The sequence below is a fragment of the Acinetobacter sp. GG23 genome (assembly GCF_057766365.1).
Map to the genome: position 1 here is coordinate 1 of NZ_JBYMDJ010000011.1, position 57,671 is coordinate 57,671.

The window sequence follows — 57,671 nt, forward strand, 5'->3', positions numbered from 1 at the left end:
GACAGATAATTTACGTAAGTTAAATAACTTATGATTATTGTGTAATTCGGATGCTAGGTAATCACTTCTGGAGGATAAGCCGCTGAATACAGCTGTTTAATTTTATGTAACCCAACCCATAACTATCAAATCAGATAAAGCTGTTTACTGAATGATTTATCTATATTCTCAGTTATTATAATGTCGTATTTTTGCTAGTTTAAGGGTTTCTGAAAGCTAATGTATAAGGTAGATGCGATGACAATTAAAGCGAAAAAGCAAATGAGTGCAAATTATTGGATAAGTCTGCCACGCATTCTAATTCGTGGTCTACCAGTCATTCCTGTAATAAGCCACTATGTAGGATTAGCTTTAATATGGGCTTCCAAGCGTTTTTTGTAATTTTGAATAAAATTACTCAACTCTATAACATCAGTGTTACTTAACTTACCAATATGTTTTCCGCTTCTTAATATTTCACGAAAATCAAAGCTCATTGTGCTACGAATATCAATGTAAGATGACTTTTTTAAATTCGCTTGTCTCCAATCTCGAATCGGATAATATTGCAACTTAATATAATCTGATTTGTCCTTGTACTGGCTTGTAATCGAATCTAAAAGCACAACAGTTAAATTAGTTTTACCAATTTCAACTGTATAACGTTCTTTACCTTCAAGTGTATCAGAACCAAATCTTACGAAAATTCTATAAATATCACCAACAGCCATGTTTATTGCCCTTCTGCTTCTTCAAACACCCCTTTTGGGTTCAAAAGCATATGTTTGATCGGTTGACCAGTTAACTGAGCAATATCCAAAAGATCACAAACCATTTGTTGTCCTAGCTGTTCACTTCGAGCAGCTTCAACGATTTCCTGCATGTTTTGAAATTCTTCAAAGCTCAGAACAACAGCTTCGGGCGTATTGTTCGTGCAAACAAAAACAGGTTTATGGCTATCTTTGACACCTTGAACAATTTTGCTCCAAGATTTGCGAACATCAGTCGCAGAAACAGTCGCACCGTTAATAAAAGTTAAGCCATTCATATCTAAGACCTCATACTATATGGTAAATATTGTATCATATTTGCCATATAGTATAACCTTGTTTCAAGCATATAATATCAGCACTAGCTATGTAATTTATTCTTGATGGTCTACTTGGAATAGGAATGACTGGTAGGGTGTGAATAAGAATGGGTGGCAGATTTACACATGAATATGCAAATGAGCATCAAACGCTCAAAATATTATATTTTTATGCGAGATGGTTTTAATGACATTGCGAATTATGACCAAATTGGAAGGGTTCCGAGAAAATTAGTTTAAGAAGATGAGCTAATTAAAGTGGGTTATGGCTTTTATACCAAAGCAATAAAAAAATCAAATTACCGGCAAAGTAATACTAACCTGTCCAGAAGCCAGGGATGAAGTGATCTTATAAACATTAAAAAGATGAGAGGTGCAGGTTACGTTGGGGGAGGCTACGGAAAAATACTTATCTGGCCCATCTATCGAGATTTTAGCCTTTACTCAAATTAAAACCCTAGGTCATTTTACATCCCAATTGTCTGTAATTCATAGTTAATTAATGCATGATTTAAAAAATCTGTTAATAAATGTCGCTGAGCTACTGGGTATTGGCGTAATTTCTGTTGTTGAAAAATGTTACTTTATTACCGAATTTTTAAATTTATTTTGAATTATCTTACAAAATAGCCTAAGAATTATACTTAGGCTATATTTTTAAGAACCAAGTTCATAATCATAACTCTTATCTACCGTGGATTCGTTACGCTTGCTAATTACTGTCGCGAATTGATTTTTATAAAAATTATCAGCTCTTTCCTTCTTATTTAAAATATCAGGATTTCTAGATTCCAAGCTTAATTCTTTCCTTGGAGATTTTGATCCAGACCTGGCAGTTTTAGCTGGCCAATCACCAACTGGACTACTCTTAATTAAAGCATTCACTTTTTGTTGAGGGAGGCAAATTCAATATTGATATTTTCTGAATCACTTCCTCTAGACTTTTTTATCTTGATTTGTGAGTTTTTTACTGAGCATTTAAATAATGGAGTTTTACTAATTTTCATTAGACTATCCAAATTTATAAGGTGTAGTTATACTTAATTTTACTTGTGCCATGCCGAGTAAAATTTCGGTTATCTCTTCATAAGTTAAGTCAGGGTTATCTTGTGCAATTTTTCCAATTCTTGCCCAATATTCAACTTGTTTTGTTACGCTTCGACTATCTGCTTTTCCATAGATTTTAGCTTGATCGATAATATCCTTATCAATTTTAATAGGCTTTGAAGTCATGTTTTGTCCTCATATAATGATATATAAATAATAGATCTCTTGCGAAAGTCATTATTGCAAGTTTATCCGGTTTACGAGTGCAGTAATTAAGTTAATGCGTAAGCCGAATCTTTTCCGTCTATTTCGATAGCGTTCACTTAATATTCTAAATGTTTTCAATTGACTATTAATGTGTTCGATCACAACTCGTATTTTTCCAATCATTTTATTGTACTTTTTCTCAACATCAAATAAGGGTAAATTCTTCTTTTTCTTTATTGGCATCAATAATTTAAAGCCATCTTGCTCTAATCCGTAGTACCCTAGATCAGTCATAACATATTCACAATGTTTGAATTTCTTAACCGTTTTTCTTGCCAATTTAATGTCATGCTGACTGCCATTCGATATATCTAGCCCTATGATTTGTTTGCTGTTCGGATGATAGATCACTTGTACTTTTAGCGTATATTTCTTCTTTTTACCACTGTAGAATTTACTCTGATTTTTTTTTCGGACGTTCTATTGAACATTCTGTCGCATCAATAATTACCCAGTTAAAGTGTTCGTCTGCCGTGGTAATGCTTCGTTTTGGCAGAGTAAAACGTCTTGATTTCATCAATGCATCTTCAACCTTTTTAATGGTTCGATTCACATTACTTTCAGCGATATGGTAATTTGCCGCTAATTCCAGTTGAGTGCTGTAGTTCCGTAAGTAATTGAGAGTTAATAACAACTGATCCTCTATATCTAAAGTATGAGGACGACCTGATTTCTTTTTGAGTGATTCTGCTTTTTCTAAAACCTCTACCATTTCAGTAAAAACATGTCGAGGTACGCCAACCAAGCGTTTGAATTCAGAATCTGAAAAACGATTTAATTTCTGATATCTCATGAAATTTATATTGAGGTGGTTTTTACTTTCGCAAGAGGTCTATTATTAATGTCTCAGTTTATTTCATTGTAAAATTATTTATTTAAGATCATCCAATATTTACAACCTAGCGCATTAAATAAATACTAAGTGTTTGAATTATAATTAGTCTATAGATTGAAAATAACTATCTTCGTTTAAATTTAAATATAATTTTTAGTAAAGAAATAAATATTTATTGTTAATTTTGTTAATAAATAAATATGTAATACTTATATAATTCAATAGCTTATTAAAAATAATTTGTTATAAATATCACATTAGTTAATATATATATTAATAATTCACCATTAATTCATTATTTATAACTTATGCATTTTATCTTACATAATAATGATAGGACGGTATAAATATGACTACTCGAAATAATGAAAATGATACAGATACTTCTAAGCGTGGATTTGCAAGTATGGATCCAGAAAGGCAACGCGAAATAGCAAGTCAAGGTGGGAAAGCAGCGCACGAAAGCGGAAATGCTCACGAATTTACTTCAGAAGAGGCGCGTGAAGCGGGAAGAGCTGCTCACAGGAGTGGAAATGCTCATGAATTTACTTCAGAAGAAGCACGAGAAGCGGGCTCACGTAGCCATATAAACGATAAAAATTCTAATAATCGCGGCAGCAGCCGTGATGACGACGATAATGATCGTGGTGGCCGATCAGGTGGACGTAGTCGCAGCAGCAGCCGTGATGATGACGATGATGATCGTGGTGGCCGCTCAGGTGGTCGAGGTTCAGGTAGCACCCCATCGCGTGATGAACAAGGTCGATTTACTTCCAGATAGTTGTTTTATAGTGATATAGGTTAAGTAAATTTCATTCAAGTCAGTATGTTACTGGCTTGAATGAAGTTATAAGGTTATATTTTTAATTGATAGCCAGATGTATGATTAAAGTTTTTGAAACAGTTGAAAAGGGGGAGTCTATGTCTAATAATGAAAATGATATTATTAGAAGATTAATTAGAATTATTGATGCCCAGGGTGAATCCAATCCAAACAAAAGAGTGGCGGCTATTTTAGCACTTAGTTACAGAAGTTTAGCTCCTAGAGAGAGCGCAAAAATTTTTATAAGAATTATAAATACAAAAATTGGACGAAGTGATGAAGAGAAAATTGCTTCAATTATTGCTCTTGGTAAACTTGGACAAGTATTTGCTGAGGATACTCTTAGAGAAGTGATTGGGGGATTGACGGAGTATAGTGAACAGGTAAAGAATGTCGCTATTGATACTTTAGATTTTTTAAAAATAACCGAATTTGAAGAAATCAAATCTTAGCTTTGGACTATTGGACTTAACCCTTTTAAGTTGAGAGTTTTTATAAGAAAATCTTTAGCTTTTTAATAAATAACTCTTCTAGAATCAATGCAATAAATGTTAAATGAAGGACGATAAAGATAAATCCTGTTCGGATTGATCGGGGGAAAGATGCAAATTTTGGAATATCGCTATTCCTCGATAGATCCTAAAATATTCGCCCCTTTTTGCTCATCAGTGATTTCTGTCTAAGAGTATTAATCTAAATTTTATGAATTGAAGAAGGTAATAAAAAGCCTTATAGTCTCTCCCAAAACTATAAGGCTTAATGTTACAACTTTCCTTGGAAGGCTTACTTGTAAGTAAGTTCTTATTTATATTGTTATTATTATTTGATTTTTAATTATATTCATCAAATTGACTTAAATGATAATTACAAAAATTAACAGTATTAGATAGCGGCAATTTCCTATTTTCATGTAAGCCTTATCTTACTAAAATAAAATTATTTATTTATTTAAATCCTTAAATAAGGATTAAAAATTCAGTTTAATTAAAAAATTAATTAAACTATAAGTTATTAATTAATATCAAATTAATCTACCTACTAAGTTAAAGTGCAATTAAGATAAAAATATTTAGGGTCTATAAAAGCATGAAATTACATATAGGATGAAATCTGAAAAATGCTACTTTAATTTCTACTTTATTTTTGGAAATTTTTTCTAGTTTCTCCAGCCACTTGAAAGTGTAGCTTTTTTCATCTCATATCTTTATGAAGTGAGTGCCTAAACATCATTTATTAGTCTCTACAGTTAAATTTAGAAATGAAGGTAGAATCCCCTCTAAAATGAGAAGGATTTCTAATTTTTTCTGACTTAAATGAAGGAAATCAAAAAAATCTAAATTGCATAACTCCATGAATTGTTCTATATTAAATACTAAGATAAAAGCTAACTATAAGATTTTAATAACTTTAGTTTAAAATTATAGATGAGAAATACTAATGGAATATTGGAATATTATTTTATTAATATCGACTATTACAATAGTAGGATTAGCTGTTATCACTCTATTCATAGGGCGTAAAATTTGGAAAAATCTTGTAGCAACCTTAATAATATCAATACTAAGTAGCTTTCTTATCTTGTGTGCTTTAAATTTTTTATCAGGATATGGGGTTCATATACCATGGAATAACCATAATCGTTGGCATGAGATTCTAAATCTAGAAATAAGTCTAATGAGTTTGGTTATAGGAGGCGTACTTACCTTTATCATTATGTTAGGTACGCTTATTGCTAAAAATAGTAAGTAATCTAATTCTGTTTAAACCGATAGCTCTCTGAGCTGAATTTTTAGTTTATTTAAACGCTCTAATTGCTATGCACATGAAAGTTAGTGATGCCAAAAACTTTATTGACACCATTGCAAATTATGATTTGAGTCGATGATATTACCCTTAAGAAATGCTTAGAGACCGAAAACTCTTTTCACTCGATATCATTTCACCCTGAGGCTGATCATAATCACATGATGAAGCTCATCTTTACCTAATACATGCATGACTTCGATACACTCAATCGTGATCTAAGTCATCTCTATAAATTAAATGCAATATAGATATATGGACCTCGTATTAGGAAAAGAGCGTATTTCAGCTATAGTGACCGAGGTTTTAGTAATTCAGTAAAGATTTTGTAAATAAGCTCATCGAAAGATGGAATTTTTTTATGACGGGACTATAAATTTTTATAATATTATAGGTTTACATAAAAGATAAGAAAATGTAAGAAATTTTTTCCTAATTAATTCAAAATAGGTAGTCGTTACAAAATGTATAACTGGGAGAAAATAAAATGCCTATAAACAATTATTTACCGGCACTAGAACAAGTTTATGAGTTTTTAAAAGAAAGACCCGGGTTTATAGGACAAAGCAAATTTAACAATACAATAGAGTATTTTAGAACTTTGCATGAAGGCAGTCCTGAGGAATTTAGATTCGAAGCACCGCATAGGGTTTATGGAAAATTTGGTTCTAGCCCGATGATTAACTTAAAACTTGTTCCTGATTTTAATGATAAAAGTAACTTTATTGAGTGGGTATACTCACAACTAAATCATTAGATTCTTAGAGTAAGAAGACTTACCAAATAGTAAATTTTTTCATTTAACTTTCACATCATACTCAAATAATTGATTTAAATTTAGTACAATAAGTAATCAAAACAGGGTTGGAAGGCTACAAATCCTAATGATAATCTTATTCTAAAATCATTAAGCATTTGAGTGAGGTAAGCAATGAAATTATTGAATTTGCTTGGGGTGAGCCTAGTAACAAGTTATTGTATAAAAGTGATAAAAAACGGAAATATACATACCGAATCTGACTTTGATAAAGTGGTTAGAAAAGCGTTATTAAAAGATTTTGTAAACTAAAAAATTTGATAAATATCTATTGATATTTATCAAATAAAAAGCTCACTATTGGTAGGTTTTTTAAGGTCTCATTCAACAAATAGGCGTCATACTGAAGCTCATATTTAAATCATGATTAGTCCTAAGCGAAATGCAAAAGGATCATGATTCTAAGTGTAGTACTATCAGGGCTTATATTCTTTATCCGTTTCTCGGGTTATAAATTTTCTAAACAAAAAGTTAGATAGTGTACAGATACTATTTGTGGAGTCTGAAACCTGTTCTTAGCCTTCTCTTAAGATAATTAATCTAAAGATCTCATCAAAAATTAGACTTTTCCGAATGAGAATTTATTTCACGAAAACAAAACAACCTAAACTTAACAGGATTAAACATTTTATCTATATTTTATATATTGTTAGGTTAAGTATTAAGTGCTACTTTAAATCTGCGAATACAAGAAACGTATGTAAGACGAAGAAAATGACTGCAACATTAGCCCACTTAATTTCTTGATTAAGTGGGCTTTTAATTATTAAGAAAAAAACAATACTTTGTTTTTTGAGGGAGCTATTCTAATGTCCAGAATTAATTTATTCTTTAGAAAAGAATGGATCAATATCATGAATGTTTTTTCTATGGAAGAGTTGAGGTCACTACTCGTGGCTACTACACAAGAGAATGAGAAGTTAAGGGAAGACAATCAAAGGCTATTACTAATTGTCACTGATGCTACTAAGCAAATAAAAGAGGCGAGCAATATGGCGGAAAAATATCAACGAATGTTTAATAATTTATCTGAATCTGTTAAAGCTAAATATGACAATGAATTCAGCATTGATAACATTCCAGGACACTAAAATGTATATTTGATTAATTTCCAATCAAGTCTTTAATAAATAATAACTTAAGACAAACATCTCCATACACATTACTTATACTTATTATACTTTTCATTTGAATTTTTAATGATATATTTTAGTCATTCCAAGAACTTAACAATTAAAACAATGTAATGTGAATTGAAAAGCCTCCTTGATTAGCAGCAATTAAGTAGGCTTTTTATTTTCATCAACAGTAAGTAAATCCACATACTAAAAAGGGGAAATTTATGCTCCGATTTATCTTATGTTTCGTTGGATGCCATGGTGTTTCTGAGTTTGATCATACCGAAGATAATAAAGATATTAAGGTATGTCGTGACTGCCTGAAAAAGGTTAAGTAATTCTTAGCCCAGCCACTTAAATTATTATTGGAGAAGGTGGAAATAAATTAAAGTTCATCAATGGGGGTAGCTTTCGATATATCTTATAAGTACCTATTTAATGAGCTATTTTATTTGATTAAAAATTGTCCAAGATCTTAGTGTGTATCCCAACTTCATTCACCTGTCTTAATTTTTATTTAACCAATTTAGAGGAAAATTAACTAAAATATTCATTAGATAAGTGTTCTTACATAAATCTTCTGTATTTCACTTATAAATATTAATCGTTTTACATACCCAGACATTGCTAATACTTTACCAGGTAGTTTTATCCTCTACACTAAGTTTACGTTTTAGAACATGTAGAGGAATTCAAATGAATAAGTATACAAAAATTCTATTACTTACTTTCACTAGCTTCATTGTGACCACAACAGCTATAGCCGATGAAGCTATTGCTCCGGAAGCTACTGCAGCTGCAGAAACTCAACAGGCTGCCTTAGAATACCAACATGAATTAGAGCAAGAATCTCACTCCTCTAAGGATTAAACTTAAGCCCTCACCAGAGGGCTTTTTAGTAATAGATAAACTGACTCAATCTATGTTTAAAGGTATTGTTTTATGCAAGCTGGAAGTTTTCTTGATCTGTAAAACCCTCTATAGCAACGATATCTGGATCAATAAAAATAAAATGCTTAAGACCCGTATAAGTATTACCTTTTTTATATAATTAACTTCGCCACAAGCCTCCCTTTGATTCTGAAATATAATAACATCAGGGTCAGATAATGATTTTATGAGAAATTTTATTAGATTAGTATATTGATTTTCTTATGTTATCTTAAAATTAGAATCATTATTACTCGCTCATAAGTATTACAACCAACCAAGCCTAACTTAAAAATAATAGAGCTGCCTTTCTCATAACCTTTATACTTTTTCTTAACCACTCAGAATAGCTTTACTTATCAAATAAAAAACCATTCCAAGGAATGGTTTTTTAGAGTATCCGTATTAGTTAAACATTTGCCCGAATTGGTGAATAACTAGCATAAGAGCAAGGGCTGAAGATGATGTCGCAAGCATTTCTACTTTATTCATTATATTTCCCTCCTACTTTTATTATTCTATTTTTATACCTTACTATAAGAACCATTCGCAACATTAGATAAGTAAAAATTTATAACAAAATTCAAGTATTAAACTCCATTTTTACGATGGTTTATTTTTTGGGTTTGATCGTTAAAAATTTACTATCATTAAAACTAAAATAATTTACTTGATCAGTTCGCTAATCATCTCCTAAATCTGTGGATTTGACTTTAAAGTAATGCTTACCTTTTTCAAGATTTATCAGCGATTCTAATTCTTCTATTTCCCTCAATACTCTTTATCTTGAATATTATCAATAAAAAATGACTTTAGGATTAGTTTTTCAATAAAAGATATTTTCTATGGAAATAACTTGTATGTTTAGTCTTTTCATAAATAGCAAATTTTTCTGTATCTATAGAGTACACCCCAAAGTAACGTCATGGCAGCTAAAATCCTGAACCTAAAATCAATGGTTTAGAAGCTGTGAAACATCATCTTAGCAACGATTAAAACAAGTCTTAGATTTATACGTGACACTAAACAGCCAGTTGTATTGCACTGGCTTTTTCAATTTATATAACGTGTATTATGTTAATTTTAGAAAATATTAAAAATCACCATTAAATTGGATAGCATCATCCATGATTTCATACGTATACAGCTATGTAACTCGAGATCCCTTTCATAGTGAAACTAGAGTTGATATAAAGACGATAAGTTGGAAAGATTTAGCAACACTAATTAATAAAGTGTTTTTTCAGGGTGGAGAGATCAATATTATTAAGGCTGATACACAATATAATGAAGAGTTTTCTGCACTTGTATATCATGATTTAGATAGTTACAGCTTTGTTTGTGATAAAAGATATGGTTATTTATTAGGCTGTAGTATCTATGAAAATCAGGAATACCCAGAAGGGGGTTACCTTCGTTTAATTAATAAAAATGAAATACAACCTGAGAAAATATATACCTTTGCACCTTACGATGATGAGTGGAGTGCGCGATATGTTAATCAAGACATAGAAACTGCTTTAAAAATATTTAAAGAAATTTACAACAATGGATATCTTTCAACTGACTCTAAAAAGCTGTTTAAAGATAATTTTAGTATCTGATTTTATTCTGTTTAACATAATGGCGCTTATACGAAACGCAAAATAAATAGTGTTAAATTTCAAAAAGTTATGTTATAAAAAATCGGGGACGCAAACCCGAAAAGCCGACTTGGAAACAAGTCGGCTTTTTTATGAGCAGTTTTGATATATTCCGCCAATAAAATTGATCAAAATTTAATCAAAATGAAACTTTTCTCAATGTTCCCGGACTTGCCAGGGCAAAAAATATCCCCAATTTCTGCGGATAAAACTGGGATATTTTTTAGGCAATGTTGTACGCATTTGCTTACGTCAATTCCGGCCCTTTGCGGCTATACGGAATACTGGAATTTTTCTATGATTGAGTCATATAGGAACAGGATGTTCCGGAACAAAAAATAATAATAATAAGTTCAAGCACCAGGAACGTGAGGTAGAACAGCAGCTACCAGAGATCGCACAATAAAAAACCCTGACAGGATGTCGGGGTTTTTTATTATTAAAATTGCTTCAAGAGTGTCTAGAATCTGCTGAGTCATAAACAGCATTATTTTCACGTCTACCCACTGCAATGACTAATACAACAATCTCATTATCTATAACTTCATATACTAGGCGATAGCCAATACTACGAAGTTTAATTTTATAGCGATTAGGATGGCCTGATAACTTATTCTTAGGAATTCGTGGATTCTCTAAAACTTTAATAAGTTTCTTTTTTAATGGCTGCTTAATACTTGGGTTAAGCTTATCCCATTCTTGTAATGCTTCTTCTAAAAAATCTAATTTATAACTCATTTATATTTACTCGGATGCGCTTTTGATTCGCACGAGCATCTGCAATTTTATTAAGTTCTAAGTCTTCCAACGTCTCCATCATAGTTTCATAGAGTTCAGCGGGAATACAATAAAAAGCAGGAGTGTTACGGTTAAGAATGGCAACAGCTTCTCCTTTACCTGCTAGTACAGTATCCATAGGACTTTTCTTGAGTTCTGTAATACTTGCAGTCATTCGTGCATGGATTAGTTGAGTCATGATTAAGCCTCTATATAGTTCATGGTTTGCAGTATTGGAAATATTGATACGAGATGATTTGAATATTTAATTAGCTGGAATACTGTGGCTTCTCTTCTGAGCCTATTACTGATCTGCTTAGTTCGTTCTATTTCATCTAATTTTTTAGGATTAATTAACTGCGATATTAATTGAAATTGGGCTTTAACATCTTTTCTTTTAGCAATAGCCAAAGTGATCCTTGTTATACAATGCATAACACGAGTCACGCTATTTGCAAGCTCTTCAATGCTGCTTAGAACATTAAGACCTGTTCTTAAATTTTGATGTATATTTTCTTCAGTATCATCCTCCATTAAAGAAAAAAGATAACGTAGCTCTTCTATTCGAGCCATGTCTTCTTTTTCTTCATTACTAATTTTACTTAATTCTGTACTCATATAATCCTCTGCTTCCTAGAGGACTATATCACACAAAATAGCATCTTTAAAAGCACCTTTAAAGATACTCATAAAGATATCTGTTAAGTATGAGTTTTTTATATAAATCGAAAAATAGATATCAAGTAAAACTGTAGAAAATAGATGGTTATTTTATTGTATTTATTGGAGTTTTATGGTTTAAAAGTATTTAATAAAACTACTAAGCGAAAGAATATTTAAATATGTCTAAATGTACAGCTCCAGTTAGAGGTCATAATTCAGCAAGTGCTAGAGCAAACTGCCCTGCATGTCGTAATGGCTATAGCAGCAGAGGTTACAATTCGTATTCCTCTCACAATTCATACTCGTCTTACAGTTCATCCTCAAACAGTTCTAGAACTGTTACTGGTAGTAGAGGAGGACAATCATCGGGGAAAATAAAAGCTCGATGGTCTCCATCAAGTTCAACGGTCTTATATACAACTGAAGAAATTAGAACTCTTTCTCCAGTACGTGAAAATGTAGAAAAACGTATAGACACACCAGACTTGAGAGATGTTTTTCTTTGTCATGCTTGGGATGATAGAAAAGGAGCTGCTCAAGAATTACATGATTTACTCGAATCAAAAGGGGTCTCTGTTTGGTTTAGTGAAAAAGACGTTTTACTTGGTTCATCATTACTTCGCGAAATTGATAAAGGTTTAGCAAAATCAAGAGTTGGTATTGTATTAGTTACACCATCTTTTCTTAAACGCGTTAAAGGAGAAGGGGTGGCAGATAAAGAACTATCAGCCCTTTTAGCTCGTGATTTACTTGTTCCAATTGTTCACGATACTACTTTTGAAGAATTACGTGATGTTAGCCCCTTACTTGGATCACGAAGTGGTCTAAGTACTATAGAAGAACCTATAGCCAATATTGCGACTAAACTAGCGGAGCTAGTAACACCATAAATTGTAAGATATATATGCATCACAAATCTCTTATGCGAAGCGTGGATCAAGTATCCATGCTTCGCATAATCCGTATTATTTTAATTTTAGTAATTGTGGTCGACTCTATTTAAGTCATGTACTAATATAACTACTAATAAATTTAAATACTTACATGATTACTTTATGGCTAACTTTATCTTTCGTAATTCTGAAATCGGTGGGTTAGATGCAGAGTTTGATACCTTTTTAGATGAATGCTTCATTGAAACTCCAATTTACTCAAGTTTAGTGTCTTTTGATTCATCTGATTTAGACTTCAACAAAAGAATCATCATTGGTCGTACTGGATCTGGTAAAACTGCTTTATTAAAACAATTATCTAGAGATGATAGGATAAAAAAACATTCAAAAATTGAAGCAGAATCAATGATTTTTGAACATATAAAAAATAACACTTTTATCAATAGCTTAATTCAATCTAATATTGATTTAAGAATTTTTTATAAGTCACTATGGTTACATTCATTATTAATAGAAACGGTGAAAATTCTTTATCCTAAAGAACATACATTTATCGATTCTGTTAAAGCAATTCTAGGAACTAAATCAGCTAGTACTGCTAAGTTAGCTAACGAATATATTGAAAAATATGCTGATAGTTTTTTTAACGACAAAATTATTTCTGAAATAACAGAGAGAATGCAGTCTGATTTAAAAGGAACTATCGGAAATCAATTAGCATCCTTATCTGGCGGTGCTGCTACAGAGATCACCTCTAAAATTCAGACAGAAACTGCAAAATACGTTAATACTGAGTTACTAAAAAAACAAAAAGAGTTGATATCAATTTTAGCGAAAGAACACCATAAAGAATCTCAACATCGACTACTGATTAGTATTGATGATTTAGATAAATCATGGCTTAGTTCCAGCAATATTCGATATGATTTTATTAATGCTTTACTAGATGCATTCAAAGAATTATTAAATATCAAAACCGTCAAAATATTGATTTCTATCCGCACAGATATATTTAAAGGTGTCTATTCTCAAAATCTTAGACAAGGAGAAAAGGATAAATCTCTTATGTTTTCCGTAACATGGAATGAAAAAGATATTAAAGAAATGCTAGATAAGCGAATTCACTATTTAATCAAAGATCAGTATCAAGGAAGGAAAGTAGCTACATTCAAAGATATCTTTAATTTTAAAATTGAGAATGAAGATGCTGATCAGTATGTAATAAAAAGAACGATGCTTAGACCTAGAGATGCTATTGATTTCGTTAATATATGTTTTAAAGAAGCGGATGGTTCACCAGTTTTAGAAGAAGACCATGTTTTAACGGCTGAAGAAAAATTCTATAAATCTAGAAAAGATGCCTTAATTAAAGAGTGGGTTAGTATTTATCCTAATATTGAAATATATATAGACATATTATTGAATATAATAGAGAAAAAATTCTGTTTAAGTGATCTAAATATATATACAAATGAAATTTTGGAAATAGGTAGTAAATCTTCTGAAAGTGATTCTATTGTAGATAACTGTATATCTGATGATTTTAGAGCAATTGTCGATGTTTGGTTTACTGTTGGTTTAGTCGGAATATTTAAAAAGGAATCTTTAATAATATACAGTAGCTTCGAAATGCAAAATTTAGACTTAACAGACTATAAGAAGACGTTTTCGATCCATCCACTCTTTTATCGTTACTAAATCTATTTAACATAAAATCTCTTATACGAAATCAAATTGTAAGCCCAAAATAGAAATGTCCGGTTTCTCCAAAGTAAAAATGTCCGCTTTTAGAATATGCACTTTTGCGATTATCGAAGCGGACGGTTTGATATGTTGGTATCTATGTCGGATAAAGAACTTAAGCCATTGTTAAATATTTGAATCTAAAGAAGCTTAAAAATATTTTGTAGGGTTTGGATAAACCAAGTTCGGGCCTCTAAATCATCTCGGTGGTTATACCAATTAACACTGACGTTAAAGGGTTTTACGGCAAAGGGTAATTCAAAAACATTTACCTCACTGTTGCGTTCATACACTTTCGCTGCACGTGAAGGTAAAGTAACCAACAACTCAGAACTGCTCACCACATCCTGTAAGACACTAAAATGTGGCAGCTCAAGCATAATATTTCTTTTTAAACCTAGTTCTTTTAGCTTTTGATCAATTTCAATGTGTCCGGTAGAGGATTTAATGGCGGCATGCTTTTCATTTAAGTATTGCTCTAAACTGAGCTGCTGCTGTACGCGCGGATGCTGTTTATGCACAATACACATATAACGCTCTTCAAATACGTTACGCGATTCTATTTTTGGCATAACAGTATAGCTGCTATTAAATACCGCAACATCTAAAAAACCGTCAACAAGCCATTCTTCCACTTTATTTGATTTTATTTCTTCGATTTCAATCTTGATGAAGGGTGCTTCTTTGGAAAGGTACTGAACCAGTGAAGGCAGTAAGCATATTTCACCTAAATCCGATAAACCTAACCGAAATATTCGGGTGGAGATTTTGGGATTAAAGTTTTGTGAGGCAGTAATTGCCCTTTCAATTTCATCTATTGATTGGCTAAAGCTAGGATATAAGCTTTGCGCCAGCTTAGTCGGCTTAACCCCAAACTTATCTCGTTCAAACAGAGGATCATTTAAAAATTTACGTAAACGATTAAGATTATAAGTAACAGAGGGTTGACTTAAATTCAATTTTAAAGCCGCATGACTAATGTTTTTAGTTTCATAAATAATAATAAAAACTTTAATAAGACTAAGATCAATCAATGTTTAATCGTCCAAAATCAAACAGGGAGGTTCCCCTCCCACAGTGAATTATTAAGCTTGTACAATTTCAGCTTTTATACTTTTCTTCTTTAAACGGTAGTAAATCATGGAAACACTCAGCACTGCTATTATACAAGGGATCGAAAGCGCTATAAAATTATAATTGATTGGTAAACTTAAGCTCAGTAACCATCCACATAAAATTGGGCCCAAAATCGCGCCTAAACGTCCAACGCCTAAAGCCATACCTAAACCCGTTGCACGAATATTGGATGAATAAAATTGTGACATATAAGCCAATAATAAGATTTGACCACCAATTGAAGCAGCACCCGCAATCGCAATACAAATATACAGGACAAAAGTAGGCAGGCTGTAACTCAGTAAAAATAATGCAATCGCACCACTGAAAAATAATGTGCATAATACTTTGGCTAAATTAAAACGGTCAGCCAAATAGCCACCACCAATGGCACCTAACATCCCTCCAATATTTAAAGCAAGCAGAAAAACTAAACTGGTTGATAAATCATAGCCAGCCTCAACCATTAATTTAGGTAACCAATTTCCTAAGGCATACACCAGAACCAGTGCCATGAACACACTGCCCCAGAATAAAAGTGTGATTGGTCCACGACCCTCTGAAAATAAATCTTTCACAGGCGTTTTTGAAGTGGTTTGATTTTCATGGTGCAAACTAATTTGAGTCTGGGCGTTATAAGTAAGACTACTATCAATTTGTTTAAGAACTTGGAATGCCTTTTCATTTTTCTTTCTACGCACTAAATAGTCAATTGATTCAGGTAATAACAACCAAATCATAGGTATTAACAAAAGTGGTACACCTCCTAGAAGAAACATGATTTTCCAGCCAAACTGTGGTACTAACCACATACCTAGCAAGGCTGAACACATTCCTCCGACGGCATAACCACTGAACATTAACGAAACTAAGGTAGCACGTAATTTTTTAGGTGCATATTCAGTCATCAGGGCAATCACATTCGGCATTACTCCGCCTAAGCCCAGACCTGCTAGAAAACGAAAAATACCAAAACTTTGTGGATTAGAGGCATACCCACATAAAAAGGTAAAACTACTGAACAAACATATGCATAAAATAATTAATTTTTTTCGGCTAAATCCATAAGTTTCTAATTTATCACTGAGACTACCAAATATAATGGCACCAAACATCATGCCAAACAAAGCAATACTGCCGAGGAATCCAGCAGTAATGGTATCAATTTGCCATTCCACCATGAGTTTTGGCAGCGCCACACCATAAATAACCAAATCATACCCATCAAAGATAATGATGAGTGCACTCAGTAAAATTACACGCCAATGAATGGCTTTTAACTGAGCATGATCAATGACTTCATTTGCATTAATATTTTGCATTACAGACCTCCCTGGTCATATATATTGCAATCATTTATTTTAAGAATCTAAGCTAGATTACCCGCTGTAATTGTAATATTTCGCTTTGGCATCAAGCTGAAGCTTGATGTAAGTCTCATGGATATTGATCTATATCCATGAGGATAGGCTTACTTTTATGCGGTAATCAGCAAAGTAAGGATTTCATCCCTATCTTTAAACTTAAAGAAACATGTTGCTAAAGATAATGTATGAAGGATGGCTTAGATCAACCTATCCTTTTTAGAAAAAAATTATGCAGCTACGCGACGACGTTCAACTTCAGAGCTAGGTGCAGCATCCACATCTTTGTTCAGTTCAACATTGAACTGAATATGTTTGAATGGTTTGTCTAAACCACGACGTGCGATCTCAGCTTCATCCGTGATATCTTCAGCTGTAGCCACTAAACCATCACGTGTTGCAAATGCAAAGTCATCCCAAAGGTACTGGTCGCCTTCAATATTGAATTGCGTGGTTAACTTGCGATAGCCCGGTGCAGACACAAAGTAATGCACATGAGAAGGACGTTGGCCATGACGACCTAATTTGTCTAACACAAACTGAGTTGTTCCTTGTGGAGGACAACCATAACCGACAGGCATCGTCGTTTGAGCAATATATTGACCTGCAGTATCTGTTAATACTGTACGACGTAAGTTGAAGTCAGATTGTGACTTATCAAAGAATGAATAGTTACCTAAACTGTTGGCATGCCAGATTTCAACTTTAGCACCTTCAATGATATTACCTTGGGTATCCTTCACAATTCCTTCGATGAACAAGGTCGGGGTTTTATCTGTTTCAGAACCATCATCCATACGGGTAAAACCGACTGATTCAGGTGCACCTGCCACATAAAGTGGACCTTCGATCGTACGTGGCGTACCACCGGTAATACCTGCTTTAGCATCAGCTTCGTCTGCACGAAGATCAAGATAATGTTCAAGACCTAGACCAGCCGCCAAAAGACCAAGTTCGTTGGCTTGACCGGCGTCAGTAAAATACTCAAGACCTTTCCACAATTCTGATTGTGAAATATCAAGATCTTCAATCGCTTGGAAAAAGTCACCCAGTAAACGCACGATAATTTGTTGTACACGCGCATCGACAGGGCCAGTCGCTGTATCGACATTCATTTCTTTCACGAGAGCATCAATTTGTTGACGGTTCATACTGTGACTCCTTAAGTATGCTTATTTATTGGTGGCTCGTTTTTCTCTCATCATCATTGAAAGTAAGCCACTCTCCCTTTTTAATTTGGCTTCTAACTTTAACCTGCCAGTTTTAAATGCTGCTGAATGTCCAGCTGTAATGCTGTGGCAGCATTTTCAATATCTTGTTCAAGTGAGTGTTGCCATAACCAGTCAAAACGATGTGCTAAATGGGCACCGATTTCTTCAAAACTTGGATAATGGGGTGAATAAAACTCATAAATTTCACCTGACTCATGTGAAGTATGCTGAACTTTAACTGCACGCTCTAAACGAATTTCCTCGTAAATTTTTGATACCAATTTAATATTTTCTGCTGTGAGCTGTGGATTAGCCAATAAGTTGGCCAAGATCAGTGCGTCTTCCAAGCCCTGCCCTGCGCCTGCACCCTGATGCGGTAACATGGCATGTGCTGCATCACCAATCACAATGACATTTTGGGTTTTATTTTTATAGGTGGTTAAAGGCGGTGTTTCATGTAATGCCCAAATCGTCGGTTGTTCAATCAAATTCAATAAGGCCTGACAGCTGTCACTCCAATCTGCGAAGTCATCTAACATTTCTTGTTTAGAAACGGGTTTAGTCCAAGGCGTATTTTCTGGCAATGTCGTTTGGGTACGGTCTGATTTAAAGGCAACAATATTAATTTCTTCACCCTGACGAATTGGGAAAGTTAAAATATGTTTGTCTTTACCTAATAGCATTTGAGGCACTTCAGCCAATTCTAAATCATTATCAAGATCTTGAACGGCTTGTTTAAAGTCTTCAAATTTAATGATTCCACGATATGCCCAAGTGCCAGAGAATTCGGGACTCACACGTGCGAGTTGGTGAGAATCAAGCACATGGTTACGTACTACAGAATGGATACCATCACACCCGATCAGATAATCGCATTCAACCAGTTGTCCATCCATAAATTGAATTGAAACCTGATTTTCTGTAGCATTAATTTCTTGAACACGTTTGTTAAAATGCACATTTTTCTGCGGAACCAATGGAATTAAACTATCTAAAAAATCTGCACGATGGACAGAAGATTGTCCTACATTGGGTGCTACAGAGGCAGATAAATATTCATCGGTATAACCATTGCGCCATTGGAACCAGATATCTGTATAAGGTGCTTTTACCTTATCTGCAATCCCTTCATATTCTTGGCTTAAACCTAACAATTGGATCGCTTTTACTGCATTGGCGCCGAAAGAAATTCCTGCACCAATTTCAGAAAATTGCGGGGCAGCTTCATAAAGATGCACATCTAAATTTTGATTTTTCACCAATTGTGTAGTAAGTGCTAATCCTGCAATCCCACCACCAATCACCGCAACTTTAATCTTTTTGTCCATTTTTAGCATTCCTTACTAAATTGCTTAGATTTCCATCATTAGCCATTTTTCAGAATTTATCCAATTTATATTTTTTACCTTGAACTATCTATTTTTTTGATACTTATTATTTAAAAAGACATGATCTAATTAAAAGATATTAAATATCCGATTCATAAGGATTGTGATTTAAGTGGATCAAAATTTTGGATCAATCAATTTCACAAAGCATTATTTGTTAATATCCCAAATTTATTTTTAATAAAATCAATAAAATATTTGTATTTTGGTTGCGTGGAATTATTTTCTAGATAGACCATATATAAATTTTTATGCAGTGGATTAAAATCTACCAAGCATTCAACTATTTTTCCTGATGATAAATCAGCCTGAATATCCCAATTCAATTTATAAGCAATGCCCTTGCCTGCTAATACCCATTGATGAACTATTTCACTACTACTACTAGCCAATTGAGGTGAGACTTTTACTACCCTGTTTTTACCATTCTCCATAAACGGCCACTCACTAAATGTATGCCGATTTCTGATCAAACAGAGACAGTGATGATCCGCCAAACTATACGGACTATCTGGTATTCCAAACTTTTTAAAATATTCAGGAGAAGCGCAATAAATTTTTTTACCTTGTATAAGCGGGACAGAACAGTAATCAATCTCTAAAGGAACTTCAATCTGAAAGGAAAAATCGAGTTCCTGCTCCATTAAATCGACTTTAGAATCAGACAACAGTAATTCAATATTTAAATGAGGATATTGTTCTGCAAACTCTGCAATCCAACCAGCTAAATGCTGTTTCCCGAATTGATTGAGTGAACCAATTCTTAATCGCCCAGTCAAAAAATCCTGTTCACCTTGTAAGTTATTTTCCATTTTTTCAAGGAGGGACAAAATATGCTGGGTATTTTCTAAAAAATATTCCCCTTTTTCAGTTAACTTGAAACGACGGGAATTTCGATCAATTAACTTAACGCCGAATCTCTGTTCGATTTGAGATAGGCGACGGCTCATTGATGGCAATGAGCTTTCCAAAAGAATTGCCGCACGTGTTAGAGAGCCTGCTTCTACAATTTTTAAAAAAAACTCTAGGTCATTTACTTTGTCTCTAATTTTCATACTTTCATTTTTTGAAACTTAAACTCTCATTTTAGCCTATTTTTTCTTCTTAAATATAGTTCATATTATCTAAATTCAAAATAAAGGATGCATTATTTTGAATTTTCAAATACTGAGATTCTGTTCTTACACAGAATGAATCAAGGTGCTTTCAAGGAGAAATACATGTCACTCGTTCATATTTCAGGATTTATTAATGGCGATTTTTTGCCTACTTCTGCCCAGGTCCAGCCTGTATATGATCCAGGCAATTTTACTCATCAAATTGGTTCTATTAGTAATACCAGTTTGGATGATGTTGAAAAAGCCATCAATACTGCACATCAAGCCTTTTTAAATTGGAAAGACAGTAGTATTGCTGAACGTCAAAACTGTTTAAAACAGGCTGCCGATCTCATTTTCCAACAAAAAGATGAACTAAAAGAACTCCTTATTTCCGAACATGGTGGCATGCTTTGGGAAGCAGAAACTGATTTTTACTTGGGTTCAGGCGTAATGAGTATGTATGCTCAGGCTCCAGATGATCTTTTGATACCTAAAGAGATTTCAGAAGAAACAGGCTGGATACGAATTCATAAAAAACCTAAAGGTGTCATCTCTGCAATTGTGCCTTGGAATATGCCTATTGTATTAACAATGATGAAGTTAGGTCCTTTATTACTTGCAGGTAATACTGTGGTGTTGAAGCCTTCTCCATTCTCAGCATTGGCTTTAACTCAATTGCTTGCCAAAATAGCAGCCGTATTTCCAAAGGGCGTGATTAATGTCGTACATGGCGATGCTGATGTAGGAAATATTTTAACGAGTCATCCTCTAGTTCGTAAAGTTGCATTTACCGGTGGAACAGCTACAGGTACAGCCGTAATGGCAAGTGCAGCCCAAACGATAAAAGACGTCACTTTAGAACTAGGTGGAAATGATGCAGCAGTTATTCTAGAAGATATCAATTTTCAATCTATCTTACCCAAATTATTAAAGGGTGTTTTCACACGAAGTGGGCAGATTTGTTTTGCAGTTAAGCGCATATATGTGCCGAAAGATAAGCTCGATCTTTATTTTGATCTTTTGTGTGAAGAGGTTGATAAATATAAAGTTGGACATGGCCTAAATTCAGAAGCAAATTTCGGCCCACTCAACAATAAAAAGCAGTGGTCGATCGTACAGAAATTTATTGAAAATGCAAAAGCATCGGATCAATGTGAAGTACGTGAGTTAGGTCAAAAGTTAAATCCAGAACAGTGGGATAATGGATATTACGTCTTACCTCATGTAGTTAAAACTTTAGATAATTCATTAGAGATTGTTCAGCAAGAACAATTCGGACCGGTCATTCCACTGATTGGGTATGAAACTGTCGAACAAGCCATTGAATACGCAAATGATAATGAGCAAGGTCTATGTTCATCTGTTTGGTCTGAAAATATTGAGCTTGCCTATGAAGTTGCACAAAAGATAGAGGCTGGCAGTACATTTATTAATAGCCATAGTTTTGACTCGTTACAACTCGGTATGCCATTCGGTGGAATCAAGCAAAGTGGTATTGGTCGTGAATTAGACATCAATGAGACATTGAAATCATATCTAGAACCCCACTCTATTCGACTTATTAAATGAAGATCTAGGCCATATTAATTCATATGTTATCTAGCTTTTAGCTAGATAACACTTACATTTAAGGAAAAATGTATGAAAATCAACGCCGCACTTGCGAAAGAAAAAAATTGTCCATTAGTTATTGAAGAAATTGAAATTGATGAACCTAAAGACGATGAAGTTCTTATAAGAATAGTTGCATCTGGTATTTGTCATACTGATGCAGAATCAATCAAAGGAAATGGAACTCCTTTCCCAGCAGTATTAGGACACGAAGGTTCAGGAATTATTGAAAGAGTTGGTTCAAATGTTACTCATTTAACAGTGGGTGATCATGTCGTACTGTCCTATTCATACTGTAACTCTTGCTCCCAGTGTCTTACAGGGCACCACAATTTATGTATGCGTACCATTGAACTCAATTTTGGTGGAAAACTACAAGATCAAACCTATCGACTGCATAAGGATGGTCAAAATTACTCTACCTTTTTTGGACAGTCTTCTTTTGCTACCTATGCTGTAGCGAATAAACATAATGTAGTCAAAGTGGATCATGATGTGGACTTGAGATTATTAGGTCCTTTGGGATGTGGTATTCAAACTGGTAGTGGTACGGTGATGAACAGTTTGAAACCTGAACCTGGAAGCTCTATTGCCATTTATGGAGCGGGTGCAGTTGGATTAAGTGCCGTTATGGCTGCTAACATTTTAGGTCTTAAAAACATTATCGTTGTTGATATACATGAAAATCGTCTTGAGTTAGCGAAAGAACTTGGAGCTACGCATACTCTAAACAGTCAAAATTTAAATGTAGTAGAAGAAGTCAAAAAAATTACAGATGGCGGTGTTCATTATGCAATTGAAACTACCGGTGTTCCTGTTGTCATTAAAAATGGAATAGATTCATTGAGAGTAGCAGGAAAAATCTCGATTGTCGGTATGGGAGGAGATGTAACCTTAAATTTTACAAATGATATTTTGATGGAAGGTAAAACGATTGTAGGCACAATACAAGGAGACTCTACTCCTCAACTACACATCCCTAAAATCATTCAATATTATAAAGAAGGGAAATTCCCCTTTGATAAACTTATAAAGTTTTACGATTTTAACGATATTAATCAAGCATTTGAAGACTCAAAAACTGGCTTAACCATTAAGCCAGTAGTTATAATCGGCTCATAGCTTACTTATAGTTATAATTAAGCTAAAAAAATTATAACTCATTGTTAGTACAGTACTTCATTTAGAAATACTGTACTAATCAAAATGATTATTCGTAATGAATTACAGTACGAATTGATTTACCTTCGTGCATCAGGTCAAAAGCTTCGTTAATGTTGTCCAAGCCCATGGTATGGGTCACGAAAGGTTCGAGTTGAATCTCCCCCTTCATTGCATCTTCAACCATGCCCGGAAGTTGTGAACGACCTTTCACTCCACCAAATGCGCTACCTTTCCAAGTGCGTCCTGTTACCAGCTGGAATGGACGGGTTGAAATTTCCTGACCTGCACCTGCTACTCCAATAATCACGGATTGGCCCCAACCACGGTGAGCGCACTCCAGTGCTGAACGCATAACATTAACGTTACCAATACATTCAAAGGAATGATCTACCCCCCACTCGGTCATTTCAACAATGACTTGCTGAATAGGCTTGTCATAATCTTTTGGATTTAAGAAATCTGTGGCACCGAACTCTTCAGCTAGTTTGAATTTTTCCGGATTCATATCAACCACAATAATACGGCCTGCTTTAGCTTGACGAGCGCCTTGCACCACTGCAAGACCAATTCCACCCAAACCAAATACTGCAACGGTATCACCTTCTTGTACTTTTGCTGTGTTATGCACCGCACCAATACCTGTCGTTACACCACATCCGAGTAAACATACATGTTCCGGATTTGCATCAGGATTAATCTTCGCCAAAGAGACTTCTGCAACAACTGTATACTCACTAAAAGTTGAACATCCCATGTAATGGTAAATAGGTTGACCCTGATAAGAAAAACGCGTCGTCCCATCTGGCATTAAACCTTTGCCTTGAGTAGCACGAACAGCCACACACAGGTTAGTTTTTCCGGATTTACAGAATAAACACTCGCCACATTCTGCTGTATAAAGTGGAATAACATGATCACCAGGTTTTACACTGGTCACGCCTTCACCAACTTCAATTACAATACCCGCACCTTCATGACCTAGCACGGCAGGGAAAACACCTTCAGGATCATCACCCGATAAAGTAAATGCATCGGTATGGCAAACACCGGTATGAGTAATCTTCACCAAAACTTCACCTGCTTTAGGCGGAGCGACATCAAGTTCTACAATTTGTAGGGGTTGACCCGGACCAAATGCTACAGCTGCACGTGATTTCATAAATATTACCTTTATATCTATTTTAAATATGATTTAAGAATTCTACTAACTTCAATTAGCTCTTCATTCCGTTCACTTTCAGTAGACTCACCGGATACCAACGTATCTTTCAAATGTACCTCCAGAAGCTCTGTCATTAATCCATTCATTGCACCTCTAATTGCACAGATTTGTTGCAAAATTGCTGCACAAGGCATCTCACCTTCAAGAGCCTGTTCAATTGCTTGCATTTGCCCTTTCATTTTCTTGACACGCAATAAAATTCTTTTCTTATCTTCGACCTGCTTCGGCATTCAATAAAACCCTTTAAAATAACTATACTGGGGTATAGTATTAAAATTATAAATACAAAGTAAATCAAATACTTTTTCAATTAAAAATCTTAACTATCTAAAAAATATACTTTTTGTAAATTTTTTAAAAATCAACAATATTTCATATACTTGAAATAAATTTTTCTTAGCTAAACTTTTGTTGATCTGATAAAAATATTAATTGATCTATTACATAACGTAGTCCGGGTAATAATATAGGCGTACGTGGCCAAATAAGACTTAATTTAGTTGGGTCAGGATTTAGCCCAAGAAGAATTAATTGTAATTTCTTATTAGTGACATGCTCTTTTATTAAAGAGAAGGGAAATTGCATAATACCGCCTCCAAGGAGACACGCATCTATCATCGCATCACCATCACTGATTTGGTGGAAGGGTTTTGGATAAAACCTAAAATCTTGTGAATTTTCATTTTTTAGTAGCCATCCTAAGGGTGTAGCACCCCGCCATGCGACTAGACATTGATGATTATTCAAATCTTCAAGTGTTTGAGGAATTCCTTTTTTTTCTAAATATTCTGAAGAAGCACATAATACAAGCTGTTGATCATTCAAGTCTTTTGCAACAATATCTAAACTATCCTTTACTTCACCAAATCTGATAGCCAGATCAAAACCTAAATCTTGAGGGTCAATGACTTTATCATTGAAGGTAATAATAAAACTTAAACTTGGATATTGAGTAGACATTTCCATAAGTATTGGAACCATTACCTTTCGCCCAAAGGCTGAGGGCATATCGATTCGTACCACCCCATTAGGGTCTTTTTGATTCGCGCGTAAAATATTTTGCGCAGACTCCAAAGTTTGTAAAGCCTCTAGACAACTTTTTAAATACCCCTCACCTTCTGTGGTCAACGATATTTTCCGAGTACTACGATGAAATAACGTAACCCCTAGATTCTCCTCCAAACGACTTATACTTTTCCCTACAGTAGATTTTGAAACACCTAACTCTTCTGCTGCATTTGTAAAGCTTTTAGTCTGTGCAGCAGTGATAAAATAAATAAGACTTTTAAATGAATCTAATGAAATAGTCGAAAGAGTCATACTGAGTCTTATCCTATAGAAATATCTTATATGGGAACTACATAGCACATAAAAAACAATGTTTACTTAGCTGGAGCCTCAATAAAATTGCTTAAATCTTTTGAAAATTTTATCGGGTTTTTAAATGCCAGAAAATGATCCCCCTCATCACCTTTATAAATAAAGAGTTGAGACTTCTTAATAACGGAATTCATCCATTTCTGACTTTGTAAGTTATTACTATACTCACCTGTAAAAATAGCTGTAGGAAGATTTATTTTGTATTGAATTACATCTTCCCAATTATTAGTGGCATGATCAAAAAGAACAGGAGCCATACTTTCTGGTGACTTCTGAATTACAGCCTGTGCAAAGCTTTCCGAATTTTTAAAATACTCCGAATCTTGCATTTGGTAACGTGAAAATACATTCATGTCTACAACCAGCTGATTTGTAGGTTCATTTCTGGTAAATGCAGCAATCATTCGTTCTGGTGAGGTTGTCATTGCACCTAAATTTGAACGTTTTTCTTCGGTCCAGTCTGTGTGAGCGTAAATAGATACTGGCTCATCTATGAAGGCTAATTTTTTCAACTTATTGTCACCAAAAAGATCAATATAACTCCAGATCACGGATGCTCCCATTGACCACCCAATCAGGTTTACTTGTTTATTTTGAGTATGATCAATAAATTCTTTTAAATCGATACCATAGCGTGAGATTCGATTACCATAAGGAACAGTATCCGATAGGCCCTGATTTCTTGGATCTAGTACATAAACATGATAATTTTTACTGAGTAAATATATAACATTTATAAATTCAGCACCGTTTGCAGACCATCCGGGTATAAATATTAAAGGCTCACCATTTCCAGCTTCCCAATAGGCTAAATTCACGTTATCACTGGTTTTGAATTTATTAATTTTCAACCCTTTAAAATCTGATAACTTTTCAGGAAAACCTTTGATCTTATGGGGGAAATTGTAGTCTTGTGCCAAAGCTTTGATAGCATCCGCAGCAAAAACATTGGGGCTTAAGCTTGTTAGAATTATACTGAGAAAGATAGTAAAAAACTTATTCATAATTCAACCTCTATCAAACAAATTAAAGAGCAATATCACTGTGCAAAGATATTCCGCACTGTTCAGACATTTTTCCCATCCAATATAGAATGTTCTCTGGCCATACAATACCCTTCACAATTGATAAAGAGCGTAAGATTGGGAAAAGAAAAATATCGGTATAAGACCAAGATTGATAAGATTTTTTTAGTAAATTAATATCAACTAATTTGTTAAGAATATTCAGTTCTCTATTGATGAAATCAATTTTCTCAGCACTTAAATTTATTAGATTTGAAAAATTGCCTAATGCAGCTTGTTTTCTGTTAATAAAATACATTCTGGCAGAAATTTTATTAAACTCTTTAAAATTAGAAAATGCCCAACGAGGAATAGCTAATTCATAAATTGATAACTCTATATTCTTAACCCAATTTTCAATGTCAATATTTCTAGATAGAGTTAAGGACTTATTTTCATCAATTGAGTCTATATAACTAACAATATCCAAGCTCTCACCTAAATATTGATTTTCTTTAAACTTTAAAATAGGTAAACTTTTTTTTCCAATCATACTTATAGGAGTTTTTTCATTATCATTATCCAATACAATTTCACTATAACTGATTTTTTTCAAGCCGAGGATCATTCGTGCTCTAGTACAGTATGGACAATGATCATAAATATATAATTCCAATATAGTTCTCCTTAAGTATTATTTGGAAAATCCGTTAAATGGAGTTAAATATTGCGCACCGAACTGATCTAATCTACTTTTTTCTTCATTACTGGGATTACCGTAAACAGTTAATTCCGTTATTTTAACAAGAGAAAGAAACTCATCTGCAAAAGGCGAAAAAGTAGTGTCGATATGAGATAAAAGTGAATTTTCTTTATAGCGTTCAATAATATGAATAATATTTTTTTCATCATTGACACTATATTGATAGGTTAAAGTACCTGGTTCTTTTTGTGTAGCATTGACAATATTAGCTACTAGTTTTTCAAAATTTTGGTAAAGGTTACTATTCAAACTCAATTTAAATACGCAAATAATTTCATTATTCATTAGAATTCCCAACTTTATATAAAAAAGTAAGTGAATAAATTCCACTTACTTTATGAGAGATTGTTAATCTTGTTTTTTCAATGTATCTGAAAATAGTTCTCCAGATATCGCCCAGTTTTCTACTGAAACGTCATTAAAAATCACATAGATATATTTGGGATCAATATTGGCATGTTTAGAAATCGATTCAGTAACTTCCTTTGCTATAGCAGCTTTCGCTTCGTTACGGCCTTCAAATAGCTGGATATTTACAACTGGCATTTCATACACCTGTTTAAAAGAATAGGTTTTCTAATTTAATGGATCATGAATATTTGATAAACAGGCAAAAATTCTCAATATTGTAGAATAAAATTCTACTATTCTTATTTTTTATTAGATCTATAAGACCTTTTATATTATTTCCTATCAACATCAAAAATGTCGTTAATCGATATCCATACCCTTATCAATTAAAGATAGGATATCTTTAGTTAAAAAATTTACTAGAAAACCTTTAGTATAATTTCCTCTGACTACCGTATTTTTACATATGTAATTAAATTTTTTATGTCCCCCAGTTTAGACTTTATTTCTTTGCATAAGTCAGATTAAAAATCGTGATAAAAGAATTACACTTTTTCAATCTAAAATACTTTTAGTAAGGAATTGAACTCAGTATATCCATCAGAATCTAAAAAATGCCCCGCATTCTGCTCTGTAATTAATTCTGCACCGAGTTGATGAGCAAGTTTTTCAGTCAGTATCGGTTCTACTACCACATCATTACTTGAAACAAATACAATAATCTTTTCAAACTTCTCCTTAATTTTATTTAAATCTATTTCGCATTGATTAATAAAATTATCCAAACCAGAAAATGCTTTTAATTGATCAATAAAACCCGCTACAAGTACCAACTTATCTAGCTTAGGACCTTCATAATCTTTTAGAACATCTAATGTAGAAATACATCCTAAGCTATGACAGATTACAGAATCTCCAATTTTCAAATCCTTAAGGATTTGAGCTATATCCTGTTTCCAAACTGGATACTCTGGATTATCAGAATTAGTTAACGGTTTAATAATTAGATTTTTATTTTTGTTCTGTAACTCTGTTTTTAGCCACGGGAACCAATGTGATTCAGTATTTGCCAAGTATCCATGAATTAAAAAAATTGAATTACTCATTTGAATTTCCTGTAATGTAAAAATGTTAATCAATTTGAATTTGAGTGATTTTCTGTGCCTGTTCTTGGCGGATTTCTGCTGGAGTTTTTCTAAAAAATTTATGAAAGACCCGATTCATATGGCTTTGATCAAAGAAACCAGCTTCACCTGCTATAACTTTTATAGGTATATCTTTTTTACTTATTAAAAGTTTTTTAGCTAATTGGATTCTTAATGCCATGATATAAGCAGCAGGAGAAGTACCAAAATCCACTTTAAACTTTCTCATTAGATGCGGCACGCTTAACCCGATTAATAATGCTAAATCTTCTAAATTTATTTTTTCGCTAATATGTTCACGAATATAATCTACTAATAATTTATGTTGTATTTGATTAAATCCTGTCTTACAAAGACCTTCCTTAAATTCTAATTTGGCATAGCGTCTTAATAGATGGAGTGCAATTTGGTTTTTAATACTTTCAACGAATACATTGCCCCCTACTCCGCCACTTCTTAACTCTTGTTCTAGTAAGGAGGATAAAACGGGCAAGATCTCATCTTTTATTCCTACTTCATCAGGTATCCGAATATTCGCAATGTCGTAATCAAAAACTTGATTAGCCATATTGGAAACTGTTTCGTGATCTATATAGACATGTACAACTTCAAGATCATCATTCCATGCCCATCGAGTATCTTCTCCACAAGTCAGTAAGGATACTGTTCCAGAATTAACATGTTTACTCATCCATGAATTAGATCCGCGACGCTTCATTTCTAAATTGTCAGTCTTATAATTGACAATCATATAATCTCGCATGGCAGGAATATTTACATCTAAATAATTATAGGTATAACCACGCATCGCTATGTTTTCCCAACCTGAGCCTATACTGTCTATCGTCAGATCACCAGGCACCCATAAGATTACTTCTTCGGGTTTAACTAACTCTTTTTCGAAACTATTATTGCTCATTTTAACTTCCATCCTTAAAGTCAAAAGAGGTTTGGTACACTGATTTCAGTGCACCAAATTCACTTAAACCATTTTGGTAATAAATTTGGTCGTCAAATAACCATTGAAAGATTCAATCCCTCCTTCACTACCAAAACCACTATCTTTAATCCCGCCAAATGGGGTTTCCGCAAGGGCTAATCCAATATGGTTAATTGATACCATGCCTGCTTCTAATCCTCTCGAAATTTTATGAGAATTTTCTAAAGATTGTGTAAATGCATATGACGCTAATCCAAAAGGTAAACGATTTGCTTCTATCAATACATTATCTACTGTACTAAAAGGGACTAAGCCAATAACAGGGCCAAAAGGCTCATCATTCATAAAATCCATATCATTTGTTAAATCACTTATGACCGTTGGCATGAAATAGTTACCCTTACCATCGATTGCATACCCACCTGTTTGGATTGTTGCACCCTTCTTCTGAGCATCTTCAACTATTTTTAGCATCGCTCCAACACGTCTGGTTTGTGCTAATGGCCCCATTTGACTTTGGCTATCTAAACCATTTCCCACTTTGATCTGTTGAGTACGCTGAGTTATTTTCTTTACAACTTCTTGGTAAACATTCTCTTGTACATAAAAACGAGTAGGGGAAATACAAACTTGTCCTGCATTTCTAAATTTGTAGTTAACTAATGTTTCAACCGCATTATCGATATGAGCATCATCACAAATAATCACTGGTGCATGTCCACCAAGCTCCATCGTGCATTGTTTCATATGCAGACTGGCTAAGGCAGCAAGTTTTTTCCCAATCGGAGTCGACCCAGTAAAAGATACTTTTTTAATGATGGGTGATTTAATTAGATATTCAGAAATGAAATCTGAATCACCCCAGACTATATTTAAGACACCTTTTGGTAATCCGACCTCATGGAACATCTGTGCAATCGCAACTACAGCACTAGGAGTATCGCTCGATCCTTTTACAATGATAGTACAACCAGCTGCTATCGCGGCTGCAATTTTTCTTATTGCCTGATTAAACGGAAAATTCCAAGGTGAAAAAGCTAAACAAACACCAATAGGTTCACGGATAACAATTTGTTCGACATCTGAACGCCTTGAAGGAATGACACGACCATATATACGTCTACATTCTTCAGCATGCCATTCTGCATGTTCTGCACAAACTTTAACTTCGCCAATTGCTTCTTGAAGAGGTTTACCTTGATCTAAGGTAATCCATCGCCCAATTTCTTCAGAACGTTCACGTGCCAGTTGAGCGAATTTTCTTAAAATATCACTTCGGAATAAGGGAGAGGTATCTTTCCAAGACTCAAATGCAGTTTGTGCGCCCTCTAATGCTAAATCTAAATCATTTTGAGTGGCACAAGGCATTACTCCAATGCTCTCATTGTCTGCGGGGTTAAGAATTTCTCTCCCATTTCGGCTTTCTAGCTGAATAAATTCGCCATTAATATACATCGGTATTTGTGTATAGTTCATTTGATTACACTCTCAATAATTAATATGTTAGGAAGCTACAGCTGTATTTTTTAAATCTGACTCAGCCGTGAGCTTAAAATTAGAAAAATTATTTTGACGTGTTTCAGCCAGAACACTTCGATACTCTTTTAGTCCGCCCATATAGAAATAAACGGTATTCTTTTTCCCTGGAATATTAGCGCCAAATATCCAAGAGTCCGCTTTAGGGAATAAAGTCTGTTCAGCAATTTCAGCGCATGTTTTAGTCCAGTTTTCTTCTTCAGCTTGAGGTGCTTCTATAGCAATAATTTTTTGCTCTTGTGCATACTGGATAATGTCACTAATCCACTCTACTTGAGTTTCAATAGATGGAGGTAAATTGGTAAATGGTCCATTAGGCCCAAGTACCATAAACATGTTTGGATAATTCGCAACAGTCACACCCAGATAACTTGAAGGACCCTCTTTCCAATAGTCTTTCATTTCAAGTCCATTTTTACCGCGTATATCCATACGGATATAATTACCATCTACCGCATCGAATCCTGTGGCACAGATCAGCATATCTAATTCAATGAATTTACCATCAGCTAACAATACTCCATTTTCAGTAATCTCCTGAATTGGATTTGTCTTAACATCTTCAAGTGACACATTGTCTCGGTTAAACACAGAATAATAGCCACTATCACATAAAGGACGCTTAGCATATAAATCTTTTGGCATCAGTTTTTGTGCAGTTTCAGGATCTTTTACGATTTCAGCAATTTTATTTTTAATGAAATTTTGAGCTTCAATGTTTGCATCCATATTGGTTGCAATATCCCCAAAAGTTTCAAACATAAATCTGAAACCACCACCTTTTTGCCAAGCTTCTTCAAAGATTGCTTTACGCTCTTCAGGAGTCACACTAAATGTGGGACGGGCTGTTTCATTTAATCCGAAGCCAAGAGCAGAATTCCATACTTGATCCCAAATTTGATCATAGTTGCTACGGATAAACAATTTTTCTTTTTCTGCCAAAGGGCTATTACCAATAGGTACGCTGTACTGAGCAGAACGTTGCAATACTGTTAGATGTTTTACCTTTGGAGCTAATGCAGTAATGACTTGCACACCTGTAGAACCTGTGCCAATTACGGCTACGCGCTTACCACTGACATCAACATTTTCAGGCCAACGGCTTGTATGATGAAGTTCGCCTTTAAAGTCTTTAATTCCTTTGATTTTAGGTAAATTAGGTGCCGATAATAGACCTAAAGCGGTAATTAAATAACGTGCAGTATGGGTTTGCCCCTTGTCTGTGGTTACTTTCCAGAGATTATTCTTTTCATCAAAATGTGCTGAATCGATGCCTGTGTTGAAATCAATATTTTTTCTAAGGTCATGTTTATCTGCTACAGCTTTTAAATAATTTAAAACATCTGGACCATTTATATATTTATTCTTAATATCAAAAGATTTTAATAAATCTTTTTCCCAACAATAGCGATATAAGTGGGTTTCAGAATCAGACAATGCACCTGGATATGTATTCCAGAACCATGTTCCGCCAACTTCACTAGCTTTATCAAACGCACGTACTTTTAAATTTAATTCATCGCGTAATTTTTTAATTGCATACAAACCACCAAAACCCGTACCAATTACTATTGCATCAAAATCCATATTGTTCATTGACATTGCCGTCTCCATGAGCTTTTTTGAATAAAAACCAATAACTAAAAATTAAATTAAAGATTCTCTATAGCCTCTAGAATCGCAAACTCATGTATGAAAAGATTGGATAAAATTTAGTAAAAATTGGATAAATTGATCATTATAGTTATTTTTAAATAGTTACTACTAATCAATTACTTAACACACATATTCAAGAAAAAAATATTTTTCATTCAAAAAAAATATACAAAAGGTGAATTAGTCTCTCCTTTTGTATATTTCATCTTATGACATTTCAAATTTCAAAATGCATATACTAGTCTAGTCTGTATACCAGAAATTTCACTGCCATCTTTAACATCAAAATCTTGGCGCCATTGTAGTAAGAACTGAGTATTCTGGGCAATATTAGTCGTTCCAGTTAAAAGTAGAATGTTTTTCTGTTCACTTTCTAAGGCCGTTTGATGATTTAAGAATTCTTTTCCTCCATCAGTCCTTCTCCATGTTATTGCAAAACTGGTTTCTTTATTAAAGTTATAAATTGCTGATAAATCTGTTTGATAGAAAGTTTCTTTTTCCATCCCGTTTTTATCTTTATCGCTATAAAATTCAACTTGAGCAATTCCTTCAAATGAAATATTTGAATTCAGTGCATGTTGATATCCAGTCTGTAAGTTATATTGAAATCGATCGCTACTGATTGCAAAATTATCTCCTTCATGAGATCCGGTGGGAAAGGAAACAAAACCACCTAAAGCGAAATATCGACCTAATTGATCATCATGATATGGCCAAGCCACACCACCCACTAATATGTCACCAATTCCACTGTTTTCAGAACCTTCTAATGAGTTTCGTTGTTTTGCCAAAGGTAAAACAACTTGGGGATTCATGAGTAACCCGCCAAGTTCGATAAACTTTACGTATCTGAGCATCCCGATATCTAAAGTTAATCCTAAATCATTAACCACTTTTTTGTCATTGGCATACACATTATCTGCTTTTAGGTGCTGGTAATAGGCAACTGCTAAATTAGTTCCTGCTGGCAGTGCCTTATAATCTCCAGGATCCGAATTTACGCCTGCAGCAAATAAAGATGAATGCATACATAGTAGAACTGGCGCCAAAACAACTGTTTTTAGTTTCATTAAATTGTGAAAGATCATCTTAAAATCCATTTTCAGTAACTTTCAATGCAGTATTTTTAAGGCTTTTTTATTCATTCAATAGAAAGGCCTTGCTCTATTTTTAAGCAATGTTATGTGTTTTTTTATAATCATTGAGGAGTGCATTAGTCGCTATAATTGCGCTATAAACCATCTGTGGAGTCACAGTAAACGGCATATTATGCATAGTGTCATTAGGATCACATGCAACCTCAGCGACCTTACGCCATTCACTTTCGTTAAACTCTTTTAATCCCAAATCTTCTAGAGTTAATGGTAAACCTACAGCTACCGCAATATTGATGACTTCCTCCAATTCATGCTTAGGTACTGCTTCCATCACTAATTGGGTTAGTAATCCAAAGATAACTTTTTCACCATGTTGTGCGCCATGTAAGTCATCCACAACTGTCATTCCATTATGGATTGCATGCGCAGCTGCACATCCCCCCGATTCAGCACCTACTGCTGACATATAAATTGTGGCTTCAATGGTATGTTCTAAAGCAAGCGTTACTACTTTATTCTTGACGGCATATACTGCTTGTGCAGCATGCATTTTGATCGTTTCATAACATGTTTTGGCAATGGTATAACCAATAAGTGAAGGTTTAAGCATTGAGCCATGTTGACCTAAAATCAGATTGTCCTTTTGAGCTTGATAACAGGCTCTTGCTTCAAAATATGTTGCTAGTCCATCACCTACCCCGGCAGCAAAAAAACGTACAGGTTCTTCAGCCAAAATCTGCGTATCCGCTAAAACTACATCTGGATTCTTCGATAAAAATAAATATCGGTTAAAAGTGTCATCATCATTATAAATAACTGATATTGCCGTACATGGAGCATCGGTAGAAGCCAATGTGGGAACAATTAAAACAGGCTTACCTAAATAATGCGCAGTCGCTTTGGCCGTATCTAAGGTCTTACCCCCCCCTATACCCACGATATAGTCAAAATCTACAGCAATTGCTTTATGCTTTTCGATCTCAGTATCAGAACACTGGCCACCAAAGATCCCAATTTTAGCGTTAGCTTTCTCAATAAAACTCGGTAAAGCTTTTTGTTTCACTTGTTCTACAATAAACGAGTCACAAATTAAATAAGCTTTATGACCAAAAGCTTTACCATGTATGCCGAGTTCTTTTAATAAATCTGTTTGAACCAAAAATTTAGATGGTGATGCAATTGCTTTAGTAATGTTCATGAATATCCCTTTTCATTTAAAAATCAGCTTATTAATTAAAAACCATACCGCCATCAACAATAATGGCTTGACCAGTAATATAGTCAGAATCAGGTCCTGATAAAAAGGACACACATGCAGCTACATCTTCTGGTTTTGAAATGCGTTTTAGCGTGATGTTTTGAGCAAATTGTTGCATGCCCCACTCAAAACTTTCCCCTGATAAATCAGCTAAATCCTGAGCGACCTTTCTCATCATTGGCGTGTCTACAATCCCGGGGCAATATGCATTCACAGTAATTCCTAATGGAGCGAGTTCTTTTGCTGCTGTTTGGGTAATACCTCGAACAGCAAATTTAGTAGCCCCATAAACAGATAACTCAGGATTACCCACTTGACCTGCTTGGGAGGAAGCACTAATAATTTTTCCGCCATGCCCTAATTTTTTGAATGTTTCGACGGCCGCTTGAATGCCCCAAAGAACTCCACCTACATTAATATCCATAGTCTTTTGATAGATTTCAGGTGTTACTGCTTCAATTGGCATAATAGGTGCAATTCCAGCATTATTTATGACCACATTTAAATCACCACAGAGATCTAGTGTTTTCTGTATAGCTTGGAATACATCCTCTCGCTTAGCCACATCTACTTGAATAGCAAAAGCATTTCCACCTTGATTAATAATTTTTTCTTTAACTAATTGTGCTGTTTCAATATTTAAATCAGCACAAGCAACAATAAAACCGTCTTGAGCTAGTCGTAGAGCAATTGCTTCTCCAATTCCCTGACCTGCACCTGTGATAAACGCAACTTTTTTTGACATGAAAACTCCTAAAGAGCCTTTATTTTTAATAAAAGACTCTTGAATATTATTTTTGAACTATTAGGGGAAAAGAAATTTAATTAACGGAATACCATACCGCCATCAACTAAAATTGATTGGCCAGTAATATAATCAGAATCGCTAGAAGCTAAGAAGGAAACAATATTACCTACATCCGCGGGTTCTTCTGTGCGACCACATAAAATACCTGCTGAAAATTTCTGCAAGGCTTCTCCTGGCTGCCAGCCATATTCTTTAGCCATTGCTGCATCAACACGATCCCACATTGAAGTTGCTGCCACACCAGGACAGTATGAATTGACACGAATATTATGTTTTGCATATTCTTTGGCAGCAGCCACTGTAAGTGAACGAACCGCATGTTTTGCTGCAGAATAAGTGGCCAGCATTTCGTAAGATTCATGGCCCGCGATTGAACAGGCATTAATAATCTTGCCAATCCCATCTTGGGTCTTCATGATTTCTGCAGCAGCCTGAATACCATAGACAACACTAAACACATCTATAGCAAATACTTTTTCTAACTGTTCTTGGGTGATATCTGAGAATGGAACAACACTTTCAATTCCTGCATTATTGACCCAGACATCTAGTCGACCAAAGTTATTTAAAGCCGTTTGTGCTAATAATTGTTGATCCTTTTGAATAGAGACATCACCTTTTAAGGTTATAACTTCATATCCTTTATTTATAAATTCCTTTTGGGTGTCATCAAGAAATTTTTGGTTCACGTCTGAAATAACTAACTTAAACCCATCCTTTCCTAGTCTTTCAGCAATACCTTTACCTAAACCAGAAGCGCCACCTGTAACTACAGCAACTTTATGAACCATCTCTAACCTCTTCACTATCCATGTTTAAAAATAATTTTTATATCTTTGAAATTTATTAATTACTCATCTTAAAATAGTTAAAAAAATTAGGATTTTCTTGGATTATATTTACTGTTTTTAGGAAAAACTGATCATAGGAGGTAGTATTTCTGAAATTAATTATGGGTAGGTAGGTGTTACTTTATTAATTATGAATCTCTATTACTAAGCTACTGAATAGCCAACAAAATTCTAGACACATATAACCATCTTTTGATGGGTCCTTTCATAATCTAATGGAGAAAGTTGACCATTGGAACCATGTCGTCGTTTTGAGTTATAAAACATTTCAATATATTCAGTCTGATTCCCCAATTTCAATTGAGTTATTCACCGGCTTTTAAATAGCGGTATACCGCCTGGCGACTAATTCCAAATGCCTGGCCCAATGCCATTTTTGAAGGGTACTTCCCTTCCTTCCATTCTTGTCGCAAAGCTTCAGCTTGATCCGGCTTCAATTTATGTACCCGGCCTCTGTACTTCCCTTGAGCAGAGGCGAGTTTTATTCCTTCCTTTTGCCGCTCCAGAATGATTTCACGTTCGAACTGTGCAAAAGCACCCATCAGTTGCAGCATTAAATTATCCATCGGGGTGGATTGGGCCGTAAAAGTAATATTTTCTTTTACAAACTGGATGGCGATCCCTCGTTTAACCAGTTTATCTACTTCAGTGACCAAATCTTTTAGGCTTCGTGCAAAACGATCCATGGAATGTACAATCACGCTGTCCCCTTCCCGGACATAATTCGGCACTGTTGCAAATAGAGATTTGAGTCGATGATGTTCCCTTTAAAAAGTACTTAGAGACCGAAAACCCTGTTGATTAGACACACTTCACCCTGAGGCTGACCATAATAAAATGACGATGCTTGTCCTTTACGTAGTGCACGCATGACTTCAATACCTTTAATTGTGGCATAAGCCGTCTTCATAGATTTGAATCCTAATGTGGCCCTGATGATCCGCTTTAGCTTGCCATGATCACATTCAATCACGTTATTTTTATACTTAATCTGCCTGTGCTCAAGGTCTGGTGGACATTTACCTTCCCGTTTTAACCGTGATAAAGCACGTCCATATGTGGGTGCTTTATCCGTGTTGATCACTTGTGGAATTTGCCACTTCTTCACATTATTTAAAATTTTTCCAAGAAAACAATATGCTGATTTGGTATTACGTCTAGAAGAAAGATAAAAATCAATGGTATCGCCACGTTGATCGACTGCACGATACAGATAAGACCATCGTCCATTCACTTTTACATAGGTTTCATCAATATGCCACGAGCTCAGATCTGTAGGATTACGCCAATACCAGCGTAAACGTTTTTCTATTTCAGGAGCATAACGTTGAACCCAACGGTAAATAGTCGTGTGATCAACATTCACACCCCGTTCGGCCAGCATTTCCTGCAGTTCACGATAGCTAATGCCATATTTACAATACCAGCGCACAGCCCAAAGAATGATTTCGCCCTGAAAATGCCGACCATGGAAAGGATTCATATGCTGCACCTTTAGCTAAAACAGTCTTCAGCTTACCATTCGTGGTTATTTGCAACAGTGCCATCAAAATTGAGTGGACACCTATTTATGGATTTAAGGACAGTCATAGACAGTACAGCAACACTGAAAAGTCCCGTCGAACCTTCACCATGCTCTTTCCAATAAGCCATTTGATACCGATAACTTGGTTACTATGGTCATAGGACCATGATAACCAGGTATCTACTTTATCTATTTAATTCGATAAAAAATTTAAGAATTATTTTTTTAATATTTCCAATGCAAATTGAATTTTTTCATTAGGGCAATATTGTTTTGGAGAAAACTTTTTCATTACAGCCGATCCAATAATTTTTTTATCTGCATTAAAGAAAAATATCTCTAAGTCATAAGGTACATTGACCATATTAAAGCAAGTATAAATTGGCTTTTTCCATGTAAAAACCAAAGGCCTTAATGAAGGATTTTCTTTAAAACCTATTTCTTGATCATGTTCCCTATAGAGATAAAGAGCCGTTAATTTTTCATCTTTAAAGTTAAATGTCCTTACTTCTTTATCGTGATCAATGTATGGGTTATAAGCCAATTTAAAGGCCATAACTGACACTATTATTAAAAAAGCTATAAATACTGCATATTTTAATTTCAATTCCTGTTAATCCTTGTTTACCAGTAGCAAGTCAAATGCAGCAAATTTTCCTTAGTCATGACTAATTATTTAACACTCATAAGTTGATCCCATTTAAAGTAATTGGGAGTTAGTTGATTACGTGACATATTCCAATTTCTATTAGGCAACATACTGGCACCTAACCCTATTTTCTTCTTACCAAACCTATTTTGTATATTATCGAGTGAATCCATAAGTTGATTACTTGATTTAACTTTATTCATGTCGGTGAACAGGTCATAGATATGAGTAGCTTTAGGTTCAAGACAAGTTAGGATAACCCCACATTTTTTGAATCCTATATTCTGCTGATATAGCTGATCAATCATTGTCGTAGCAATTTTAGTTAGTAATAAGCTATTGTCTGATGGGTCTGGCAAAGTGTATGACATAGATTTATTGTAAAAAGGTTCAGAGCTATCAAAAGGATTAGATTGAACAAAACCAAGAATACAGCCACATAGTAAATTTTCGCTTCTTAAACGGCTTACTGCATCCTGGACATAGAGCGTAATTGCTTCTTTAAGATCATCACGGCTATAGACCTTTTGGCCAAAGGAACGGCTCGCAATTATCTGTTTTTTAGCTTTTGGACTTTGTTCAATCTCAATACAAGAAATTCCTTGTAATTCTAATAATGTTCTGTGCATGACAATAGAAAATTGATTTCTAATCATTAAGGGTGAAGCGCAAACAAAATCTAAAACTGTATTAATGCTTAGGCTATTCAACTTTTCAGTATGTTTTTTCCCAACGCCCCACACTTCACTCACTTCTATAGTTTGATATAAGCTTTCAATTGAGCAATAGTCCATTGAAACAAGGTTACATACACCCTTTAAATAACTATTCTTTTTGGCGATATGGTTAGCCATTTTTGCTTCTGTTTTAGTCCGTCCAATTCCAATACAGGCCGGCAAACCTAGCCAACGTAAGAGCCGATCTAGAATTAAATGAGCATAGGCAGTTAAATCATAATTTGAAGCATAGGCAGTTAAATCTAAAAAACATTCATCAATAGAATAAATTTCTTGTTCTTGAGGTGTAACAAATTCAGATAGGACTTTTATAAATCTGCGGGACATTTCCGCATATAGAGCATAATTACTCGAAAGAACTGTGATGTTATGTTGCTCTACAAGATCCTTGAGCTGAAAAAGAGGTACACCCATCTTTATACCTAAATTTTTAGCTTCCTGTGAACGAGCCACAGCACAACCGTCATTATTAGATAATACGATTACTGGTTGATTGTTTAGACTTGGATTAAAGACACGTTCACAGCTTACATAACAGTTATTAATGTCTACTAAAGCAAAGATTTTATTTTGACTTTCCATGTAGGTTAAACCGATAGGATTAGATTATTTGTGTTTCCTAAATGGCTTAATGACAAAAGTCACTACACCCCATATCAATAATTCTTGGCAATCTTTAAGGTGAATATCGTCATAATCTGGATTTTCCGCTTTAAGCCAACACTTATCACCTTCAACCATTAACCGTTTGACTGTGAACTCATTGTCAATTAAGGCAATAACAATGTCCTCATGTTTGGCTTCAAGACTACGATCCACTAGAAGCTCGTCATCAATTTCAATTCCTGCGTCACGCATGGAAAGAGAAGCTACCTTAACAACAAATGTTGCAGCTTCATTTTTCACAAGGTGTTCATTCATATCTAAAGTTTTATCAATATAATCTTGTGCGGGAGATGGAAAACCAGCAGCTATTTTTTCAGAAGCTAAAGGAATACGTTTAAAAGTTGAAGGATTAATTAACGTAATAGAAGCTACATCATTTAAAGTAGTCTTTTTATTACTAGCTAAGAACTTCTTAATCTCTACAATACGTGATACTGGTACACGCATAGTCTTAGTTGGTTCATTGTAAATTGCCTTCCTTCCTGCACCTTCCCTATGACCACCTTTATTTCCATTCATAAAAGCCCCTTTGATTTTGTGACAAAATCAAATAGTAAACTTTAAATCCTTGGAATAACAATAGAAAAGTGATGAGTGGTTATACGGTGATACTAATAATGATATTAATTTTTAAATGCTCCCCCTAAAGTTTAACTGAGTAACAAAAAGGGGAGATGTATATTTCATGCAGAAAATAAACAACATTCTAATTAATGTTTATGCTGTTCCAATGTATTACATTCCGTACTTTCTATTTGTAACGTAATTTCAGTAATACTATGATTATGTTTTAGAACGTCTAAGGCCTTTTGATAGAGCTGATCTGGATCGCTATTAGGAGCAACTAAATGAGCAGTTAAATGAATGTTTTTTGAAGATATAGCCCAGACTTTCAACTGATGAATCCCTTTAACACCCTCTAGCATCAATAAATCATTTCTTAACGACTCAATATCAATCTCATCAGGAACCCCTTCAAGCAAAATATGGATACTTTGTTTTAATAAAACCCAAGTTCGAGGTAAGACCCAGAAGCCAATTAACACAGCGATTAAGGTATCTACCCACATCCACTGGGTAAAATAAATGACCACTCCTCCGATAATCACGCCTATCGATCCCAGTGCATCACTAAGAACTTCTAAATATGCGCCTTTCACATTTAGACTTCCTTCAGCACTCGCAGAAAGGATTTTCATTGAAATCAAATTTATGACCAAACCAATGACTGCGACAATCATCATTCCAATACTTTGAATTTCAGCAGGATTCGTAAAACGTTGGTAAGCTTCATAGACAATATATATCGCCACCACAAAAAGCATCACTGCATTAAACAGAGCCGCTAAAATTTCGAATCGCTGATAGCCAAAAGTTCTTTTATCATCTGCGGCTTTTTTACCAATTTTGATAGCAGCAAGAGCAATAGCTAATGCGGCTACATCAGTAAACATGTGAGCGGCATCAGACAGTAATGCTAAACTTTGGGTAATAAAAGCAGCGACAACTTCTACTATTAAAAAAGTAGTCGTTAAACCCAAAGCAAACATTAATTTCTTACTATTTCCTTCAGTAACAACCGCATGGCTATGATCATGATGTTCTGACATAAAATTTTCCTTATTCAATCCATGATTAGCAGAGATACTTGAGACAGGCTCAATATCTCTGCTAAAAATTGCTTAATCTAATGGATTAAGAAGCTTTCTTTTCATTCATCCAGCGGTACAGTACGGGCAATAAAACCAATGTAAGCAGGGTAGAGGAGATAATTCCTCCAATAACCACTGTTGCTAAAGGTCTCTGTACTTCTGCCCCAGTTCCGGTTGCCAAAGCCATCGGGACAAACCCAAGGGACGCCACACAAGCTGTCATCAGCACAGGTCTAAGACGCAAAATTGCACCCTGCCACGTTGCATAATAAAGGTCATATTGTTGTCGCAACTCTTTGATAAAGGTAAGCATGACTAAGCCATTCAGTACAGCCACCCCCGATAGTGCAATGAAGCCAACCCCTGCTGACATGGATAATGGAATGTCACGCAACCACAACGCGATTAAGCCTCCACATAAGGCAAACGGTACACCACTAAAGACCAGTAAGCTTTCTTTGATATTATGGAATACAGCCATCAATAAAATAAAGATCGTCAACAATGCGAGCGGAACCACCAATTGCATACGCGCTTTTGCAGACATCAGATTTTGAAATTGACCGCCATAATCTATCCAATAACCGCTTGGTAATTCCTGTTTGGATAACGTGCTCTGAAGCTCTGTTACGAATGAGCCTAAATCACGTCCTTCTACATTTGCAGTAATAACCACTCGACGTTTACCATTTTCACGGCTGACCTGATTAATACCCAGGATATTTTCAACGCGTGCCACATCTTGCAGTTGGACTAAACCACCATTCGGCAATTGAATAGGAAGTACCGCTAACTGTTCAGGACTACGCTGGGATTCATCTAGACGGATGACAAAATCAAAACGCTTGTCTCCCTGTAAAATTGTTCCAACATTCTGGCCACCGACACTTGTAGCTACCAGATCCTGAATTGCTCTTACCGACAAGCCATATTGTGCAGCTCTGGACTTATCCACCTCTACATTCAACAAGGGTAAGCCACTGGTCTGTTCTACATTAACGGCTGTCGCGCCTGAAATTGAGTTAATTTTTTGAGAAATTTTATTCGCTTCGCGATTTAGAATCTCCATGTCATCACCAAATAATTTGACACCCACATCACTTCGCACCCCTGAAATTAACTCGTTAAAGCGCAGTTCAATGGGTTGCGAGAACTCACTGTTATTTCCCGGCAATGTCGCTAAGAAAGTAATCATTCTTTGGCGAAGCTCATCAATCGTTTGTTTTGGATCAGGCCATTCATCATGAGGTTTTAACAGTACCACGCCATCTGAAATGTTGGGTGGCATAACATCTGTGGCCACTTCTGCTGTACCGGTACGGGCAAAGATCGCTTTAATTTCAGGAAATTCTTTCAACAGTAACTTTTCAGTATTTTCCTGCATTCTCAGTGACTGTTCTAACCCTGTACTTGGGGAACGCATTTGCTGAACAGCAAAATCACCTTCACCCAGTTGAGGTGCAAACTCGCTACCTGTTTGAGTGGCTAGCACACCCGTAAGCACTAAAATACAGGCAGCCACAATAGTCACAAATAAACGAAGCTCATAGGCTTTATCTAAAAGCAGTTCATATTTGGTTTTAAGCCAATGCATCCAGCGACTTTCGGTTTCCTTGACTTCTCCAGTGACAAATAGGGCAACTGCGGCTGGCACAAAAGTGACAGATAAAATCATGGCCCCAATTAAGGCCAGTACAACCGTCATTGCCATAGGATGGAAAAGTTTGGCTTCTACACCCGTCAGGGTAAAGATAGGTAGATAAACCACCAAAATAATTAACTGTCCAAAGATGAGAGGACGACGCGCCTGTTTTGCAGCCAAGAAGACTTCTTTAAATCTTTCAGAACGGCTAAGTAAACCACCTTTCAGCTTCTGAGCTTCTGCTAGCCGACGGATACAGTTTTCTACAATAACCACTGCACCATCAATAATAATACCGAAGTCCAGTGCCCCTAAACTCATCAGATTTGCACTAATCTTCTGCTCTGCCATTCCCGTCAAGGTAAACAGCATTGACAGTGGAATAACGCAAGCCGTGATCAGCGCAGCACGGAAATTACCTAGAAAGAGAAATAAAATAACAATGACGAGGATTGCACCCTCAATCAAATTTTTCTGAACGGTTTTGATCGCCCGATCAACCAAATGCGTACGGTCATACACAGTCTCAATCACCACACCTTTAGGTAGCGATTGCTGGATCGATTGCACCTTTTCATCAATGGCTTGAGCAACGGTACGGCTATTTTCTCCCATCATCATCATGGCAATACCCAATACCGTTTCTTCACCATTATAGGTTGCAGCCCCTGTTCTTAAGTCATGACCAATTGAGACATTGGCGACATCTGCCACCCGAATCGGATAGCCGTTTTTATTGGCAATACTGATGTTCTGGATATCTTCAATCGTGTTTAAAGTGCCGGGAACACGAACCGTTAGCTGTTGTCCATTTTTCTCAATATAGCCAGCACCACGGTTTTCATTATTCTCTGTTAAGGCAGTTTGTAAATCAGACAAAGGAATTTGCAATTGTTGCAATCGGTTCAGATCAGGGGCAACCACATAGGTTTTATTAAAGCCACCGATACTGTTGATCTCCGCAACGCCTTTTACGCGCTGTAATTGCGGTCTTACAATCCAATCCTGAATTTCACGTAAATCCATCGCCGAATAAGGGGTTCCATCCGGCTTTTTAGCATTTGGTTCGGCTTTAATCACCCATTGATAGATTTCACCTAAACCTGTCGAAATAGGCGACATGTTAGGTTGCACATCTTCAGGCATTTCTCCCATTGCTTCTTGCAAGCGCTGGTTGATAAGCTGTCTGGCCCAGTAAATATCCGTGCCATCTTCAAAAATGATGGTCACTTGCGATAAGCCGTAGCGTGAAATCGAACGGGTTTGTTCCATTTTCGGCATGCCTGACATGGCATTCTCGATTGGATAGGTAATCCGCTGTTCCATTTCCAAAGCCGTAAAGCCATTGGCTGAAGTGTTAATCTGCACCTGAGTATTGGTAATATCCGGTACAGCATCAATCGGTAACTTTTGATAACTATAAATACCAATAGCAATCCAGGCTGCAATAAACAGCATAATCCAAATGGCGTTATGGATAGAAAATTGGATCAGCCGATCAAACAGCCCTTCAGGTTTTACCGATTCGTGGTCTGGAATGTGAGGGCTTTTAGTGCTCATGTGAAGCCTCTCCTTTTTCCATCTCAGATTTCAGTAAGAAACTGCCTTGAGCGGCATATTTTTGTCCCTGATTAAGCCCATTTACCACTTCAATCCACTGGCTATCCCCAGACGATTGCCCTAATTTCACCGGTTGCGGACTGAATTCAACTTTCTGTCCATGCTGAGTGGCGACAAAAACCACATCTTTTCCATCGACATTCTGAACTGCGGACTTAAGTACCCGTAATGCGGTACTTTCACTGCGTTGTTGCAACTGTACGTTTACCATCAAGTTTGGACGTAATTCGGTTGCATTCGATTCAACTTTTGCTCGCACCTGAAGACGGCCTGTTTGAATATCCGCTTCAGTATTTAAAGTCTGAATAACAGCCTGATAGACCTTTTCCGTTTGCAAGGATTTAAATTCGATCTTTTGATTCGGGGCTAAGCCCATAATTTCAGAATTTGGAACAATAAACTCAAGCCAGAGTTGATCTAACCGGTCTATCGTAAAGAGTTGATCGGCTAACTGAACATTTTCCCCGAGAACCAAATCCTTTTTACTGATCACGCCAGAAATGGGAGCTTTCAAAATATAGCGTCCGTTACTGGCATTCACTGCACCAAATGCACTTAAACGTGATTGGGCCGCTTGAACCTGAATTTGTGCCCGTTTATAGCTGTTATAAGCACGTTGATAGTCCTGTTTTGCTGAAATGCCCTGTGACCAAAGCTGACGCTCACGATCATAGTCTTGTTTCGCCAGTTCAAGGTTGGTTTGTTCAATTTTAAGATTGGCCTGCTGATCAACTAGATCAGGAACAAGCAACGCAGCCAAAGGCTGTCCTTTCTGAACTTTTTGACCGAGTTCTACATAGACATTTTCTACATGACCACTAAAACTCGGTGAGACGTGCGCTTGCTGGTCAGTATTCACATTCAGTTTGGCAGGATAAGAACTTAATTTAACCACCGGGCCTTGATCGACCGCTGATAATTGTATGCCCTGTTCCACCAGTTGCTTGGCAGTCAGGCTCACACCTTCTGCATGCTCTTCGGTTTCACCACCATGTTCTTCTCCCCCTTCTTCCTCGGCATGTTCATCTGATGTTTCAGATTTATTCTTACCCGTTAAGATCAAGAAAATACTGAGGAGTACGGTAGCGCCGATGACCAAACTAATCAGTAGGGGTTGAGAGATTTTTCCGCTCTGTTTTTTTAAGCTGTTTTTAAGATCGAACATGTTAATTTCCCCCACCAATGACAGGCATGGCCTGTATGTCTTGCCATAAATTTTGATTGATTTGTGCAATAGCATCTTTCGACATGACTTCACTTGGGCTAATGCCTAAGCTCAAACTTTCTGCTTCAATGGCCTTTTGCCAGCCATCCCGTAACAACTGGACTTTACGCAGACGGATGTCTTGTAATTGAAGCGTGGCTTGCTGAACATCGGTTAAAGCAAACTTGCCTGCCAAGAAACCTTGTAGCGTCTTACTTTGAACTTGAGTCGCCAAAGGAATTTGAGTCTCGTCAACGACTTTGAATTGCAGCTCTAAACCCTGCAACTCGGTTAAAATTGTGCCTATTTGCAGCGCATTTTGCTTTAGATAAAAGTCTTTCTGACGCTCTAATAAGTTCATTTTTTCTTGCGCGATTTTTATGCCATTTTGCTGACGATCGAAAATATTGAGCGGTACACTGACTCCAACCACCAGTTGATTTTGTGTGGAGTTTTCCAAGGATTGGGTGCGGTTAACACCCAGGTTTAAGGTGGGATTAGGACGTGACTTTGCTTTCAGCTGATCAACCGTTGCTTGAGACTCTAACAGCTGTAAAACCCGATATTTCTCAATGTAGTTATCAGCTAAATATTCTTGAACCTGCCCATGAGTCGATTTTGGCCAAAGCTTTTGCGAAGAGAGGTTTACCTTCAATGACTTATCAGAGGTTCCCCATAAATTTGATAATTGTTGGGTTGCCACTTGTACCTGTAAGTCGGCCTGTCTAAAAAGACGGATATTTTCAGCATGACTTAAACGTGCGCGATTCACATCTACTTGGGCAATACTGCCTGCATTAAAGCGCTTTTCGATTGCTTGAAGGTTTTCTTGGCTCACCCGAAGTTGTTCATTGACAATGTTTTTTTCAAGTTCGGCAATGGCCAGTTGCGACCATACATATTTCACTGCAAGCTCAATTTGTGCTTGATAAATCTTCTGTTTCAGCGCTGTTTTATCTATTGAGAGACTGGCTAATTTTTGGTTTGCTCTTCGCTCACCAAAAATATCCAAAGGTTGTGATATACCGATGGCAAGCTCTTTTTCATTATTTGAACCAAAGCCCGTTTGTTCAACTGACAATTCAGGATTTTTAAACAGCTTACTTTGCTGAAGATTCGTGGCATTAATACTATTTTGCGTTTCCCAGAAATTTTGGGACGCTTGATATTGGTTAACCTGCTCAATAGCTTGCTGCAGCGTTAAATCTTGAGTACTGGCGACTACGGAAGTACTGAAGCTGATCATTGCAGATAGCAAGATACCGCTACCTAAGGCTGACCAGGATAAATTCAGGATGGAGGTATCCTGATGTAATTTGTTTTTTGACATGAAAATGCCCCACGCATAATGAAATTAGGAGTGGTGGGCTTTTATAAGACTACCCCACCAATAGTAGGGGCAAATCGGGAGGCGGGGTTAATTGATTCAGATAAGGGGATTTATAAAAAGTTATTCCCAAATAAGTTGGGGTAATGCCGGTCTCAAAATTAGCTTTAAGCTTCAGATCATCGGGTGGGTCAATCTGAATCACGATTGTATTTGAGAAATGACTGCACTTTTCGTTAAAACAAACCTTCTGACAATAGTCATAGATTTCTTTATAGTTTTCTAAGGAATAAAGTGCTTGACGAGGACTATCACTCTTTTCGTCTAAATCGATTGGATTAGAGAGTATTGAATTGGGTATGTTTGGCATTTCATGCAGACACGCAGCCTCTGCCACACTCCAAATATTCTGGAATGTGAATAAGAGTACCAATATCTGGATTAGAAATGTTTTTCTCTTCATACACAAATCTGTATTTAAAACACCAATAAGAAGCTGTCCAGATCTATCAAAGATCTGATCACAGAATTTGAGTAACCTTAAACTTTTTGCAGCCTTAAGTAAAGATATACAGAATTTTTGAAAAAAGCATAGGTCTAGATAATCAAGCTAGATTTTTTAGAACTCCACATTGGTCAATTGTACATAAGCCATCACAAGTACCTCTTAAATCAGATAGTTGTTCAATAAGCTTTTGTTGCTTGATTATATTTTCCCTGATAGCACTGACATGTAAGTCAATTAATTCATTCACATCTGAACAATTTTTCTTGGGATTATCTTTATAGGTGAGTAATTGACGAATTTCATTCAAACTCATATTTAAAGTTCGGCAATTTAAAATAAACTTAATTCGCTCAACATAGCCTACATCGTAAAGGCGGTAATTTCCTTCCGTTCTTTCCGGTTCCGGAATTAAACCTTCCTTTTCATAAAACCTAATTGTTAATACTGAACATGAGGTTTTTTTAGAGAGTTCACCAATTTTTAAATGCATTGAGTTGGTATTTCCAAAAAATCTTGACTCTATAGTAACTATAGGGATTCTAATATTCAAAGTTTATAAATTTTTTTAATGGGTATAATTATGAGTGGTTGTGGATGTAGTAAAGAAACACCATGCAAAGATAAGAAATCTCAACAAGAAAATCATCCATCAATTGCAGAAGCAAACAATTCAAAGAATTGTAATAATACGCTTAGCTGTTGTGGTGAAGAGGAAGAAGAAAAATCTTCATCTCCTTGCTGTAACACTTCAAACAGTTGTGAAGATACCGCTCAATCCTGTTGTGGTTCTGATCCCAAAGAAAATTTAAGCACTGAAGACGTTTTAAAAAATTCGCACTACATGAGTGAATACTTAGTTCCCAAAATGGATTGTTCTGCGGAAGAACAGATGGTTCGTATGGCGCTATCTTCAATTGATGGTGTTCAAAAACTCATCTTTGATTTACCTAACCGGTCTTTAAAGGTTCTACATAATCAAAAAGATGAAAATATAACTACCAAACTTGAAGCTTTGGGTTTTGGTGCAAAGCTTGTGAAGACTGAAACTTATATAAGCAATCAACAGGCTAAGCAAACAAGTACCTATACCATTCCTAAAATGGATTGCTCTGCTGAAGAGCAAATGGTCCGTATGGCTCTTGCAGATATTGAAGCAGTTAAAGGTCTTACTTTTGATCTTCCCAATCGAAAACTGAAAGTCTTCCATAATGAAGGGATTCAGCAAATTACGGCTAAACTCGAAGGACTGGGTTTTGGGGCGAAACTTGATGAAACACAGCTTTCTTCAGGCGATATACCTAATGAACCTGATCCTGTGAGACAAGCTAAAGTACTTAAACTGTTATTAGGCATTAATGCTCTACTTTTCTTTATAGAATTCATCAGCGGAATTATTGCTGCGTCTACAGGATTGATTGCTGATTCTCTAGATATGTTTGCCGATGCAGCCGTTTATGGTATTGCGCTATATGCCGTCGGAAAAGCTGCGAAATATCAAGTGAAAGCAGCCCATTTCGCAGGTTGGATTCAGTTATTACTTGCTGTCATCGTGATTATTGATGTCATTAGACGATTCATGTTTGGAAGCGAGCCAGAATCAACGCTCATGATTGTTATTGGCCTGCTCGCACTTATAGCTAACGTGACATGCTTATATCTTATTTCTGGTCATCGAGAAGATGGCGCACATATGAAAGCCAGTTGGATTTTCTCGGCGAATGACGTTGTCGTAAATATGGGCGTTATATTTGCCGGTGTACTCGTGGCGTGGACGGGATCAGCTTACCCAGACTTAATCATTGGCATCCTGGTTTCTTTATTCGTGCTTAATGGTGCTCGAAAGATTTTGGCTTTGAAGTAAGAGTATCGAAAATGAATCTATTTCAAGTTAAACAAAATCAGATCGTCAAAATTAGAGATCTCAAAAAAGGTAATCAATACAGTCATACCACTGATCCCGTATTGGAACGGCTCCAACTATTAGGTTTTAGAGAGGGTGAAACTCTACAAGTACTCGCTAAAGGTGTTTTTGGCGGAGATCCTGTTTTAGTTCAAATTGAAACTTCAAGATTCGCATTAAGAAAGAATGAAGCTGAAAGAATTTTTGTAGAGTTAGTATCCAATGAAGATTAAGAACATTGCATTAGTCGGTAATCCAAATTGTGGAAAAACCTCTTTATTTAATACGCTTACTGGTACGCGACAAAAAGTTGCCAACTATGCTGGAGTTACCGTAGAAAGAAAAGAAGGTTCTTTTAAATTACCTTCTGGTGATGCAGTACGAGTATTGGACTTACCCGGAACTTACAGTTTAAAACCTAGTAGTTTAGATGAAGAAGTCACCAGGGCAGTTTGTTTGGGCGAGCTAAAAGGTGAAGTTCTACCCGATATTTTTATATGCGTTGTAGATGCCACAAATTTAAGCTTACATTTGAGCTTGGTTCTCGAAGTTCGTGCTCTAAATCGCCCTATGATTCTTGTATTAAATATGATGGATGAGGTCAAAAAGCGTGGTATTTCCATTGATAAGGATAAACTGTCTCAACTGTTAGGTATCCCTGTAGTTGAAGCTGTCGCAGTTAAAACAAAAGGAATTCAAGATTTAATTAATCAATTAGATCAAAAAAATCTTTTTATTACTCCTTATCATTCTGAATTAAGTCATTTTGAACAGGTCAAACAAATCACCAAACAAGTTATTTTAAATAATGACAGTGGTGATAAAAGAACCGCATTTCTAGATAAAATTTTTCTACATCCTGTATTGGGTTTAGTAATCTTAACTTTAACCATGTTTGTGATGTTCCAGGCGGTATTTATATGGGCAACGCCTTTTATTGAATTCATTGAAAATTTTGTCGCATGGCTCAGTGATTTTATTGGACCACTAATCCAACATCCTCTATTAAAAAGCTTGGTTGTGGATGGGGTAATTGCTGGTGCAGGTAGCGTGCTTGCATATATGCCTCAGATTTTGATTTTATTCTTCTTCATTTTAATGCTTGAAGAGTCAGGCTATTTACCCCGGGCAGCATTTCTTTTAGATAAATTAATGTCTAAAGCCGGGCTTAGCGGCCGTTCATTTATTCCTCTGCTATCCAGTTTTGCTTGTGCCATTCCCGGAATTATGGCAACCAGAAGTATCAGCTCTGAACGGGACCGATTAGCAACAATTATGATTGCACCCTTGATGACCTGTTCAGCAAGATTGCCAGTATATGCTTTATTGATCGCGGCATTTATTCCGAACCAATTAATCTACGGCTGGTTAAGTCTGCAAGGATTAGTCCTTTTTGGTCTTTATATGTCGGGAATAGTCTCAGCGTTATTAGTTTCAGTCTTTCTGAAATTGGTTCGAAAAGATAAAACTGAAAGTATTTTTATTTTTGAACTTCCCACATACCGAATTCCAGATATTAGAAATATTGCATTAGGCTTATATGATAGGGCAACTATTTTCTTAAAACGAGTTGGTGGCATTATCGTTGCACTGTCTATCTTGTTATGGGTGCTAGTCACGTTCCCTCAACCACCAGATAATGCAAGCATGCCGGCCATTAACTATAGTTTAGCTGGTCAGTTAGGACATTTAATTCATCCTATATTTGCGCCTATTGGGTTTACATGGGAAATATGTATTGCACTCATTCCTGCTATGGCAGCAAGGGAAGTTGTAATTGCTGCTCTTGGGGTGATTTATGCGATGTCAGGTGATGAAGATACAGTAACTCAAAGTCTGTTAAGTCAAATTTCAGGCCCGGATGGATGGGGGTTAGCCACAGGTTTATCATTATTGGTATGGTTTATTTTTGCTCCCCATTGTCTTGCTACGTTAGCAACAATTAGACGAGAAACTGGCAGCTGGAAACAGCCCATCATTATGGCAACTTATTTGTTTGCATTAGCCTACATCTTTTCATTCATCACATATCAAGTTGCGAGTAATTTTTAATTAGCAAATGAATAAAATAAGGGAGCTAGCTCCCTTATTTTATTGAAATACTCACTATAAATGAAGCGCTTTTACAAGAAAAACTGTATAGATATCAATAATATTAAACAGCTTCCTAAGAAAACTTCTAATTTAATTATAAATTATGAAAGAGTTCCCTCTTTTTAGTGCAATTCATGAAATTAGGTTTAAATATCAAAAATTATGGCTTAATGAATAGCATGATCTTGTAGACACTTTTAGTGAAATAATAATCAAAATATTGGAATGCTCCCAGTAGCCTAGACACAAAACCGATTCTAAAATTCTTATACTCGATATGGATAATTATTCTGAAAATTTTTTAGTATTAATTTCTTGTAGATAAGTGAAGATCTCATCTACTGTAGCTCTCGCTGTTCTAGAAACGCCAATTAATGTTGCAGATGCCATACCTGTCCAATCTCCATATCCAACTAACCACAAGTTAGGTAACTTAATAGACCTTCCATTTTGAACTTCTACAAAGTTATCTCGCTCTACTATATCTATACTTTTTAGATGATTTAATGAAGCCTTAAATCCAGTACACCAAATAATCACATCAATTTTCTCTTTTTTTCCATCTGGCCAAATAACTGCATCTGTAGCTAAAGATTGAAAAGGTGGACGGCTATGTAAGACTCCTCTATTCCTTGCCTCTTTGACACTATCGATCATCACAATATCACCTAGGCCACCTATTGGCTGGTCAACTTTTCTTCCTTCTTGTTGTACTTTTAAACGCTCAGTTGCTCTTAAAAACAGTACTCGACCATCGACATCATCAGGTAAAAATTGAGGCGGAGTTTTTGTGACCCAAATGGTTTCAGCAACTTGTGAAACCTCAGCGAGTATTTGCGCGCCCGAATTCCCCCCACCCACCACGATGACTTTCTTATCTTTAAATGGATCTGCATTCAGGTAATGGGCTGAATGTAACTGCGTGCCTTGAAAGTTTTCCTGTCCCGGATAATCAGGAATAAACGGCTGGCGCCATGTCCCTGTTGCACTGACCACCACCTTGGCTCGCCAAAACTTTTCTCCAGCATATACGTCTAAATACTTTCCCTTCGATTCCACACGATCGACATGTACTGGACGAACAATCGAAAATTGATATCTCTGTTCATAAGCCGATAAATACTGGATCACCTCATTTCGTGTTGGATAGGTCTGTTCAGTGATGGGCATCATCCAACCGGATAGAGAACTCCAGGTATTAGGAGAAAAAAGACGCAATGACTCCCAGGTATGCAGCCAGGCACCCCCCGCTTGATTTTGCTCATCCAATATAATGAATGGGATTTTCTTGCGCTTTAAAAAATAAGCGGTAGATAAAGCGGCCTGCCCACCACCGATAATGATCACATCAGTTTCAGTCTGTTTCTGGTTCAAAGCCTTCACCTTTTCCTTATTTATCTCTGACTTCTTTAATGTAAAAACCCAATCATGAAGACTGGGTTTTTACAATATTCATTGTACCTTTAACAGCACTTCATCGGTACAGCATAAAAGTGTTACTGACCTGGCAATGAGGCGCAGTATTTAATACCATCCAGCATTTATAAACTGCGCTGATTTACACGCTTGGACAACTCTTCAGCCGATTCCTTGCGTTCAGAATAACGATCAGTCAGGTATTTGCTTTGACCACGAGTCAGTAGAGTGAACTTAAATAACTCTTCCATGACATCCACAATCCGGTCATAGAAAGCTGAAGGCTTCATTCGTCCATCTTCTTCGAATTCCAAGAAAGCTTTCGGAATTGAAGACTGATTTGGAATGGTGATCATCCGCATCCACCGCCCCAAAATACGCATCTGGTTCAGGCTGTTAAATGACTGTGATCCACCACTGACTTGCATCAAGGCAAGGGTTTTACCTTGGGTAGCACGGATTGCTCCTCCTGCAAGTGGAATCCAGTCTATTTGTGATTTAAAAATGGAACTCATAGAACCATGACGTTCAGGTGAACACCAGACCATACCTTCAGACCATGCAAGAAGCTCATGCAGTTCTTTTACTTTTGGATGCTCAGTATCCGCATCTTCTGGCAAAGGAAGGCCCCACAAGTGATAGATACAGATAAAGCACACATATGGAGGTGCTTTGTCACGGTTAAAATGGGAAAGAAAATGTCCACCAGATCTTGAGCACAGGCAGGTTAAGTATAAAAATAACGTGATCGAATGTAATCATGGCAAGCTAAAGCGGATCATTAGGGCCACTTTAGGATTCAAATCGATGAAGACGGCTATGCCACATGCATCTATTCAGATGGCATTAAACACCGATGATGTACAGACGAAGTAGTAGCAGCCGATCCTACTAAAAGAATAGCAAACGATAAAAACAGCGATAAGCATGTTTTTAACCACTGCATAAAAATAGACCAAAAATTAAGCTTTTTTAGTTTTACAGATTCGAAAATAAATAGTAATAATTCATGAATAGTAGCCGAAGCTACCATTCATGAATCCAAATCATACTATTTTAAAAAACAAACTCGATACCTGCACCATACAACCATCCTTTTTCTGAATTGGACGCTTGTTGTAGAGAAGTTAGCTTTTGTCCCTTTTCATATTGATAAGCTACATCAACAAAAGGTTTAATCCGTTTAGTAATCTCATAACGAGTTTTCAGCCCAGTCTTCAATTCGGATAATCCGTTTTTTGAAGCATAGTTAGAATCATCGTTTAATACTAAATCTGCTTCAATATAAGGTTGAGTAATAAGTTTTTGGGTTAGCAAGAAGTCACGCTCTAATTCAAAACTAGCTCCCCAAAAATTATTTTCACCACCATATAAATAAGCCTGAGTTTCAAAGAAATAAGGAGCTAGACCTAATATACCAATAACCCCATCCACTCGATCGCTGCTGCTGTTATTTTTATCTTCACTATATCTTACCCCAGCTTGTACATCCCAAAATGGGGCTACGTTACGGCTATAAAGTGCTGATACAGCATATTTTGGATCATTACTTTCTGACTTTTCCGAATTGGCTTCAATAAATAGACGATTTTCATCTGTTCCAATTAAAGTTTCAAACTTTGTTCCTAGGTTGCCCTTACCGTCTTCATCAACCATCCATTCATTTTCAAATTTTGTCGTTTGATAAATTTGTCCACCATGTTCTTTAAGATGATCATCATGAGATGGGGCTGATCTCTTTCTTGCGGTCAGAATAATATTATCTCCCCCATTTGCATTTTCCATTGAATAATATTCTGGATACAATTCTTGGGGGCTATATCTTAAGCCACCAGACTCCTGTAATAAGACTCTCATACCATTTGTAATATTACTTTCTTGTTCCGAAGTGCTGCTATTAGCAAAAGTTAAGTTTGATATACTTATTAATGCAATTGATAAGACTGTTTTTGAGAAGAAATTCTTAGTGATTTGCATGTGGATTTACTCCCTTCTCACTTATTGGGGGCTGAGCAACAGTCTTTGTAGAATTACCATCTTCCACTTGAGCTACAATGAGTTTATTCATCATTCCTGCACTCATATGGTAAAGCAGGTGACAATGAATAGCCCACTCACCTAACTCATCAGCTGTGAGTAGAGTGGTTATCGTTTTCCCAGGTGGAACAATTACCGTATGTTTGTTTGGCATATTGCTTGGATCCTGACCATTCTCAAGCTGCATAAACATGCCATGTAAGTGCATTGGGTGAGCCATCATACTGTCATTGACAAATTTTAAGCGAATACGTTCACCATACTTCACCACTAGTGGGTCGGCTTCATTAAATTTTTTACCATTTATTGTCCAAATATAACGCTCCATGTTTCCACCAAGACGGATCTCTATTTCACGTTCAGCTGCACGAGTGTCTTTTTGAGGATCTAACGATTGCAAATCACTATATTGCAATGCTTTATTACCTTCAGGTGTTGAAGCATTTGCCCATCCAAATACGGTATTATCATTCTTGTCTGAAGCCGCCTTAACAGTAGCGCTATTCATCGGCATATCATGATCCATACCTTTCATAGAAGACATATCATGATCCATACCTTTCATAGAAGACATATCGTGATTCATGCCTTTCATAGAAGACATATCATGATTCATATCTTTCATTGAAGACATATCATGATCCATACCTTTCATAGAAGACATATCGTGATTCATGCCTTTCATAGAAGACATATCATGATCCATACCTTTCATAGAAGACATATCGTGATTCATGCCTTTCATAGAAGACATATCATGATTCATTCCCATATCTTCCATAGTCAATAAAGAACGAGGACGAGGCTTAGGCATCTCAATTTGTTTTACAGGTGAGGTATTTTCATCATGTAAGGTTCCAACCGAAAATCCAGTACGATCAATAGATTCAGCTTCGATTTGATAATGGGCTTGTTTCGGTTCAACAATGACATCATAAGTTTCAGCAGTACCTATACGGAACTCATCTACAGGAACGGGCTTTACAGGTTGACCATCAGCACTGACTACAGTCATTTTTAGGTTTGGAATGCGTACATCAAAGAATGACATAGCGGAAGCATTAATAAAACGAAGGCGAACTTTTTCACCAGCTTTGAAGTTACCCGTCCAATTTTGCTGAGGTGTCTTGCCATTCATTAAAAATGTATAACCAGTCACATCGGACATATCTGTTTTCAGCATTCGCATCTGATTCCACATAGAACGGTCTTGCCAAGTCGCTTTTAGCCCATCACGTTTAACTTGTTTTAATACATCGAATACTGTTTCGCGGCGGTTCTGATAGTAGTCTGCTTCTTTT

General features: G+C 35.8%; 54 protein-coding genes and 5 pseudogenes (1 of these 59 running past the window's edge). 15 read left to right on the plus strand and 44 right to left on the minus strand.

The features are described from left to right. Positions 1-335 precede the first annotated feature (335 nt). From AC3CAU_RS15100 to AC3CAU_RS15115, 4 genes are all read right to left on the minus strand, one after another. Positions 336-710 (minus strand): hypothetical protein, encoded by a 375-nt coding sequence (locus AC3CAU_RS15100; RefSeq protein WP_447054524.1) that lies wholly within the window; start codon positions 708-710, stop codon positions 336-338. 2 nt (positions 711-712) lie between these two features. Beyond that, on the minus strand, positions 713-1,027 hold the full coding sequence (locus AC3CAU_RS15105) for a type II toxin-antitoxin system Phd/YefM family antitoxin (protein ID WP_447054523.1): 315 nt from the start codon (positions 1,025-1,027) through the stop codon (positions 713-715). 1,053 nt (positions 1,028-2,080) lie between these two features. Beyond that, positions 2,081-2,302 carry a ParD-like family protein gene (locus tag AC3CAU_RS15110; RefSeq protein ID WP_447054520.1) on the minus strand — a complete coding sequence of 74 codons (222 nt, stop codon included), beginning with the start codon at positions 2,300-2,302 and terminating at the stop codon, positions 2,081-2,083. A 51-nt stretch (positions 2,303-2,353) separates the two neighbouring features. Further along, positions 2,354-3,176 (minus strand): IS5 family transposase gene (locus AC3CAU_RS15115; RefSeq protein ID WP_447054061.1). Its coding sequence is split into 2 segments (ribosomal slippage): positions 2,354-2,794 and positions 2,796-3,176, totalling 822 coding nucleotides; the frame shifts between segments, so codons are not numbered across the junction. 391 nt (positions 3,177-3,567) lie between these two features. Between AC3CAU_RS15115 and AC3CAU_RS15120 the strand changes: the two are divergent. From AC3CAU_RS15120 to AC3CAU_RS15150, 7 genes and pseudogenes are all read left to right on the plus strand, one after another. Then, positions 3,568-3,978, plus strand: a pseudogene (locus AC3CAU_RS15120) (KGG domain-containing protein); the annotation flags it as partial. A 161-nt stretch (positions 3,979-4,139) separates the two neighbouring features. Then, the gene (locus tag AC3CAU_RS15125) at positions 4,140-4,493 is read left to right on the plus strand and encodes a hypothetical protein (protein ID WP_447054519.1); all 354 of its coding nucleotides are present in this window, start codon (positions 4,140-4,142) and stop codon (positions 4,491-4,493) included. A gap of 985 nt (positions 4,494-5,478) precedes the next feature. Further along, entirely contained in the window at positions 5,479-5,790 is a 312-nt protein-coding gene (locus tag AC3CAU_RS15130; RefSeq protein ID WP_447054518.1) for a hypothetical protein, read from the plus strand. 541 nt (positions 5,791-6,331) lie between these two features. After that, positions 6,332-6,601, plus strand: a complete 270-nt coding sequence (locus tag AC3CAU_RS15135) for a hypothetical protein (protein ID WP_447054517.1) — start codon at positions 6,332-6,334, stop codon at positions 6,599-6,601. An 869-nt stretch (positions 6,602-7,470) separates the two neighbouring features. Continuing rightward, the gene (locus AC3CAU_RS15140) at positions 7,471-7,752 is read left to right on the plus strand and encodes a hypothetical protein (RefSeq protein ID WP_447054516.1); all 282 of its coding nucleotides are present in this window, start codon (positions 7,471-7,473) and stop codon (positions 7,750-7,752) included. A 723-nt stretch (positions 7,753-8,475) separates the two neighbouring features. Then, on the plus strand, positions 8,476-8,649 hold the full coding sequence (locus AC3CAU_RS15145; protein WP_447054515.1) for a hypothetical protein: 174 nt from the start codon (positions 8,476-8,478) through the stop codon (positions 8,647-8,649). A 1,187-nt stretch (positions 8,650-9,836) separates the two neighbouring features. Next, positions 9,837-10,313, plus strand: coding sequence for a hypothetical protein (locus AC3CAU_RS15150; protein ID WP_447054514.1), 477 nt, complete (start codon positions 9,837-9,839; stop codon positions 10,311-10,313). Between the two features lie 489 nt (positions 10,314-10,802). Here AC3CAU_RS15150 and AC3CAU_RS15155 read toward each other — a convergent pair whose 3' ends face one another. The 3 genes from AC3CAU_RS15155 to AC3CAU_RS15165 are packed head-to-tail and all read right to left on the minus strand — an operon-like array spanning position 10,803 to position 11,747. Then, positions 10,803-11,090, minus strand: coding sequence for a type II toxin-antitoxin system RelE family toxin (locus AC3CAU_RS15155; protein ID WP_447054513.1), 288 nt, complete (start codon positions 11,088-11,090; stop codon positions 10,803-10,805). After that, positions 11,080-11,328, minus strand: coding sequence for a type II toxin-antitoxin system Phd/YefM family antitoxin (locus AC3CAU_RS15160; protein ID WP_053578851.1), 249 nt, complete (start codon positions 11,326-11,328; stop codon positions 11,080-11,082). Before AC3CAU_RS15160 ends, AC3CAU_RS15155 begins: the two co-directional genes overlap by 11 nt. 2 nt (positions 11,329-11,330) lie before the next feature. Then, positions 11,331-11,747, minus strand: coding sequence for a hypothetical protein (locus AC3CAU_RS15165; RefSeq protein ID WP_447054511.1), 417 nt, complete (start codon positions 11,745-11,747; stop codon positions 11,331-11,333). A 224-nt stretch (positions 11,748-11,971) separates the two neighbouring features. Here AC3CAU_RS15165 and AC3CAU_RS15170 point away from each other — a divergent pair, with 224 nt between their 5' ends. Next, a complete protein-coding gene (locus AC3CAU_RS15170; protein ID WP_447054510.1) occupies positions 11,972-12,682 on the plus strand; it encodes a toll/interleukin-1 receptor domain-containing protein in 711 nt (236 codons plus the stop codon). A 165-nt stretch (positions 12,683-12,847) separates the two neighbouring features. Next, complete coding sequence (locus AC3CAU_RS15175; RefSeq protein WP_447054508.1) at positions 12,848-14,383, plus strand: P-loop ATPase, Sll1717 family; 1,536 nt, start codon at positions 12,848-12,850, stop codon at positions 14,381-14,383. A gap of 185 nt (positions 14,384-14,568) precedes the next feature. On the opposite strand, the gene AC3CAU_RS15180 is transcribed toward AC3CAU_RS15175, so the two are convergent. The 5 genes from AC3CAU_RS15180 to AC3CAU_RS15200 form a co-directional block, all read right to left on the minus strand. Beyond that, complete coding sequence (locus tag AC3CAU_RS15180) at positions 14,569-15,459, minus strand: LysR family transcriptional regulator (RefSeq protein WP_447054560.1); 891 nt, start codon at positions 15,457-15,459, stop codon at positions 14,569-14,571. Positions 15,460-15,513: 54 nt separating this feature from the next. After that, positions 15,514-16,866 (minus strand): MFS transporter, encoded by a 1,353-nt coding sequence (locus tag AC3CAU_RS15185; RefSeq protein WP_447054507.1) that lies wholly within the window; start codon positions 16,864-16,866, stop codon positions 15,514-15,516. 272 nt (positions 16,867-17,138) lie between these two features. Continuing rightward, positions 17,139-18,059 carry a catechol 1,2-dioxygenase gene (gene catA, locus AC3CAU_RS15190; RefSeq protein WP_447054506.1) on the minus strand — a complete coding sequence of 307 codons (921 nt, stop codon included), beginning with the start codon at positions 18,057-18,059 and terminating at the stop codon, positions 17,139-17,141. A gap of 98 nt (positions 18,060-18,157) precedes the next feature. Continuing rightward, complete coding sequence (gene salA / locus AC3CAU_RS15195) at positions 18,158-19,447, minus strand: salicylate 1-monooxygenase (protein ID WP_447054505.1); 1,290 nt, start codon at positions 19,445-19,447, stop codon at positions 18,158-18,160. A 200-nt stretch (positions 19,448-19,647) separates the two neighbouring features. After that, positions 19,648-20,562 (minus strand): LysR family transcriptional regulator, encoded by a 915-nt coding sequence (locus AC3CAU_RS15200; protein ID WP_447054504.1) that lies wholly within the window; start codon positions 20,560-20,562, stop codon positions 19,648-19,650. A gap of 165 nt (positions 20,563-20,727) precedes the next feature. Here AC3CAU_RS15200 and AC3CAU_RS15205 point away from each other — a divergent pair, with 165 nt between their 5' ends. Together AC3CAU_RS15205 and AC3CAU_RS15210 are read left to right on the plus strand one after the other, a co-directional pair. Continuing rightward, positions 20,728-22,176, plus strand: a complete 1,449-nt coding sequence (locus AC3CAU_RS15205) for an aldehyde dehydrogenase family protein (RefSeq protein ID WP_447054502.1) — start codon at positions 20,728-20,730, stop codon at positions 22,174-22,176. A gap of 72 nt (positions 22,177-22,248) precedes the next feature. Continuing rightward, the gene (locus AC3CAU_RS15210; RefSeq protein ID WP_447054501.1) at positions 22,249-23,340 is read left to right on the plus strand and encodes an NAD(P)-dependent alcohol dehydrogenase; all 1,092 of its coding nucleotides are present in this window, start codon (positions 22,249-22,251) and stop codon (positions 23,338-23,340) included. 88 nt (positions 23,341-23,428) lie between these two features. On the opposite strand, the gene AC3CAU_RS15215 is transcribed toward AC3CAU_RS15210, so the two are convergent. The 27 genes and pseudogenes from AC3CAU_RS15215 to cadR all read right to left on the minus strand — a co-directional run bounded on the left by AC3CAU_RS15215 (position 23,429) and on the right by cadR (position 49,413). After that, positions 23,429-24,541 carry an S-(hydroxymethyl)glutathione dehydrogenase/class III alcohol dehydrogenase gene (locus AC3CAU_RS15215; RefSeq protein ID WP_447054500.1) on the minus strand — a complete coding sequence of 371 codons (1,113 nt, stop codon included), beginning with the start codon at positions 24,539-24,541 and terminating at the stop codon, positions 23,429-23,431. Between the two features lie 17 nt (positions 24,542-24,558). After that, positions 24,559-24,834, minus strand: coding sequence for a metal/formaldehyde-sensitive transcriptional repressor (locus AC3CAU_RS15220; RefSeq protein WP_447054559.1), 276 nt, complete (start codon positions 24,832-24,834; stop codon positions 24,559-24,561). Between the two features lie 166 nt (positions 24,835-25,000). Further along, positions 25,001-25,924: a LysR family transcriptional regulator gene (locus AC3CAU_RS15225; RefSeq protein WP_447054558.1), complete on the minus strand. Its 924-nt coding sequence runs from the start codon at positions 25,922-25,924 to the stop codon at positions 25,001-25,003. 62 nt (positions 25,925-25,986) lie between these two features. Continuing rightward, complete coding sequence (locus AC3CAU_RS15230; RefSeq protein ID WP_447054557.1) at positions 25,987-26,988, minus strand: alpha/beta fold hydrolase; 1,002 nt, start codon at positions 26,986-26,988, stop codon at positions 25,987-25,989. Positions 26,989-27,010: 22 nt separating this feature from the next. After that, positions 27,011-27,664, minus strand: coding sequence for a glutaredoxin 2 (gene grxB, locus AC3CAU_RS15235; RefSeq protein WP_447054556.1), 654 nt, complete (start codon positions 27,662-27,664; stop codon positions 27,011-27,013). A gap of 18 nt (positions 27,665-27,682) precedes the next feature. Continuing rightward, entirely contained in the window at positions 27,683-28,036 is a 354-nt protein-coding gene (locus AC3CAU_RS15240; RefSeq protein ID WP_447054555.1) for a putative quinol monooxygenase, read from the minus strand. Between the two features lie 63 nt (positions 28,037-28,099). Further along, positions 28,100-28,297: a tautomerase family protein gene (locus tag AC3CAU_RS15245; protein ID WP_447054554.1), complete on the minus strand. Its 198-nt coding sequence runs from the start codon at positions 28,295-28,297 to the stop codon at positions 28,100-28,102. A 365-nt stretch (positions 28,298-28,662) separates the two neighbouring features. Further along, positions 28,663-29,208, minus strand: coding sequence for an RBBP9/YdeN family alpha/beta hydrolase (locus tag AC3CAU_RS15250; protein ID WP_447054553.1), 546 nt, complete (start codon positions 29,206-29,208; stop codon positions 28,663-28,665). Positions 29,209-29,233: 25 nt separating this feature from the next. After that, positions 29,234-30,166 carry a helix-turn-helix domain-containing protein gene (locus tag AC3CAU_RS15255; protein ID WP_447054552.1) on the minus strand — a complete coding sequence of 311 codons (933 nt, stop codon included), beginning with the start codon at positions 30,164-30,166 and terminating at the stop codon, positions 29,234-29,236. Positions 30,167-30,229: 63 nt separating this feature from the next. Continuing rightward, positions 30,230-31,663, minus strand: a complete 1,434-nt coding sequence (locus AC3CAU_RS15260; protein WP_447054551.1) for an NAD-dependent succinate-semialdehyde dehydrogenase — start codon at positions 31,661-31,663, stop codon at positions 30,230-30,232. Positions 31,664-31,690: 27 nt separating this feature from the next. After that, complete coding sequence (locus AC3CAU_RS15265; RefSeq protein ID WP_447054550.1) at positions 31,691-33,325, minus strand: flavin-containing monooxygenase; 1,635 nt, start codon at positions 33,323-33,325, stop codon at positions 31,691-31,693. A gap of 278 nt (positions 33,326-33,603) precedes the next feature. Next, positions 33,604-34,467 (minus strand): transporter, encoded by an 864-nt coding sequence (locus AC3CAU_RS15270; protein ID WP_447054549.1) that lies wholly within the window; start codon positions 34,465-34,467, stop codon positions 33,604-33,606. A gap of 82 nt (positions 34,468-34,549) precedes the next feature. Beyond that, positions 34,550-35,674: a glycerol dehydrogenase gene (locus AC3CAU_RS15275; RefSeq protein ID WP_447054548.1), complete on the minus strand. Its 1,125-nt coding sequence runs from the start codon at positions 35,672-35,674 to the stop codon at positions 34,550-34,552. Between the two features lie 31 nt (positions 35,675-35,705). Next, complete coding sequence (locus AC3CAU_RS15280) at positions 35,706-36,479, minus strand: (S)-acetoin forming diacetyl reductase (protein WP_447054547.1); 774 nt, start codon at positions 36,477-36,479, stop codon at positions 35,706-35,708. 80 nt (positions 36,480-36,559) lie between these two features. Further along, on the minus strand, positions 36,560-37,333 hold the full coding sequence (locus AC3CAU_RS15285) for an acetoin reductase (protein ID WP_447054546.1): 774 nt from the start codon (positions 37,331-37,333) through the stop codon (positions 36,560-36,562). 231 nt (positions 37,334-37,564) lie between these two features. Next, positions 37,565-37,672: pseudogene (locus tag AC3CAU_RS15290) on the minus strand (IS3 family transposase); the annotation flags it as partial. A 26-nt stretch (positions 37,673-37,698) separates the two neighbouring features. Next, a pseudogene (locus tag AC3CAU_RS15295) lies at positions 37,699-38,133 on the minus strand (recombinase family protein); the annotation flags it as partial. Between the two features lie 38 nt (positions 38,134-38,171). Next, positions 38,172-38,876, minus strand: coding sequence for an IS6-like element IS1006 family transposase (locus AC3CAU_RS15300; RefSeq protein WP_001067784.1), 705 nt, complete (start codon positions 38,874-38,876; stop codon positions 38,172-38,174). A gap of 259 nt (positions 38,877-39,135) precedes the next feature. Beyond that, positions 39,136-39,525 (minus strand): DUF192 domain-containing protein, encoded by a 390-nt coding sequence (locus AC3CAU_RS15305; protein WP_447054545.1) that lies wholly within the window; start codon positions 39,523-39,525, stop codon positions 39,136-39,138. 65 nt (positions 39,526-39,590) lie between these two features. After that, positions 39,591-40,886 (minus strand): Y-family DNA polymerase, encoded by a 1,296-nt coding sequence (locus AC3CAU_RS15310; RefSeq protein ID WP_447054544.1) that lies wholly within the window; start codon positions 40,884-40,886, stop codon positions 39,591-39,593. Between the two features lie 24 nt (positions 40,887-40,910). Continuing rightward, positions 40,911-41,489 (minus strand): LexA family protein, encoded by a 579-nt coding sequence (locus tag AC3CAU_RS15315; protein WP_447054543.1) that lies wholly within the window; start codon positions 41,487-41,489, stop codon positions 40,911-40,913. A 191-nt stretch (positions 41,490-41,680) separates the two neighbouring features. Continuing rightward, positions 41,681-42,580, minus strand: coding sequence for a cation diffusion facilitator family transporter (locus AC3CAU_RS15320; protein WP_447054542.1), 900 nt, complete (start codon positions 42,578-42,580; stop codon positions 41,681-41,683). Between the two features lie 85 nt (positions 42,581-42,665). Beyond that, positions 42,666-45,824: an efflux RND transporter permease subunit gene (locus AC3CAU_RS15325; protein ID WP_016165560.1), complete on the minus strand. Its 3,159-nt coding sequence runs from the start codon at positions 45,822-45,824 to the stop codon at positions 42,666-42,668. Next, positions 45,814-47,049, minus strand: a complete 1,236-nt coding sequence (locus AC3CAU_RS15330) for an efflux RND transporter periplasmic adaptor subunit (RefSeq protein ID WP_016165561.1) — start codon at positions 47,047-47,049, stop codon at positions 45,814-45,816. Before AC3CAU_RS15330 ends, AC3CAU_RS15325 begins: the two co-directional genes overlap by 11 nt. Position 47,050: 1 nt before the next feature. Next, positions 47,051-48,418 carry a TolC family protein gene (locus tag AC3CAU_RS15335; protein ID WP_447054541.1) on the minus strand — a complete coding sequence of 456 codons (1,368 nt, stop codon included), beginning with the start codon at positions 48,416-48,418 and terminating at the stop codon, positions 47,051-47,053. Positions 48,419-48,467: 49 nt separating this feature from the next. Next, complete coding sequence (locus AC3CAU_RS15340; RefSeq protein WP_131367341.1) at positions 48,468-48,878, minus strand: hypothetical protein; 411 nt, start codon at positions 48,876-48,878, stop codon at positions 48,468-48,470. Between the two features lie 142 nt (positions 48,879-49,020). Continuing rightward, positions 49,021-49,413: a Cd(II)/Pb(II)-responsive transcriptional regulator gene (cadR, locus tag AC3CAU_RS15345; RefSeq protein WP_004992253.1), complete on the minus strand. Its 393-nt coding sequence runs from the start codon at positions 49,411-49,413 to the stop codon at positions 49,021-49,023. A 90-nt stretch (positions 49,414-49,503) separates the two neighbouring features. Here cadR and AC3CAU_RS15350 point away from each other — a divergent pair, with 90 nt between their 5' ends. From AC3CAU_RS15350 to feoB, 3 genes are read left to right on the plus strand one after another with little or no spacing between them, the layout of a single operon-like run. Next, positions 49,504-50,784, plus strand: a complete 1,281-nt coding sequence (locus tag AC3CAU_RS15350; RefSeq protein ID WP_138001017.1) for a cation efflux transmembrane domain-containing protein — start codon at positions 49,504-49,506, stop codon at positions 50,782-50,784. An 11-nt stretch (positions 50,785-50,795) separates the two neighbouring features. Beyond that, entirely contained in the window at positions 50,796-51,056 is a 261-nt protein-coding gene (locus tag AC3CAU_RS15355; protein ID WP_004665962.1) for a FeoA family protein, read from the plus strand. Continuing rightward, entirely contained in the window at positions 51,046-52,875 is a 1,830-nt protein-coding gene (gene feoB / locus AC3CAU_RS15360) for a ferrous iron transporter B (RefSeq protein ID WP_139880836.1), read from the plus strand. Before AC3CAU_RS15355 ends, feoB begins: the two co-directional genes overlap by 11 nt. 327 nt (positions 52,876-53,202) lie before the next feature. Here the strand turns inward: feoB and AC3CAU_RS15365 are convergent, their stop codons facing one another. Both AC3CAU_RS15365 and arsH read right to left on the minus strand, forming a co-directional pair. Further along, positions 53,203-54,291 (minus strand): ArsO family NAD(P)H-dependent flavin-containing monooxygenase, encoded by a 1,089-nt coding sequence (locus AC3CAU_RS15365; RefSeq protein WP_062032166.1) that lies wholly within the window; start codon positions 54,289-54,291, stop codon positions 53,203-53,205. A 167-nt stretch (positions 54,292-54,458) separates the two neighbouring features. Beyond that, complete coding sequence (arsH, locus tag AC3CAU_RS15370) at positions 54,459-54,953, minus strand: arsenical resistance protein ArsH (protein WP_010117055.1); 495 nt, start codon at positions 54,951-54,953, stop codon at positions 54,459-54,461. A gap of 6 nt (positions 54,954-54,959) precedes the next feature. On the opposite strand from arsH, the pseudogene AC3CAU_RS15375 reads away from it, so the two are divergent. Continuing rightward, a pseudogene (locus tag AC3CAU_RS15375) lies at positions 54,960-55,152 on the plus strand (DDE-type integrase/transposase/recombinase); the annotation flags it as partial. Positions 55,153-55,168: 16 nt separating this feature from the next. Here the strand turns inward: AC3CAU_RS15375 and AC3CAU_RS15380 are convergent. From AC3CAU_RS15380 to AC3CAU_RS15390, 3 genes and pseudogenes are all read right to left on the minus strand, one after another. Further along, a pseudogene (locus tag AC3CAU_RS15380) lies at positions 55,169-55,366 on the minus strand (hypothetical protein); the annotation flags it as partial. Between the two features lie 23 nt (positions 55,367-55,389). Beyond that, on the minus strand, positions 55,390-56,310 hold the full coding sequence (locus AC3CAU_RS15385; RefSeq protein WP_086194806.1) for a copper resistance protein B: 921 nt from the start codon (positions 56,308-56,310) through the stop codon (positions 55,390-55,392). Beyond that, positions 56,297-57,671, minus strand: partial view of a copper resistance system multicopper oxidase gene (locus tag AC3CAU_RS15390; protein WP_086194807.1) — the 3' portion only. The gene runs 539 nt beyond the window's last position; 1,375 of the gene's 1,914 nt are visible here — the last part of the coding sequence; its start codon lies off the right edge, out of view; it ends in the stop codon at positions 56,297-56,299. Before AC3CAU_RS15390 ends, AC3CAU_RS15385 begins: the two co-directional genes overlap by 14 nt.

What these genes read in the sequence shown, in the direction of transcription:
- AC3CAU_RS15100 (WP_447054524.1), bottom strand. Translation starts at nt 710, where the DNA reads ATGGCTGTTGGTGATATTTATAGAATTTTCGTAAGATTTGGTTCTGAT.
- AC3CAU_RS15105 (WP_447054523.1), bottom strand. Translation starts at nt 1,027, where the DNA reads ATGAATGGCTTAACTTTTATTAACGGTGCGACTGTTTCTGCGACTGAT.
- AC3CAU_RS15110 (WP_447054520.1), bottom strand. Translation starts at nt 2,302, where the DNA reads ATGACTTCAAAGCCTATTAAAATTGATAAGGATATTATCGATCAAGCT.
- AC3CAU_RS15125 (WP_447054519.1), top strand. Translation starts at nt 4,140, where the DNA reads ATGTCTAATAATGAAAATGATATTATTAGAAGATTAATTAGAATTATT.
- AC3CAU_RS15130 (WP_447054518.1), top strand. Translation starts at nt 5,479, where the DNA reads ATGGAATATTGGAATATTATTTTATTAATATCGACTATTACAATAGTA.
- AC3CAU_RS15135 (WP_447054517.1), top strand. Translation starts at nt 6,332, where the DNA reads ATGCCTATAAACAATTATTTACCGGCACTAGAACAAGTTTATGAGTTT.
- AC3CAU_RS15140 (WP_447054516.1), top strand. Translation starts at nt 7,471, where the DNA reads ATGTCCAGAATTAATTTATTCTTTAGAAAAGAATGGATCAATATCATG.
- AC3CAU_RS15145 (WP_447054515.1), top strand. Translation starts at nt 8,476, where the DNA reads ATGAATAAGTATACAAAAATTCTATTACTTACTTTCACTAGCTTCATT.
- AC3CAU_RS15150 (WP_447054514.1), top strand. Translation starts at nt 9,837, where the DNA reads ATGATTTCATACGTATACAGCTATGTAACTCGAGATCCCTTTCATAGT.
- AC3CAU_RS15155 (WP_447054513.1), bottom strand. Translation starts at nt 11,090, where the DNA reads ATGAGTTATAAATTAGATTTTTTAGAAGAAGCATTACAAGAATGGGAT.
- AC3CAU_RS15160 (WP_053578851.1), bottom strand. Translation starts at nt 11,328, where the DNA reads ATGACTCAACTAATCCATGCACGAATGACTGCAAGTATTACAGAACTC.
- AC3CAU_RS15165 (WP_447054511.1), bottom strand. Translation starts at nt 11,747, where the DNA reads ATGAGTACAGAATTAAGTAAAATTAGTAATGAAGAAAAAGAAGACATG.
- AC3CAU_RS15170 (WP_447054510.1), top strand. Translation starts at nt 11,972, where the DNA reads ATGTCTAAATGTACAGCTCCAGTTAGAGGTCATAATTCAGCAAGTGCT.
- AC3CAU_RS15175 (WP_447054508.1), top strand. Translation starts at nt 12,848, where the DNA reads ATGGCTAACTTTATCTTTCGTAATTCTGAAATCGGTGGGTTAGATGCA.
- AC3CAU_RS15185 (WP_447054507.1), bottom strand. Translation starts at nt 16,866, where the DNA reads ATGCAAAATATTAATGCAAATGAAGTCATTGATCATGCTCAGTTAAAA.
- catA (WP_447054506.1), bottom strand. Translation starts at nt 18,059, where the DNA reads ATGAACCGTCAACAAATTGATGCTCTCGTGAAAGAAATGAATGTCGAT.
- salA (WP_447054505.1), bottom strand. Translation starts at nt 19,447, where the DNA reads ATGGACAAAAAGATTAAAGTTGCGGTGATTGGTGGTGGGATTGCAGGA.
- AC3CAU_RS15200 (WP_447054504.1), bottom strand. Translation starts at nt 20,562, where the DNA reads ATGAAAATTAGAGACAAAGTAAATGACCTAGAGTTTTTTTTAAAAATT.
- AC3CAU_RS15205 (WP_447054502.1), top strand. Translation starts at nt 20,728, where the DNA reads ATGTCACTCGTTCATATTTCAGGATTTATTAATGGCGATTTTTTGCCT.
- AC3CAU_RS15210 (WP_447054501.1), top strand. Translation starts at nt 22,249, where the DNA reads ATGAAAATCAACGCCGCACTTGCGAAAGAAAAAAATTGTCCATTAGTT.
- AC3CAU_RS15215 (WP_447054500.1), bottom strand. Translation starts at nt 24,541, where the DNA reads ATGAAATCACGTGCAGCTGTAGCATTTGGTCCGGGTCAACCCCTACAA.
- AC3CAU_RS15220 (WP_447054559.1), bottom strand. Translation starts at nt 24,834, where the DNA reads ATGCCGAAGCAGGTCGAAGATAAGAAAAGAATTTTATTGCGTGTCAAG.
- AC3CAU_RS15225 (WP_447054558.1), bottom strand. Translation starts at nt 25,924, where the DNA reads ATGACTCTTTCGACTATTTCATTAGATTCATTTAAAAGTCTTATTTAT.
- AC3CAU_RS15230 (WP_447054557.1), bottom strand. Translation starts at nt 26,988, where the DNA reads ATGAATAAGTTTTTTACTATCTTTCTCAGTATAATTCTAACAAGCTTA.
- AC3CAU_RS15240 (WP_447054555.1), bottom strand. Translation starts at nt 28,036, where the DNA reads ATGAATAATGAAATTATTTGCGTATTTAAATTGAGTTTGAATAGTAAC.
- AC3CAU_RS15245 (WP_447054554.1), bottom strand. Translation starts at nt 28,297, where the DNA reads ATGCCAGTTGTAAATATCCAGCTATTTGAAGGCCGTAACGAAGCGAAA.
- AC3CAU_RS15250 (WP_447054553.1), bottom strand. Translation starts at nt 29,208, where the DNA reads ATGAGTAATTCAATTTTTTTAATTCATGGATACTTGGCAAATACTGAA.
- AC3CAU_RS15255 (WP_447054552.1), bottom strand. Translation starts at nt 30,166, where the DNA reads ATGAGCAATAATAGTTTCGAAAAAGAGTTAGTTAAACCCGAAGAAGTA.
- AC3CAU_RS15260 (WP_447054551.1), bottom strand. Translation starts at nt 31,663, where the DNA reads ATGAACTATACACAAATACCGATGTATATTAATGGCGAATTTATTCAG.
- AC3CAU_RS15265 (WP_447054550.1), bottom strand. Translation starts at nt 33,325, where the DNA reads ATGTCAATGAACAATATGGATTTTGATGCAATAGTAATTGGTACGGGT.
- AC3CAU_RS15270 (WP_447054549.1), bottom strand. Translation starts at nt 34,467, where the DNA reads ATGATCTTTCACAATTTAATGAAACTAAAAACAGTTGTTTTGGCGCCA.
- AC3CAU_RS15275 (WP_447054548.1), bottom strand. Translation starts at nt 35,674, where the DNA reads ATGAACATTACTAAAGCAATTGCATCACCATCTAAATTTTTGGTTCAA.
- AC3CAU_RS15280 (WP_447054547.1), bottom strand. Translation starts at nt 36,479, where the DNA reads ATGTCAAAAAAAGTTGCGTTTATCACAGGTGCAGGTCAGGGAATTGGA.
- AC3CAU_RS15285 (WP_447054546.1), bottom strand. Translation starts at nt 37,333, where the DNA reads ATGGTTCATAAAGTTGCTGTAGTTACAGGTGGCGCTTCTGGTTTAGGT.
- AC3CAU_RS15300 (WP_001067784.1), bottom strand. Translation starts at nt 38,876, where the DNA reads ATGAATCCTTTCCATGGTCGGCATTTTCAGGGCGAAATCATTCTTTGG.
- AC3CAU_RS15310 (WP_447054544.1), bottom strand. Translation starts at nt 40,886, where the DNA reads ATGGAAAGTCAAAATAAAATCTTTGCTTTAGTAGACATTAATAACTGT.
- AC3CAU_RS15315 (WP_447054543.1), bottom strand. Translation starts at nt 41,489, where the DNA reads ATGAATGGAAATAAAGGTGGTCATAGGGAAGGTGCAGGAAGGAAGGCA.
- AC3CAU_RS15320 (WP_447054542.1), bottom strand. Translation starts at nt 42,580, where the DNA reads ATGTCAGAACATCATGATCATAGCCATGCGGTTGTTACTGAAGGAAAT.
- AC3CAU_RS15325 (WP_016165560.1), bottom strand. Translation starts at nt 45,824, where the DNA reads ATGAGCACTAAAAGCCCTCACATTCCAGACCACGAATCGGTAAAACCT.
- AC3CAU_RS15330 (WP_016165561.1), bottom strand. Translation starts at nt 47,049, where the DNA reads ATGTTCGATCTTAAAAACAGCTTAAAAAAACAGAGCGGAAAAATCTCT.
- AC3CAU_RS15335 (WP_447054541.1), bottom strand. Translation starts at nt 48,418, where the DNA reads ATGTCAAAAAACAAATTACATCAGGATACCTCCATCCTGAATTTATCC.
- AC3CAU_RS15340 (WP_131367341.1), bottom strand. Translation starts at nt 48,878, where the DNA reads ATGAAGAGAAAAACATTTCTAATCCAGATATTGGTACTCTTATTCACA.
- cadR (WP_004992253.1), bottom strand. Translation starts at nt 49,413, where the DNA reads ATGCATTTAAAAATTGGTGAACTCTCTAAAAAAACCTCATGTTCAGTA.
- AC3CAU_RS15350 (WP_138001017.1), top strand. Translation starts at nt 49,504, where the DNA reads ATGAGTGGTTGTGGATGTAGTAAAGAAACACCATGCAAAGATAAGAAA.
- AC3CAU_RS15355 (WP_004665962.1), top strand. Translation starts at nt 50,796, where the DNA reads ATGAATCTATTTCAAGTTAAACAAAATCAGATCGTCAAAATTAGAGAT.
- feoB (WP_139880836.1), top strand. Translation starts at nt 51,046, where the DNA reads ATGAAGATTAAGAACATTGCATTAGTCGGTAATCCAAATTGTGGAAAA.
- AC3CAU_RS15385 (WP_086194806.1), bottom strand. Translation starts at nt 56,310, where the DNA reads ATGCAAATCACTAAGAATTTCTTCTCAAAAACAGTCTTATCAATTGCA.